This is a genomic window from Rhodoferax sp. SPJ4 (assembly GCF_058216275.1).
Genome location: NZ_JBYZMN010000001.1, coordinates 389096 through 442913, shown reverse-complemented (window position 1 = coordinate 442913; position 53818 = coordinate 389096). Strand labels below are relative to the sequence as shown.

Here is a 53818-nt window from a genome sequence, read left to right as displayed (position 1 = left end):
GAACAGCACCTCTGGAAGCCCTTGGGATGCCCCATAGCGCCCAGAGGTTCCTTCAAGTTCAGAATGGCTCCGGCTCGGGTTGCTCAACACCAGCAGCCTGCACTGCGGCCACGAGGTTCTCCAGCCCCTGCAAGACCACCCAGCGGCTCTGCGGTAGCGCCATCGCCTTCACATGCTGCGCGAGGGACGACAGCGCCTTGCCCACTTCCTCGCTGTGCTCTTGCTCCAAGGAAGGGAGTTCCGGGGGCTGGAGGTCCGCCATATGGTTCCCGCCCTCCGCGCCTCCAAGGGCCCTGGCTAGTGTCGGAAAGTCTCTCATGGTCCAGTTCCTGAGGGTGGTGTGTGCGATGCCCAAGCCAATCGCCTCCGCCATCTCGCGGTAGCTCATGTACTGGCCTCTGGCCTTGTGGTGCTGCTTGGCCTTGATGAAGGCTTGGAAGACGCTACGGTAGTCCCGTGTCTTGAGCGGCACCCCATGGCTCATGTTGGCCTTGGCGGCCTCCCAGCGGGCCTGCTGTGGGCTCATCGGGGCCACAAGGGCCAACACAGCGCCCCGGCACAGAATGTCGGTCTGTACGGCCCCCGCCTCTACCCTGTGCCACCCGTCAATCAGGTACAGGACGTTATCAATGCGGGCCACCTTGATAGGAGGAGGTACTGAGCCACCCTCGGTCCGGACACGGTATCGCTTCACCGCATCCGGGTCCAGCTTGCGCCGCACTTGGTAGGGGCCATGGCGGGTCACGTCATCCAGTTGGACCCATTCCTCCTGCCAGTCAGGTTCGGGGGCTACGGAAGAGGGCTGGTTGTTTGCTTGCTTGTTCACGTAATGCACTTTCTTCATTCAGTTGATGGTCCCGCACGATGGCGGACACGGTTTTGGTAATGGTCAGGTGTTCCCCATAGCGGGCCATGTGGATGCGCTGGTAGTTCTTGATGTAGTCGAACACAGGCACAGGAAGGGCCAGTTGTCGGTACACGGCGGGGAGCTGGGTCATGGGTTCATAGGTTTGAGACGGATCGGTTGCGGGCACCGACCGAACAGGCCGATGTACTTCTTCGAGGGTGGGGGTTTAGAAGCCTGTTTTGCCCCACAGGCATCCGACTCAGGCTGGGTACGGGCTGTTGCCGTGATTTGCTAACAGCGCGTAGCTGGACCGATACCAACGGGGGCGGGCAAAGGTGGCGGTTGCGGCAAAGGTGAGCGTTGAGCCCAAACCAAAGCAAACCCGCTTTGTGAACTCGCTGGTCCCAGAGGGGGTTTTGGTTAAGGCAAAGGTCGGGACTTAGAGCCGTACAAGGCTCGCCAAGCGCGGGCTACAACGTGGCAGCCGCGTCCCTAACACGCATGACGGTCTGACGGCTGGTATCCAGGTCACGGGCAATGACTGCTACGGCCTCCCCGGCTTCCAGTCGCTGCCGCACTGCCTGCAGTTGCGCCTTGCTCAGGCTCTTGGGCCTGCCCAGCGCCTTGCCCTCGGCCTTGGCCCGTGCCAGCCCCGCCTGCGTGCGCTCGATGAGCAGGTCCCGCTCGAACTCGGCCATGGCGTTGATGACCCCCATGGTCATCTTCCCTGCGGGGCTGGTGAGGTCCATACCACCCAGCGCGAGGCAGTGAACCCGGACCCCCATGCCCGCCAGCCACTCCACCGAGGACCGGACATCCATGGCATTGCGTCCCAGCCTGTCCAGCTTGGTCACGACGAGGACATCCCCGGCTTCCAGCTTGTTCACCAGTCGCCCCCACCCTTCCCGCTCTGAGGCCGCTACAGACCCCGACACGGTCTCTTTGATGATGCGCTGGGGGGTCAGCTGGTAGCCCGCTGCGGCTATCTCTTGGACTTGGTTATCGGGGGTCTGGTCGCTAGTGGACACGCGGCAGTAGGCGAAGAGGCGGGACATCGGTAGCACCCAGGGTGTTCGTTAAGGATGTCCGAATCATCCTGCATGTCCGAAAGACTGTCAAGCTAGTTTTCCGACACCCTTCCCGAGGGGGTCCGAAACCGGACGGTTGTGGACGGACAGCGTATCAACGCTGCTGGGGTGGGCCTGCCCTCTTAGCCTCATCAATACTCGGCCCGCGCGGCAATGAGCACACGAGTTGCCCTCAACCTCTTCAGTTCTGGTAGGGCGCTGCTACAGCTTTGGTGGCATGCAAGGCAATCACGGGGGGCAGGGGGGGAATGAGGGATGGCCCCTCAACGCAACCCGTTTCACATTTTTTGTGAAAATAATTGGGGGTTGAGCGTTACCCCAAAACACAACGAAAAAAGGAAGACCTTTGTTTGGACTATTCGCGAAACCCGACCTGAACCTACCCGAGCGAGCGGCACTCATGCTGACACTGGTTCAAGCAAGCCTGATGGCCTACGTGAAGCATGGCCGGTGGCTCAACGAGGACCACCGGGCGACAGTGGTCGGAAACTGGCTGGAACGAAACGGAAGGAAGGCCGGCGTCCCGTTTCGAGGCAAGATTTCCGCTGCTGCTGATGAGATGGCCAGATATCTAGTAGCAACTCTTGACCCAGAGGACATCCGCGACATGTTTGCTTTGCTAGACCGAGGGCAACACATCAAACCTGGGCAGGACCCAGAAGTCGAGCGAGAGATACACAACCTGATGCGCGAATGCGAGCGTGCGCTGATTGCAAAGGGGCTCGCATCATGAGGAGTACGTGGTAGATTCCGTGGTAGTTGCAATCTGTACCGCGCTGACAGGGCCTTTGAAATCAACCACTTAGGTGCGGCCATAGGATGCCTTCAGTCATCTCTCCGGCACCAAATGAAAACCTCCAGTTCCCCAAGGGCTGGAGGTTTTTTCATGCCCACGGCGAATCTGCCCTTACGGCAATGCATGGGCACGCCGCCAAGCCATCGGCGACACCCCCGACCAGACCTTGAAGCTGCGCGAAAACACGCTTTGCTCGGCAAAACCCAGCATCAGCGAGATTTCGGGCAGCGCCAGTTGCGGGTCGCGCAAGTACTGTTTGGCCAGCTCGTGGCGCAGGCCGCTCAGCACCTGTTTGTAGCGCAGACCCCGCTCTTGCAAGGCCCGGTACAAGGAGCGCTCCGACAGGCCCATGCGGGAAGCCACCAGGTTGGCGTCGGCCCGGCCGTCCTGCAGCGCGGCGAGCATCTGGCGCTGCAATTCGCTCAGCAACGGGTCGGCGCTGGGCAGCGCCTGCAGCAGCGACTCGGCCTGCTGCTCCAGCAAGCCGATCAGGTGGGGGTCCTGGCTGCGGATGGGCAAGGCCATGGCCTGCAAGGGCAGGTGCATGGCCCCATCGGCGCAGTCGAAATGCACAGGGCAGCCATAAAACCGGCTGTAGGGCGTGGTGTCGGCCGGCCGGGGCTGGGCCATGTCCACGCGTGTCGGGCCAAGGTCGTCGCGGCCGGTCAGCTGGCGCATGAACCCACAGAGGCCGGCAGTGACCACATCGTCCGACAGCAGGGTCGATTTCTGCTTTGTCTTTCCCCAGCCGATGACCACCGTGTCGGCGTTGTGGCTGACCAGCATGGGAACCAGGTTGTGCAGCAGCGGCTGGAAGCGGCCGACCCGCAGCAGCGCCTGGCCCAGCGTGTCGCTGTACACCGCCAGGTAGCCCAGCACACCCACATGGTGGGGCCGGGCGCAGCCGCCGATCTGCAGGCCCAGCGCCGCCTCGCCGGGACAAGCCTGCTGGATTTCCTCCAGCAAGGCCCACCAGGTGGTGATGGGCATGCGCGGCCCCTGGGCCAAGCGGGCCAGCCGCTCACGCAGCGCAGGCAGGTCCAGGCCGCGCTGGTCCAGAAAGCTCAGCAGCAGGCTGGCCAGCGAGGCGGCCACGTCAATCCTGGGGTCCACGGCTTGGGTGTGCATTGGCAGACTATGTCAAAAATCGTCGGACCGGGTCAAGACCGCGGCCGGGGCTGTGGCCACAATGCAGCGCATGAACACCGCCCCCTCCCCCCTCACCCGCGGCTTTTTGCTGCTCTGTGGCCTCGCTTTCCTGCTGATCGGCGCCCACACCTTTGCCGACCCGCTGGCGGCCATGGCGCCGGTCGAACTCAACGTGGGCAGCGTCAGCGCCTTGAACGAGTTGCGCGCCAACTACGGCGGCCTGCAAATCGGCATCGGGCTGTTTCTGCTGGCCGGGTTGTGGCGGGCGGCCCTGACCGGACCGGCCCTGCTGGCCCAGGCGCTGCTGGTCGGTGGTCTGGCCGTGGGCCGGCTGGTCAGCCTGGCGCTGGACGGCCGGCCGAACGACGTGGTGCTGGGCCTGCTGGTGCTGGAAAGCCTGGTGGCGCTGGTGTCGTTGGCCTTGCTGCGACAGCATGTGCACACCCTGTGAGGAGGCGCCACCATGACTGAATTGCTTCAACCGCTGATGCCACTGCTGCACAGCCTGTTTGGCCAGGATGTGGACTGGAAACAGGTGTTTTTGATCGGCATGACGCCGCTGTTCCTGCTGGCCTTCATGGTCGAGTTCGTGGTGCAGCGCCAGCGTGGGCAAGGCCGCCAGTTCCATGCCAAGGAAATTCTGGCCAACCTGTCGCTGGGGGCCGGCTACCAGGTCTTCGAGGGCCTGATGTGGCTGCTGGTGACCGGCGGCATCTTTGCCTGGGTGTATGCGCACCGGCTGTTCGACATCCCGGTCAACGGCTGGAGCATTCTGCCCATCTTCATCGCCACCGAGTTCTGCTACTACTGGTTTCACCGCGCCTCGCACCGGGTGCGCTGGTTCTGGACCGCCCATGTGCCCCACCACAGCGGCGAAACCATGAACTTCACCACCGCCATGCGCCAGAGCCTGCTGAACGCGTTTGTGGGCACCTTTGTGTTCTACCTGCCGCTGGTCTGGCTGGGCGTGCCACCGGCGGTGGTGATGTTCTGCCTGGCGGTCGACCTGGCCTACCAGTACTTTGTGCACACCGAGGCCATCGGCCGCTTTCCGGCATGGTACGAATACATCTTCGACACCCCGTCCAACCACCGCGTCCACCATGGCCGGAATCCGGAATACATCGACAAGAACTACGGTGGCGTGCTGATCCTGTTCGACCGCTGGCTCGGTACCTACGCCGAGGAAAAGGCCAAGGTCGACTACGGCATCACCCAGCAGATCCGCTCGTACAACTTCCTGGTGCTCAATGGGCACGAAATGGTGGACATGTTGCGCGACGCCTGGGCACCGGGCCCGCTGGCTCAACGCCTCAAACACCTGGTCAAGCCACCGGACTGGCAGCGGCACGGCCACCGCCCCATCCGCACCTGGCCCACCGAAGACCATACCGGGGTTGGCGGGCCGGCCAGCCCAAAAAATGCCCTGACACCGCCGGGGCAAGCATGACTTGACGCCCTGCCGAGGAGATTCCGGCATCCAGACGCCTGCCTGGCGCCAAATCCACACGAAAAGCAGGGCATCGGCGGCCAATGGGTGGCTTCTGCCGGCATAGCGCCTTGCCGCTCGCATGCATTGGGGCTCGTCGGAGACTGTCACACAAGGGACGCTCTGTTACATGCTGGGTATCCGGGTCGTGTCAACGCCGGGAATACCCGGCACGTTGATGTGTCACAGGAGCAATGTGATGACCAACCAAAACCTCAACAGCTGGAAAACCGATGACCGCGACCGCCGCCGTTCGCCGCGGGCCCATGGCTTCCAGGGCTGACACTTTTCACCCGGTGTCTTGCGCCATGCAACACACCCGGCGTCACCCCCATGGGCGCCACCAACGGCTCTGAGCCGTCCGGCTCAAGCCTCGACCGCCGCCCTCCGGGCGAGCACCTTGTCGATGCGTTTGCCGTCCAGATCCACCACCTCGAAGTCCCAGCCGGCACAGGCCACACGGTCACCGGTGTCCGGCAAGCGGCCTGACACCGCCATCAGCAGGCCGGCCACGGTGTTGTAGCGGCCCCGCTCCTCGTCAGGCAATTCGTCGATCGCCAGCCGGCCTTTCAGCTCGGCCACCGGCATCAAACCGTCCAGCAACCAGCTGCCGTCCTCGCGCGGTGTGGCCCAGGCGTCGGCCTGGGTGCCCGGTTGCAACTCGCCGGTGATGGCCTCCAGCAGGTCGCGTGGGGTCATCAGGCCCTGCACCACACCGTACTCGTCCACCACAAACACCATGCGGCCGGAGCGGGCGCGGAACTGCTCCAGCAACTCCATGCCGCTCAGGGTTTCGGGCACAAAGGTGGCGGCCAGCGCATGCGGCTCCACCGGCCCCGGCTGATCGACCCCCAGCTGCAGCAGCCGGGCCACGCTGATCACCCCCACCACATCGTCCAGCCCGCCACGGCACACCGGGTACCAGGAATGGGCGCCCTGGTCACCGCCCTGCCCGGCCTTTTTCAGGCACTCGGCCACCGTGTGCGAGGCGTCCAGCCAAGCCAGGTCGGCCCGCGGCACCATCAGCGAGGTCAAAGGCCGGTCGTCCAGCAGAAACACGTTTTGCACCATCTGGTGCTCGTGGTGTTCGATCACCCCAGCGTCGCGCCCCTCGTCCAGGCTGGCAGAGATTTCCTCTTCGGTGACCGCCCGGCCAGCGTCGTTGTCCACCCGCAGCATCCTCAGCACCCCCTGGGTGCTGAGCGACAGCAGCCGCACAAAAGGCTTGGCCCCGGTGGCCACCCAGGTCATGGGCCGGGCCACCAGGCGCGCCACCGGCTCGGGGTAGAGCTGGCCGATGCGCTTGGGCACCAGCTCGCCGAACACAATGGTCACAAAGGTGATGCAGGTCACCACCAGGCCGGTGGCCACCAGCTCCGACGGGCGCTCCGTCAGCCCCAGTTGCTGCAGCCAGCTGGCCACCCCCTGGCTGAAGGCGGCCTCGCCGATGATGCCGTTGAGCACGCCGATGGAGGTGATGCCCACCTGCACCGACGACAAAAACTGCGTGGGGTTGTCCAGCAAGGTCAGCGCCGCCTGGGCGCCCTTGTCACCGGCCTCGGACATGGCCGCAAGGCGGGCTTTGCGGCTGGAGGCCAGCGCCAGTTCTGACATGGCAAACGCGCCGTTGAGCAGCGTCAACAACGCGATCAGCAAAAAATCCATGGCTCTGGGGTGAGAATCGGCACATGGCACTTTACTGTATTGGCGACCTGCAGGGCTGCGACGCACCGCTGGCCCGGCTGCTGGCCGAAATCGATTTCTCCCCCAGCCGCGACACCCTCTACTTTTTGGGCGACCTGGTCAACCGCGGGCCGGCCTCGGCCACGGTGCTGCGCCGGCTGATGGCTTATGGCGACGCCGCCCGCTGCCTGCTGGGCAACCATGACCTGCACCTGCTGGCGCTGGCCTTCGGCATCCGCCCGCTGCTCAAACACGACACCGTGGGCGACGTGCTCGACGCGCCCGACCGCGAGGCCATGATCGGCTGGCTGCGCCAGCAGCGCATGGCCATGCACGAACACGGTTGCCTGATGGTGCACGCCGGCGTGCTGCCGCAGTGGACCGCCGCACAAACCATGGCCCTGGCCAGCGAGGTCGAGGTGGTGCTGCGCAGCCCCGAGCTGGCCGATTTCCTGCGCCAGATGTATGGCGACGAGCCCCGCCAGTGGGACGATGCCTTGAGCGGCATGGCCCGGCTGCGGGTGGTGGTGAACGCGCTGACGCGGCTGCGTTTTTGCACCCCCGAGGGCGCGATGGAATTCACCGCCAAGGAATCGGTGGGCACGGCCCCGGCAGGCCATGTGCCCTGGTTTGACGCCGCCCACCGGCAGACGGCTGGCGTGACGGTGGCCTTTGGCCACTGGTCCACCCTCAAGCCCATGGACCGGACCGGCCTGCTGGCGCTGGACACCGGCTGCGTCTGGGGCGGCTGCCTCAGCGCCTGGCGGCTGGCCGAGAACGGCCGGCCCGGCGAGCTGGTCCAGGTGAAATGCGCCCAAGAACAAAAGCCCGGCTGAGGGCCGGGCTTTCTTTGTGCGAAGAGGGCTGCAAGCCCCCTGCCCTCAGCTGGCGCTGCTGAACAGCGCCGCGACCTTTTTCTTGGGCTTGATGTTGGCCGACACGCTGCTGCGTGGCCGCAGCTCGGCGCTGGCTTCCCAGGCTGGCGCGGCTTCTTTCTCCACCGGCGCTTCGTAGGGCTTGTCGAAGAAGGGGTCGCGCGAGACGGTGGCCGGGCGGCTGGGCTCGCGGCGCGGGGCACGCGGTGGCGGGTCCATCGCGTCGCGCGGGTCACCGGTTTCACCGGCTTCGCGCCAGGCCCGGCGGCCGTCGTTGATGCGGCCCTGCTCGCGGATGCGCGGCTGGTCTTCCTCAAACTCCACCGGTTCCAGTTCGAGCTTGGTCTTGATCAGCTTCTCGATGTCGGCGGCCAGGCGGGCGTCGCTGCTGGCGACAAAACTCACCGCCAGACCGGACGCGCCGGCCCGGCCGGTGCGGCCGATGCGGTGCACATAGTCTTCGGCATTGAACGGCAGGTCGAAGTTGAACACTGCCGGCACGTCCTTGATGTCCAGGCCGCGGGCGGCCACATCGGTGCACACCAGCAAATCGACCTCGCCCTTTTTGAAGGCCTCCAGCGCTTTCAGGCGCTCGTCCTGGCTCTTGTCGCCGTGCAGCGCGGTGGTCTTCAGGCCTTCGCGCTCCAGCGAGCGGGCCAGCCGGGCACAGCCCAGCTTGCTGTTGACGAACACAAAGGCCTGCTTGATGCCGCGCTGGCGCAGGATCTGGTGCAACGCGCGGCGCTTGTCGTCCGAGCCCACGCTGTAGAAATGCTGCTCCACCGTGGACGCGGTGGCGTTGGACCGGGCCACCTCCACCGTGACCGGGTCTTGCAGATAGCTGCCGGCCAGGCGCTTGATTTCCGGCGAGAAGGTGGCCGAGAACAGCAGCGTGGTGCGCTGCTTGGGCAAATAGCTCAGGATGCGTTGCAGGTCGGGCAGAAAGCCGATGTCCAGCATGCGGTCAGCCTCGTCGAGCACCACGTACTCGACCTGGTTCAGCACCGCGTTCTTGGCCTCGATGTGGTCCAGCAGGCGGCCGGGCGTGGCCACCAGCACCTCGACGCCTTTTTTCAGCTCCAGCGTCTGCGGCTTCATGTCCATGCCGCCAAACACCACCGCGGTGCGCAGGTTGGTGTGCACCGAGTACGACTTGACCGCCTTGGCCACCTGGTCGGCCAGTTCGCGGGTGGGCAGCAGCACCAGGGCGCGCACCGGGTGGCGGGCCGGCGAGGTGGAGCTGTTTTCGTGTTTCAGCAGGCGCTGCAGCAGCGGCAGCGCGAAAGCGGCGGTTTTGCCGGTGCCGGTCTGGGCAGCGCCCATCACGTCACGGCCCTCCAGCACCACCGGGATCGCCTGCGCCTGGATGGGCGTCATGGCGGTGTAGCCCATGTCGGCCACGGCGCGGGCCAGGGGTTCGGCGAGTTGCAGTTGGGAAAAAGAATCCAGGCTGGAGTCGGTCATCAATACATCGAGGCTGTTGCTATCAAACCGATAGCTGGCGGCCCCGGCTTGACCGGGGCAAACCCCGATTATCGCCCATCGTTATGGTTGCCTCACACTAAAAGTGTCACAGGCCTTGACTTGGCCGGTTTTCAGCCCGTTGTTGAACCAGCGCTGGCGCTGGGCGCTGCTGCCGTGGGTGAAGGATTCCGGCACCACCGCGCCACCGGCCGCCCCTTGCAAAGCGTCGTCGCCAATCCGGGCGGCGGCGTTCATCGCCTCCTCCACATCGCCCTGCTCCAGAATCTGTCGGGCGTTCTGCGCATGGTGGGCCCAAACACCGGCCAGGCAGTCGGCCTGCAACTCCAGCTTGACGCTCAGCGCGTTGAATTCCACCTTGCCCATGCGTTGGCGGGCCTGGTCCACCTTGGCGCTGATGCCCAGCAGGTTTTGCACATGGTGGCCCACCTCGTGGGCGATCACATAGGCCTGGGCGAAGTCGCCCGGCGCACCCAGCTTGTCTTTCAGCACCTTGTAAAAGCCCAGGTCGATGTAGACCTTGTGGTCGGCCGGGCAGTAAAACGGCCCCATGGCCGCCTGGCCCTGGCCGCAGGCGGTGCGGGTGGCGCCGCGGAACAGCACCAGCTTGGGTTTCTCATACTGGCCACCGCCGCGGCTGAAGACATCGGTCCAGACGTCTTCGGTGTCGGCCAGCACCGTGGCCACGAACCTGGCCAGCGGGTCGTCGGCCGGCGGCCGCTGGGCCGGCGCCTGCACCGCCACCGGCGCGCCGCCACCGCCGCCGCTGAGCACATTCAGCAGGGTCAGCGGGTTGATGCCCAGCGCCCAGCCACCCAGCAAAGCCACCACCACGGTGCCGATGCCGATGTTGCGGCCGCCCAGCAGGCCGCCGATCAGGCCACCGCCGCCGCCCCCACCACCCTCGTCACGGCGGTCTTCCACGTTGTCGGATTCGCGGTTGCCTTCCCATTTCATGGCGGATCTCCTGGGCTACAGTCTGAGCCATGGTAATCCCCCCGGTGCCGACCCGGCCGCCCACGGTGTTGCTGGCCGGCTTTGACGCCTTCGACGGCCAGGCCCACAACCCCAGCGGCCAAGCCGCGCTGGCGCTGAACGGCCGCCGGATTGCCGGCCACCACGTGGTGGGGACGGAGTTGCCCACCCGCTTTGGCGCCGCGCCGGCCGCGCTGTTTGCGTTGATGGACCAACACCGGCCCGCGCTGGTGGTGTGCACCGGGCTGGCCAGCAGCCGTCAGGCCTTGTCGCTGGAGCGGGTGGCGGTGAACCTGGACGATGCCAGGACACCGGACAACGCCGGCCAACAACCCATCGACCAGCCGGTGGTGGCGGGCGGCCCGGTGGCCTATTTCAGCACCCTGCCGCTGAAACCCCTGCTGGCGGCGCTGCAGCAATCGGGCCTGCCGGCCGAGCTGTCGGGCAGCGCCGGCCAGTACGTTTGCAACCATGTGTTTTACGCGCTGATGCACCGGCTGGCACACACCCACGAGGCGCGTGGCGGCTTCGTCCATGTACCACCGCTGGCGGCACTGGCCTCGGCGCAAGCCCCCACCGAAACGGCTCAACTGGCCCGGTTGGTTGACGCCTTGGCACTGCTGCTGGCCACCGCGCTGGCGGTGGGCTGAGTCGAAAAAACTCAGGCGCGTGGCAAGGTCACGCCGCGCTGGCCCTGGTATTTGCCGCCGCGGTCTTTGTAACTGGTTTCACAGACCTCGTCGCTCTCGAAAAACAGCACCTGGGCGCAGCCTTCGCCAGCGTAGATTTTGGCCGGCAGCGGCGTGGTGTTGCTGAACTCCAGCGTCACATAACCTTCCCACTCGGGTTCGAAAGGCGTGACATTGACGATGATGCCGCAGCGCGCATAGGTGCTCTTGCCCAGGCAAATGGTCAGCACGTTGCGCGGGATGCGGAAGTACTCCACCGTGCGGGCCAGCGCGAAGCTGTTGGGCGGGATGATGCAGCTGTCGCCGTGGAAGTCGACAAAGCTTTTTTCGTCAAAGTTCTTCGGGTCCACCACCGTGCTGTGGATGTTGGTGAAGACCTTGAACTCGGGTGCGCAGCGGATGTCGTAGCCGTAGCTGCTGGTACCGTAGCTGATGATTTTGTGGCCCTCACGCTCGCGGATCTGGCCGGGCTCGAAGGGCTCGATCATGCCGGTGGTTTCGGCCATGCGGCGGATCCACTTGTCGCTTTTGATGCTCATGGGTCAGGTCTTTCAGGGGGTGAGGCGCAGCGTGCAGCCGTCGCCGATGGAGTCGCGCCAGACGCGCACCGCCGACAGCGCCGGCAGCTGCGGCCGCAGGCGCTCGGCAATGAAGCGGCACAGGTTTTCCAGCGTGGGCACACCCAGGCCGGGCAATTCGTCCAGGAAATGGTGGTCCAGCGCGGCGCGCACGGCCTCGACCTCGCGCCGCACCAGGCCCAGGTCCAGCACCATGCCGGTGGCCGGGTCGGGCTGGCCGCGCACAAACACCTCTGCCCAGTAGGTGTGGCCATGCACACGGCGGCTGCCCTCGGCCTCGATCTCGCGGCGCAACGTGTGCGCGGCATCGAAGAAAAAGCGCTGGCTCAGTTCGTAGTCGCCCATGGTGGTCAGCGTATGCCCGTGATCTTGTGGGTTTGCAGGCTCAGCCGCCATTGGGGGCGGGCCAGGCACAAAGCGATGCAGGCCTCGGTGTGGCGCAGCCGGTCGGGCCCGTCCATGGGCTGCAGGAAACGGTGCTCAAAGGCAGCGGCTTCCAGCGCGTCCAGGTCCAGCGCCGGCTGGGGCCAGACCACCTTCAGTTCCTGGCCTGAGCGCTGCACCCAGTCGGCACCGGCCTTGGGGCTGACACACAGCCAGTCTATGCCGGCTGGCGCGGCCAGCGTGCCATTGGTTTCCACCGCGATCTCGAAGCCCTGGGCGTGCAAGGCGGCCACCAGCGGCGCGTCCACCTGCAGCAGCGGCTCGCCACCGGTCAGCACCACCAGCCGCTGGCCGGCCGGGCCTTGGGGCCAGGCCGCAGCGATCTGGCCGGCCAGCGCCTCGGCCTCGTACTTGCCACCCAGCGTGCCATCGGTGCCGACGAAATCGGTGTCACAGAACTGGCAGGTGGCGCGGGCCCGGTCTTCCTCGCGGCCCGACCACAGGTTGCAGCCGGCAAAGCGGCAGAACACGGCCGGCCGCCCCGCGTTGGCGCCTTCGCCTTGCAGGGTGTAGAAGATTTCCTTGATCTGGTAGGCCATGGGAGGCTGAATTATCGGTCACCGCCGGAGCGGGCCGGCTGGGCTACAGTCGGTGCCCATGTCTGCCGCTCCCACCCCTGCCCTGCCCCCGGCACTCACCGCGCCGGTGCGCGACCTGGCCAGCGCCCAGGCCGCCATCGCCGCCGTGCTGGCCTGGGGCGAAACACTGGGCCTGACCGTCAAGCCACCGCCGGCCGAACCGGTGGGCTGCTGCGGCCGCGGCTGCGAGGGCTGTGTCTGGCTGGGCTGGTTTGGCGCGCTGGAGCGCTGGCGGGCCGTAGCCCTGGCCGGCTGAGCGCGCTACAGGATCAGCAGCGCCCGAAAGTCGTTGACGTTGGTGTGGGTGGGCCCGGTGACCACCAGGTCGCCCAGCGCGTCAAAAAAACCATAGGCGTCGTGCCGGTCCAGGTGGTTGTTCAGCGACAGGCCTTGGGCCTGGGCCCGCGCCAGCGTGTCGGGCGCGACCCAGGCGCCGGCGTTGTCTTCCACACCGTCGATGCCGTCGGTGTCGGCCGCCAGCGCAAACACCCCCGCCTGCCCCTGCAGCGCCTGCGCCAGGCCCAGGCAAAACTCGCCGGCCCGACCGCCCCGGCCCGGGGCCGCGCCCGCTGCCTGCGGCCGCAGGGTCACGGTGGTTTCGCCACCGCTCAGCAACACACAGGGCCGGGCGAAAGGCGCGCCGCGCTGGGCCACCGCCCGTGCCAGGGCCGCATGGACCTTGGCCACCTCGCGCGACTCGCCCTCGATGGCGTCGCTGAGGATGTAGGCGTCCAGCCCCGCCGCCCGGGCTGCGGCGGCCGCCGCCTCCAGCGACTGCTGGGGCGTGGCCACGACATGGACCGCGCCGCCCAGCGCCGGGTGACCGGGTTTGGGCGTTTCCAGCGCGCCGCTGCGCAGTGCCGCGTCCACCGCCGGCGGCACGGCAATGCCGTAGCGAAGCAGGATGGCCAGCGCCTCGGCGCAGCTGCTGGGGTCGGCCACCGTGGGGCCGCTGGCAATGGTGGCCGGGTCGTCGCCCGGCACGTCGCTGATGGTCAGCGTCACCAGCCGGGCCGGCGCACAGGCCAGCGCCAGCCGGCCGCCCTTGATGCGGGACAGGTGTTTGCGCACGGTGTTCATCTCGCCAATGCCGGCGCCGCTGGCCAGCAGCTGGCGGTTGATGCGCTGCTTGTCGGCCAAGTCCAGGCCCTCGGCCGGCAGCGTCAGCAACGACGAGCCGCCACCGGAGATCAGGCACAGCACCAGGTCGTCTTCGTTCAGGCCTTGGGCCAGGTCCAGCATGCGCTGGGCAGCAGTCAGGCCGGCGGCGTCCGGCACCGGGTGGGCGGCCTCCACCACCTCGATGCGCTCAGCCAAGCCCGCCGGACGCGGCGGCACATGGCCGTAGCGGGTGACCACCAGGCCGCTCAGCGGTGCATCCGGCGGCCACAGCGCCTCCACCGCCTGGGCCATGGCGCCACCGGCCTTGCCGGCGCCCAGCACCAAGGTGCGGCCGCGCGGCGGCACCGGCAAATGGGCGCCCAGCGTGTGCAGCGGCTGGGCGCGCTGCACCGCCACGGCAAACAGGTGTTGCAGAAAACCGCGGGGGTCGCGCTGGGGTTCGGGAGTGGGGCTGGCCATGCGGCATTGTCTGCGTGCGCTGCCCGCCACCGCAAGCCGGCTGGAACTTGGGCGACGGGGTGGTGTCAGACCCTGCAGGCTTTTACACTGGGTTTGACCATGACCGCCCACCACCCCACCCGCCGCCAGTGGCTGCAACACACCAGCGCCTGGCTGGGTGCGCCGGCGCTGGCCGGACTGGCCGGCTGTGCCACCGCGCCGGTGTTCGAGACCCCACCCGCGTCGGTGACGGTGGCGCCGCTGCGCGACGGCCAGGTATTGCGCTTCCAGCTCACCGACCTGTACAGCGGCCGGAGCCTGGGCGAGGCCAGCATGGCGGTGTTGCCAGGCCCCGGCCCGGCCCGCCACCTGGCGGTGAGCCTGCCGGCCTCCAACGTGGCCCGCGACGACAGCCGCCCTGCCCGCACCGGCCCCACCGTCTGGAACGACGGCCAGGTCAGCGAGGAGCTGTTCTTTGATGTGCCCTGCCGCTTCGGCCAGCCCGACCCGCTGCTGCCGCCCGGCCTGGCGCTGGGCCGTGGCCCGCTGCTCAGCAACACCTGCCAGCGCGCCGACGACGACCGGCCGCGGCGCTGGGTAACGCAGCTCACCGGCGAAGGCTGGGAACGCATCGCCGTGCCGGCCGGCCGCTTTCTGGCGCTGCGGGTGCACCGCAGCATCTGGTTCGACCACCCCGACCCCTGGCGCCGCGACAACACCCGCAGCGAGCGACTGTGGTTTGCGCCAGCGGTCGGCTTCTGGGTGCGCCGCGAATGGACCGGCGAGTACCTGGTGCCCGACGTGCGGCGCGACCTGCGCCGCGAGGATTGGGTGCGTTTCGAGCTGGCCTGAGGCACCGGCAGGCCCACTTACACTGAGGCCATGGCCTGGCACGCGCACCTGCAACTCGACTACCTGGCACAGGCCGACCGCACAGTGGCCCGCTTTGTCCACCAGGGCCCGCTGCGGGTGCTGCAAAGCCTCTACCCCGAGGGCGACCGGGTCTGCCACAACGTGCTGGTGCACCCGCCCGGTGGCCTGGTTGGCGGCGACACCTTGACGGTGGACGTGACCGTGGGCCCCGGCGCCCATGGCCTGATCACCACCCCCGGCGCCAGCCGCTTTTACCGCTCGCTGGGCGAGCCCGCCTCGCAACACCAACGGCTACAACTGGCCGAAGGCGCGCGGCTGGAATGGCTGCCGATGGAAACCATCGCCTACAGCGGCTGCCTGGCCGAAAGCCGCACCGAGCTGCGGCTGGCCCCGGGCGCCGAGCTGATGGGCTGGGACCTGGTGGCGCTGGGCCTGCCACATGCCGACCAGCCCTTTGCCAGCGGCCAGCTGCAATTGCACACCGAACTGCCCGGCCACTGGCTGGAACGCGGCCTGATCAAGGCCCATGACCAGCGGCTGCTGGACAGCCCGCTGGGCCTGGCCGGCCAGCGCTGCTGCGCCATGTTGTACCTGGCCTGCGGCAGCGACCTCGGCCGTGCCCGCCGCGACCAGGCACTGGACCTGGCCCGCGAAGCCATCGAAGGCCACGCGCTGGCACTCAGCGCCGGTGCCACCTCACCCAACGACCGGGTGGTGGTGGTGCGGGTGCTGGCCCCGGTGGTGGAACCGGCACTGCAGCTGCTGCGTGCGGTGCGCGACGCCTGGCGTGTGGGCCTGTGGCAACAGCCCGCCACCCAGCCCCGCCTGTGGGCCATGTAAGGAGCGCCACCATGACAGCCACACCCACCGTCACCGCCCCGCTGGCCGAAGTGCAGGTGCTGGCCTTCGACATCTTCGGCACCGTGGTCGACTGGCATGGCAGCATCCAGCGTGAGATGGCCACACTTCACCCGGAGGTGGACGGCAACGCCTTTGCGCTGGCCTGGCGGGCCGGCTACAAGCCAGCGATGGCGCGGGTGATGCGTGGTGAACTCGGTTGGACCCTGATCGACGACTTGCACCGCATGGTGCTGAACGAGCTGTTGCCGCGCTTTGGCCTGGCCCATCTGGACGAGGCCCAGCGCCAGCACCTGAACCGGGTCTGGCACCGCCTGGACCCCTGGCCCGACAGCGTGGCCGCGCTGACCCGGCTGAAGCAGCGCTTCACCCTTTGCACGCTGTCCAACGGCAATCTGGGCCTGTTGACCGCCATGGCCAAACGCGCCGGCCTGCCCTGGGACTGTGTGCTGTCGGCCGAGGTGTTCCGCGCCTACAAGCCCGACCCCGCCACCTACCTGGGGGTGGCCAGCGTGTTTGACGTGGCACCGGCCCAGGTGATGCTGGTGGCCGCCCACCACGATGACCTGCAGGGCGCCCGCGCCTGTGGCCTGCACACCGCCTACATTGAGCGGCCCTTGGAGTTTGGTGCGCAACAAGGCAAGGACGTGTCACCGCAGCCCGGCAACACCTTGCACTGCCGCGACCTGCTGGACCTGGCCGACCGGCTGGGCTGCTGAACGCCCCGCACGATCAGATCGCCACCAGCTGGCGTATGCCCTTGGCCTCCATCTCACTGCCCGGCCCGCGGGCAATGAACTCGCCGCGCTCCATCACCAAATACTGGTCGGCCAGTTCCTCGGCGAAGTCGTAGTACTGCTCCACCAGCAGGATGGCCATGTCGCCGCGGTCGGCCAGCATGCGGATCACCCGGCCGATGTCCTTGATGATGCTGGGCTGGATGCCCTCGGTGGGCTCGTCCAGGATCAGCAGCTTGGGGCCGGCCGCCAGCGCGCGGGCAATCGCCAGTTGCTGCTGCTGCCCGCCCGACAAATCGCCGCCGCGCCGGTTCAGCATCTGCTTGAGCACCGGGAACAGCTCGTACAACTCGGCCGGAATGGGTGTGCCGGCTTTCTTGTAGGCCAGGCCCATCTTCAGGTTTTCTTCCACCGTGAGCCGGGCAAAAATCTCGCGGCCCTGCGGCACGAAGCCGATGCCGGCGCGGGCGCGTTCGTAGGGCGTGGCGGCCTGGATTTGCTGGCCGTTGAACTCGATGCTGCCGGTTTTGATGGGCACCAGACCCATCAGGCTTTTGAGCAGCGTGGTCTTGCCGACGCCGTTTCTTCCGAGCAGGACGGTGACCTGGCCCCGTTCGGCGGTCAGGCTGACGTCGCGGAGGATGTGGGAGCCGCCGTAGTACTGGTTGATGTTGTTGACGGTCAGCATAGGGGTTGGCCTTTTTTCAGGGCGGGAGCCGGGTCGCGCCCCGGCGGGCGCCTCACTTTTCTTTGCTTCGCCAAAGAAAAGTAAGCAAAAGAAAGGCGACCCTGCTGTCTGCGTCCCCTGCGCTGCGCGCCGGGGCAACCTGCGGTGCTCGCGCTCAGCGGGGTCTCGCTGAAACTCGCTTCGCTCAAACAGCAGCGAGCCCTGGTCCGCTGAGCGCTCCGCGCCTCGGCGCACACAGAAGGGGTGGAGGAAAAAGAAGTCAACAAGGACGCGCCATGGCGCGTCCTTGTTTGTGTTTTATCTTCTTCACCCGTTCTGGCTGGGCCGAGGCGCGCAGAAGCGGGCGGACAAGGGTTCGCGATTGTCTGAGCCGAAGGCGAGTTCGAGCGAACCCCCGCCCGCTTCGAGCACCGCAGGTTGCCCGCAGCGCAGCGGAGGGACCCAGACTGCGGGTCGCCTTTTCTTTGCTTACTTTCTTTTGGCGAAGCAAAAGAAAGTGAGTCGGCCGCCGGGCCGAGACCCGGCTCCAGAACCACAACAAAATCAGCGCCCAAGGTACACCTCAATCACCCGCTCATCCGCCTGCACCTCGTCCAGCGTGCCCTGCGCCAGCACCGAGCCATCACACAACACCGTGACAATCTCCGAGATGGTGCGGATGAAGGACATGTCGTGCTCCACCACCATCAGCGAATGCTTGCCCTTCAAGGTGAGGAACAGCTCCGCCGTGCGGGCGGTTTCCTCGTCGGTCATGCCGGCCACCGGCTCGTCCAGCAGCAAGAGCTTGGGGTCTTGCATCAGCAGCATGCCGATCTCCAGCCACTGCTTCTGGCCATGGCTCAGGTTGCCCGCCATGCGGGTCACGCTGTCGGCCAGGTGGATGGTGTGCAGCACCTCGGCCAGCAGGTCTTTCTGCGCCGAATCGAGCCTGAAGAACATCGAGGCCTTGACGCCCTTGTGGGTTTTCAGCGCCAGCTCCAGGTTCTCGAACACGCTGAGCTGCTCGAACACCGTGGGCTTCTGGAACTTGCGGCCGATGCCCAGCGCGGCGATCTCGGGCTCGTTGTGGCGCAGCAGGTCGATGGTGCTGCCGAAATACACCGTGCCCTCGTTGGGCCGGGTCTTGCCGGTGATGATGTCCATCATCGTGGTCTTGCCAGCGCCATTGGGGCCGATGATGCAGCGCAGCTCACCCGGCGCGATGTCCAGGCTCAGCTTGTTGATGGCCTTGAAGCCGTCGAAGCTCACGCTCACGTCGTCCAGGTAAAGGATGCGGCCATGGGTCAGGTCCACCTCGCCTGGCGTGCCGATGCGGGAAAAGCCGGCGGCGCGGCCGCCGGACTCGGTCAAGCCCTCCGGCTTCTGGCGCTTGGCCGCGATGCGGCGTGCGCCGGCTTCCAGCAGGTCGGGTGTCATGCCTTGGCCCCTTTCAGCTTCTTCAGCAGCCCCACCACGCCCTGTGGCAGGAACAAGGTCACGCCGATGAACATCGCGCCCAGAAAGTACAGCCAGAACTCGGGGTAGGTCTGCGTCAGCCAGCTCTTGGCGCCGTTGACGATGAAGGCGCCGGCAATCGGCCCAACCAACGTGGCGCGGCCACCCACCGCCGCCCAGATGGCCATCTCGATGGCGTTGGCTGGGCTCATTTCACTCGGGTTGATGATGCCCACCTGCGGCACGTACAGGGCGCCGGCCACGCCACACATCATGGCCGAGATGACCCAGATGGTGAGCTTGTAGCCCAGCGGCGAATAGCCGGAAAACATCACCCGGGTTTCGGCGTCGCGGATGGCCTGCAGCACCCGGCCGAACTTGGCTGTGACCAGCCAGCGGGCCAGCAGCAAAAAGCCGAGCAGCGTGCAGCCGGTCAGCACAAACAGCCCCATGCGCATGCTGGGGGTGGCAATGGCCACGCCGAGGATGCGTTTGAAATCGGTGAAGCCGTTGTTGCCACCAAAGCCGGTCTCGTTGCGAAAGAACAGCAGCATGGCGGCAAAGGTCATGGCCTGGGTGATGATGGAGAAATACACCCCCTTGATGCGCGAGCGGAAGGCGAAGTAGCCGAACACAAAGGCCACCAGGCCCGGCACCGCCACCACCAGGAACAGCGTGGCGACAAAGCTGTCGCTCAGCGCCCAGTGCCAGGGCAGTTCCTTCCAGTCGAGAAAAACCATGAAGTCGGGCAGGTCGCTTTTGTAGTTGCCGTCACGGCCGATCTGCCGCATCAAATACATGCCCATCACATAGCCACCCAGCGCAAAAAACAGGCCGTGGCCCAGGCTCAGGATGCCGGTGAAGCCCCAGATCAGGTCCATGGCCAGCGCACAGATGGCGTAGCACATGATCTTGCCCACCAGGGCCACCGCGTAGTCGCTCAGGTGGAACAAATTGCCCTCGGGCACCACCAGGTTGAGCAAGGGTGCGAGCGCACAGATGGCGATCAGCGCGGCCGAGAAACCGGCCCAGCCCTTGCGGGTGAACAGCGGCGCGGGGGCGGGAAGTTGAAGCGTGGGCGTGGTCATGTCAGGCTTCCGCAGAGCGGCCCTTCATCGCGAAGATGCCCTGCGGCCGCTTCTGGATGAAGACGATGATCAGCACCAGCACCGCGATCTTGGCCAGCACGGCGCCGGTGATGCCTTCAAGGAATTTGTTCAGCACACCCAGGCCCAGCGCGGCGTACACCGTACCGGCCAGCTGGCCCACGCCACCCAGCACCACCACCATGAAGGCGTCGACGATGTAGCCCTGGCCCAGGTCCGGCCCCACATTGCCCACCTGGCTCAGGGCGCAGCCGGCCAGGCCGGCAATGCCGGAACCGAGCGCGAAAGCATAGGTGTCGATGCGGGCGGTGTTGACGCCCATGCAGGAGGCGATCGGCCGGTTCTGTGTGACGCCGCGCACAAACAGGCCCAGTCGGGTGCGGCCGATCAGCCAGGCCATGGCCAACAGCACCGCGATGGCAAAGCCAATGATGACGATGCGGTTCCACGGCAGCTGCAGATTGCCCAGCAACTGCACGCCGCCGCTCATCCAGCTTGGGTTTTCCACACCGACGTTTTGCGCGCCGAAGAAGCTGCGCACCAGCTGCTGCAGCATCAGGCTGATGCCCCAGGTGGCGAGCAGGGTTTCCAGCGGCCGGCCGTACAGGAAGCGGATCACGCTGCGCTCCAGCGCCGCACCCATCAGCGCCGAGGCCATGAAAGACACCGGCACCGCCGCCACCAAATACCAGTCGAAGGCGCCGGGAAGGTACTTCTGGAACAGACCTTGCACCACGTAAGTGGCGTAGGCGCCGATCATCATCAGCTCGCCATGGGCCATGTTGATCACACCCATCAGCCCGTAGGTGATGGCCAGGCCCAACGCCACCAGCAGCAGGATGGAGCCCAGGCTGATGCCGCTGAAGATGGCGGCCAGCTTGTCGCCCCAGGCCAGCCGGCCTTCCACCGCCCGCAGGCTGGCTTGCAGCGCGGCCTTGACCTCGGCCTGGTCTTCGGTTTTCAGGCGCTCCAGCAAAGCGGTCTTGGTGTTGGGGTTGTCGCTGCTGGCCAGCAGGATCGCGGCTTCCTGGCGCTGAGCCGGGTTGTCACTGACCAACAGCATGGTGGCGCGCACCAGGCCCAGCTGCAGCTTCAGGCCGGCGTCGGCTTCGGCGGCCAGCGCTTTTTCAACCACCGGCAGCCGCACCGGGTCGGCCTCGGCCTGCAGCGTGGTGATGGCGGCGCGGCGCACTTTTTCGTCGGTGGAAAACAGCTTCAGCGAGGCCAGCGCGGCATCCAGCTCGCCGCGCATGCGGTTGTTGTTGCTGACATCCTCCGCCCCCTCGGGCAACGGCAACTCAGCCCCGGTGACCGGGTCAAAGGCCTTGTCGCCACGCACCACCAGCACCTGCTCGCCAGCGACCTTCACCGCGTCGTCCACCAGGGCCTGCACAAAGGCGGTGGTCTTGTCGTCGCCCGCGGCCACGGCCTGGGTCAGTGCGGCGATGCGGGCATCGGTCTCGCCGCTGGCGATGGCCTTGGCCTCGCTCGCGGTGAGCGCGTGGGCCGCGCCTGTCAAAGTCAGCGCGGCCAGCAAAAGGAATGTTCGAATCAGCATCTGGGAACCTGTAGGGTGAACAGCACGCTGCCCATCCTGCAAACACCGCTCAACCAGCGCCCTGGACCATGCCAGGGCGCGCTGCGCCGGGCCGCCCCAAGCGGCCGCGCCGTCCCCCTGGGGGGAAGGCGGCCGCCAGGCCGACTCAGGGGGGTTACTTCTTCGCCGGCTCGTCCGGCTTCTTGTCGTTGCCCTCGATGTAGGGGCTCCAGGGCTTGGCTTTCACCGGGCCCGGGGTCTTCCAGACCACGTTGAACTGGCCGTCGGCCTTGACCTCGCCGATGAACACGCTCTTGTGCAAATGGTGGTTCTTCTCGTCCATCTTGCTGACGATGCCGCTGGGCGCCTTGAAGGTCTGGCCGGCCATCGCGGCAATGACCTTGTCGACGTCGGTGCTCTTGGCTTTTTCCACCGCCTGCTTCCACATGTTGATGCCGATGTAGGTGGCTTCCATCGGGTCGTTGGTCAGCGGCTTGTCCTTGTGACCGGCGATGTTCTTAGCCTTGGCGTAGGCGCTCCACTTCTTGATGAAATCGTCGTTGGCTGGGTTCTTGATGCTCATGAAGTAGTTCCAGGCCGCCAGGTGGCCCACCAGCGGCTTGGTGTCCACGCCGCGCAGCTCTTCCTCACCCACGCTGAAGGCGACCACCGGTACGTCCTTGGCCTTCAGGCCGGCGTTGCCCAGTTCCTTGTAGAAGGGCACGTTGGAGTCGCCGTTGATGGTGGACACCACCGCGGTCTTGCCACCGGCCGAGAACTTCTTGATGTCGGCCACGATGGTCTGGTAGTCGCTGTGGCCGAAGGGGGTGTATTTCTCGTCGATGTCCTTGTCGGCCACGCCCTTGCTCTTCAGATAGGCGCGCAAAATCTTGTTGGTGGTGCGGGGGTACACATAGTCGGTGCCCAGCAGCACCCAGCGCTTGGCGCCGCCGCCGTCTTTGCTCATCAAATAGTCCACCGCAGGAATGGCCTGCTGGTTGGGCGCGGCACCGGTGTAGAACACGTTCTTGCTGAGTTCCTCGCCCTCGTACTGCACCGGGTAGAACAGCAGGCCGTTGAGTTCCTCCACCACCGGCAGCACCGACTTGCGGCTCACCGAGGTCCAGCAGCCGAAGATCACGGCCACTTTGTCTTGGGTCAGCAGCTGCTTGGTTTTTTCGGCGAACAGCGGCCAGTTGGACGCGGGGTCCACCACCACCGGTTCCAGCTTCTTGCCCAGCACACCGCCCTTGGCGTTGATCTCGTCGATGGCCATCAGCACCGTGTCTTTCAGCACCGTCTCGGAAATCGCCATGGTGCCCGACAGGCTGTGCAGCACACCGACCTTGATGGTGTCGGCCGCCTGGGCCGTGCCCACGGTGAGACCGGCCAGCGAGGTGCTGGCCAGGGCAGCGGCGGCAAGCGCCTTGAGGGTGAAGCGACGAATCATGGGCATCTCCTGGGGAATGGATGGGGGGTGAGGAAAGATGGCTTCATGCTAGGCAGCCCCCGGGTTCCCACCAATACGACACATGGCGTACAGCCCCCCGCCCCGAGGCGGGGCCCTGCGCGTTTGCGCTGGCGCAAGCCCGGGCTTTTCCGCAGCGCTGGCAGGCGGCAAAACCCTTACCCTCGCACCCAGGGGCCTGTCCCTGGCCCGGGATGAGAAAGGCGTGTGATGCAACTCCGCTTCCTCGGTGCGGCCCAGGAGGTCACCGGCTCCTGCTATTTGGTGGAGGCCGACGGCCTGCGTTTTCTGGTGGACTGCGGCATGTTCCAGGGCGGTGCGCTGGCCCGGGAACATAACCAGCAGGCCTGGCCTTTCGACCCGCGCCAGATCGACTTTGTGCTGGTCACCCATGCCCACATCGACCACAGCGGCCTGCTGCCCCGGCTGTCGGCCATGGGCTTCAAGGGCCCGGTCTACACCACCACCGCCACCGCGGACCTGCTCAAGGTGATGCTGCTCGACAGCGCCTTCATCCAGGAAATGGAATGGGCGCGGGCCGAGCGCCGGCACCGGCAAGGCGGGCGGGCGGTGTTTGCGCCGCTGTACACCGTGGCCCAGGCCCAGGCCTGTCTGGACCAGTTGCAGGGGGTGGCATACGACCACGACCTGCAGCCCCACCCCCAGCTGCGCTGCCGCTTCCGCGACGCCGGCCACATCCTGGGCTCGGCCATCGTCGAGCTGTGGCTGACCGAGGGCGATCGCAGCTGCAAACTGGTTTTTTCAGGCGACCTGGGCCAGCCCGGCCGGCCCATCGTGCGCAACCCCACGCCCGTCGAAGAAGCCGACGTGTTGCTGGTGGAATCCACCTACGGCAACCGCCTGCACCGGCCGCTGAGCGACACCGAGGACGAACTGGTGGAGGTGATCACCACCACGCTGCAGCGCCGCCACGGCAACGTGATCATCCCGGCCTTTGCGCTGGGCCGCACCCAGGAGCTGCTCTTCCTGCTGGCCCGGTTGTGCCAGCAGAAGCGGCTGCCGCGGCTCAAGGTCTTCGTCGATTCACCGCTGGCCGCCAAGGCGACCGAGATCACCTGGAAGCACCCGGAATTCCTGGACGACGAGACGCGCCAGCTGATGGCCTTGCACCAGCGCCACCCCGAATGGCTGGACCTGCGCTTCACCGAGAGCGTGGCGGAGTCCGAGGCGCTGAACCACATCCGGTCGGGCGCCATCATCATCGCCGCCAGCGGCATGTGCGACGCCGGCCGCATCAAACACCACCTGCGCCACAACCTGCCGCGGCGCGACTGCGCGGTGGTCATCATCGGCTACCAGGCCGGCGGCACGCTGGGCCGCCGGCTGGTGGACGGCGAGAAGGAGGTGCGCATCTTCGGCGAGTCCTACCCGGTGCGGGCCAGCATCCACACCCTGGGTGGCCTGTCGGCCCATGCCGACCAGGCCGCGCTGATGGGCTGGCTGGGCCATTTCAAGGCGCCGCCGGCCCGCACCTTTGTGGTCCATGGCGAGGCAGAGACCGCACGTGGTTTCGCCGACAAGATCAGCGCCGATTTGGGCTGGCGGGCCGAAGCGCCACAGGCGGGGCAACAAGTGAGGCTGTGAAGCCTGCGCCGGCTCTCAGGGTTGGGGTTCGAGCTGCCGCTGCACCCAGGCCAGCAGCGCGTCGGTGCTCTGGAACTCGTCGCTGGAGCGGGCCGGCACATCGGCATGCAGGCCGGCCCACATGCGCGACAAGGTGTTGCCCGGCCCCAGCTCCAGCACACAGCGAGGCTGGCGCTCGGCCAGCGTGGCCATGCAGCGGTCCCACAGCACGGTGTGGTCGATCTGTCGGGCCAGGGCCTGCTTCAGCCCGGCCGGGTCGCGCCGCCCGGCCCCGTCCAGGTTGCAGACCAGCACCGCCGCCGCGCGTGGCCAGAGCATGGGGGCGATCAGGCGCCCAAAGGCCTCGGCCGCCGGGGCCATGGCCACGGTGTGCGAGGCCACCCGCACCCGCAAGGGCGTCAGCTCGGCGCCTTGCGCCAACAGGGTCGGGGTCAAGGCCTCCAGCGCAGCGAGCGGGCCGCCCAGTACACCCCGGTCGCCCGCCAGGCGGATGGCCAGCCCCACACCGAAGCGCTGGCACAGCGGCGCCAGGCCGTCCAAGCGCAGGCCGCTGAAGGCCAGCAGACCGTCGGGCTGGGCCGTGCCACAGGCGTCCATGGCCAGGGCGCGCCGCTCGGCGAGTTGCAGCGCGGTGTCGGCATCGAACAGGCCGGCGGCACTGAAAGCAGCCAGTTCGCCCACGCTGTAACCCGCCAGCATGGCCGGCCGCGGCAGCCGGGGTGCCAGCGCCGCCCAGGTGGCCAGCGCGCAACCGGTCAACACCAGCTGGGCCACGCGGTTGCTGCTGGCCTGCGCGGGGTCGGCCAGGCAGCGGCGCCAGTCCTGGCCCAGCCGCGCATTCAGAGCAGCCAGCACCGGTGCGGCCAGCGCCTCGCCGTCCAGCCAGGGCAACATGCCGGCATGCTGGACCCCCTGACCCGGAAACAACAGCGCCAGGCTCATGGGCGGCGGCCCAGCCGCTCGACCAGGCAGGCAGCGGCCAGCACATCGGCCGCGCCGCCGGGCGACAGGCGCCGGGCCACAAATTCACGGTGGATCTGTTGCGCATGGGCCAGCGCATCGGGCCGGGCGGCGCCACCAGCGCGCAGAAAGGCCCTGGCCTGGGCCTGCGCAAAACGCAGGCCGGCCAGCCCGCCGCGGTGGGCCAGGTTGGTGTCGTCCAGCACGGCCAGGGTGTGGAAGAACACCTGCAACCTGGCCTGCTGGTCGTTCAGGCCACCGGCCCGCGCCACCGCCAGGGCCGGCACGGCACCGTCGAACAGCACCGGAAAGCCCAGCGCCGCCTCCTCGCCCGCACCGCGCAGGCCCAGGGCCAGCACCGCCCGCTGCCCGTTCGACGCCGGGGCCTGCGGACGGCGGCCGTGCAAGGCCTCGCCCCAGGTGGCCATCAGCAGCGCACGCAGGGCGTCGGCACTCACGGCGCCCCCAGCCAGCCCAGCGCTGGCACACAGCAAGCCCAGCGTGAAGATGGCGCCCCGGTGGGTGTTGACGCCGCCGGTGGCCTGCAGCATGCGGGCCTCGGCCGCCAGCCCCAGGCTTTGCAGCGCGGCAAACGGCGCGCCACGCTGGCCCAGCTGGGCGATCTGCACAAAGTAGTGGCGCAGCGAAAACAGGCTGCGCATGAAGGTGCTGGCGTCCATGTCGCTGTGGCTGCCGGCGTCGACAAAGGACACCAGGCCGGGCTTGGGGGCCAGGGCCAGCTCGTCGTACAGCGAGGCAATGGCCGCCCGCCCGATCTGCTGGGCCCGCCCACGGGGGGCCACCTCGGCCAACGCGGCGACAGACCTCGAGGCGCTCAGCATGGCAACGCCTCCGGCCAGGCTTCCAGTGCGGCCCCCGACAGCCGCTTGACCAGCAGACGGTCCACCCGCCCGGCCCGCCAGGCCGCCCACTCGCGCCAGGCCACGGCCGCGCCGTCGGCAAACACCAGCTCACCGTCCAGCCGGGGACCGGTCCACACCAGGGCCTGCAAGGCCTCGACCGCCCGCTCGGCAATGCGGGCGTCGGCCACCGCCAGGTGCAGGTCGAGGTCGGAGCCGGGCCGCACACAGGGCAGGCCGGTCAGGTGCTGCCAGCCAAAGCTGCCATGCACCTGGGCCACCACGCCGGCGGCGTCCAGAACCTGGCCCAGTGCCGCCCAGGCGGGCCGACAGGCCACCGGCAAAAGATCGCTGACCGATGCAGCCAAAGGGAAGTCGCCCAGCCCCGCCACCGCAGACCGCGCCACCCGCAGCGCCAGCCGGCGCCGCTGCCATTGCAAAGGCGCGGCCAGCCCCAGGGCGATCTGGTCGGTGGGCAGTGCGGCCGGCCGTTGGGTCACCACCAGCGGCAAGGCATGCGTCGCCCAATGGGCCAGGCAGTCCCGCGCTTGGTCGTCCCAGGGCGCGGCGCGCAGCGCGTCCCAGCCCCACGGATGAAGCCAGACCAGCTGGTTGCGGCGCAGCGGGGCCATGGACAAACCCGCTCAGGCCGCCAGCACGCGGGCCACCACCGAGGCCGCGAGGCGACGGCCGCCGCGCGCGGCGCCGTCCTGCGCCCGCTGGTCGTCGGTGGGCGAATGGGCCAGCGCGTCGCGCAGGCCGGCGGCCAGGTCACCCTGCCACAGGGCGCGGATGCCGCCCATGGCCACGTAGTTCTGCACCCCGGGCGCAAACACCGGGTTGGCCTCGGACAAGGTGGCCAGCCGGTCTTCGGAAATCTTGGTGACGCGGGCCATGGCCGGGATGCGCATGACGCGGATTTCGGCCTCAGGCAAGGCATAGCAGGCGTCGGCAATCAGGCCGGAGGTGATGAAGCCGCCCGACAGCGCCTGGTCGTAGACCAGGCCGATCACGCGGTGGCCACGCCGCCGCGCCAGGTCGATGCAGCAGCCCAGGTGGGCCATGGCGCGGTTGATGCCCAGCAGCTCGTCGCGCCGGCGCAGCTGCTGGCCCTGGGTGTCCACCAGCAGCAGGATGGGGCGGCCGGGGTGTTGTTGCATCGTGTCCAGCACCACCTTGGCCTGCTGCAGCGCGATGGCGAAGCCGATCGCCGCATGGTGGGTGCTGCCCACCACGGCCAGGGTCTGGCCGTCAAAAGACGCCGTGCCGCTGAGAAAGTCGCCGTCGGCGTGGATCTGGTGCTGGTGGCCGAACAGCGCGTCGGCGAGGGTTTGCCATTGCATGGTGGGGGCCTCAGTGGGACACCAACGCGCGCAGCTGGGCGGCGTCGAGTTCGGGCACCCGGTGGGCGTCGGCCACACCGAGCTGTTGCCACAGCGCGATGGCGTCGGCGCCGGGCGGTGCGTCGCGCAGCCGCTGGGCCAGCAGCGCGTGTTCGTTTTCCAGGCCGGCCAGCGTCAGGCCGCGGCCACGGGCCAGGCCGTCGATGGCGGCGTCGCGAAAGGCCTGTATGTCGTCGTCCACCAGCACATCGCAGTCGCCGCTCAGAAAGCGGTGTTTGCCGCCGGTGGTGCGCCACACCAGCGCACGGTCACGCGAGTCGAACTCTTCCACGCCGTGCGAGGCCTCGATCACCTCCGGCCCCGACATGGCCAGCCGGGCGTTGTCGCTCATCACCACCCAGTCGGCGCAGCGCGCCACGATGCCCATGCCGCCGAAGCAGCCGTTGGCACCGCCGATCAGCACCACCACCGGGATGTGGGCCGCCCGCACGTCCAGCAGGGCCCGCATGACCTCGCTGACGGCAATCAGGCCGGCATTGGCCTCGTGCAGGCGCACGCCGCCGGATTCGGCCAGCAGCAGCACCGCGGCCGGCCGGTCGCGCAGCGCCCGCCGCAGCAGCCCCACCAGCTTGGCCCCATGCACCTCACCCACCCCGCCGCCCATGAACTCGCCCTCCTGGGCGGCGATGAACACAGGCTGGCCGGCCAGCCGGCCCTGGCCGATGGCCACGCCGTCGTCAAAGGCCGAGGGCACACCCAGCTGCGCCAGGTGCGGGCTCATCACCCGCTCGCTGGGCGGCAGCCATTCTTCGAAGCTGCCGGCGTCGAGCAGGCGGTCGATGCGTTCCCGGGCCGGGCATTCTGCAAAACTGAGGCTCACGGTGTGTTTCCCTTCAGGCCGGCGACCGCCTGGTCCAGCCGCAAACTGACCACGGCCGGTGTGGCCCCCATGTCGTTGATGGACACACGCAGCCCGGTGTAGCCATGGCGCTGCTGGAAATCCTGCAGCACCGCCTGCCAGATGGCGCCAAAGCCGCGGGCCGAGGTCTCCACATGAAAGTGGCTCTGGCCCGCCAGCGCGCCCGGGGCATCCGGCTCCAGCAGCACCTCCAGGTTGCCCGAGCCCACCACCCCCACCAGCACCGGGCGAAAGGCGGCCAGCGCCCGGGTGCCGGCGAAGGCGTAACGCAGCGATTCCATGCCATTCATGTCGATGTCCTCACCAATTGCGGAATTTTTTCGGCGGCTGGTACAGCCCGCCGCTGGCGCGCACCAGGTCACGCATGGAACGGGCGGCCAGCAGGTTGCGGCTGGCGTCACGCACGTCGATGCCCAGGTCGGCGGCGCGGCGGATCACCCCGCGGTCGCGCAGGTTGTCGACCATGCGCCGGTCGCGTGCCATGCCTACCGCGGTGTAGCCGGCCACGCCACGGATGGCCTGTTCGCGTTCCTCGTCGCTGCGGCACAGCAGCAGGTTGGCGATGCCTTCTTCGGTCAGCACATGGGTCACGTCGTCGCCGTAAATCATGATGGGCGGCAGCGGCATGGCCGCCTGTTCGGCCAGTTGCCAAGCGTCCAGCGTTTCCACAAAGGCCGGCTGCATGTGCTCGCGGAAGGTCTCCACCATCTGCACCACCATCTTTTGCCCGCGCGGCGTGCCACGTGCACCCCCCAGCCCGCTACGGGCCTCGCGGCCGGCCTTGAGCCAGGCCGGGCTGCTGTGGCGCCGGCCGCGGGCGTCGGCCCCCATGTTGGGCGCCCCGCCAAAGCCGGTGATGCGGCCCAGCGTGGCGGTGGAGCTGTTGCCGGCCAGGTCCATCTGCAGCGTGGAGCCGATGAACAGGTCACAGGCGTAATGGCCGGCGGCCTGGCAGAAGGCGCGGTTGCTGCGCAGGCTGCCGTCGGGCCCGGTGAAAAACACGTCGGAGCGGGCCCGGATGTAGTCTTCCATGCCCAGCTCGGAGCCGAAGGAATGGATGGACTGGACCCAGCCGGCCTCGATGGCGGGAATCAGCGCCGGGTGCGGGTTCAGCGCCCAGTGCTGGCAAATCTTGCCGCGCAGGCCCAGCGACTCGCCATAGGTGGGCAGCAGCAATTCGATGGCGGCGGTGTCAAAACCGATGCCGTGGTTCAGACGCTGCACGCCGTATTCGGCGTAAATGCCCTTGATGGCCATCATGGCCATCAGCACCTGGACCTCGGAGATCTGCGCCGGGTCGCGGGTGAACAGCGGCTCGATCACGTTGGGTGTGGGCGCGCGCACCACAAAGTCCACCCAGCCGGCGGGGATGTCGATGCGTGGCAGCACGTCGACGATCTCGTTGACCTGCGCAATCACCAGGCCGCCGCTGAAGGCGGTGGCCTCGACGATGGCCGGTGTGTCTTCGGTGTTGGGTCCGGTATAGAGGTTGCCCTGGGCGTCGGCCGAATGCGCGGCGATCAGCGACACCTGGGGTGTCAGGTCGACGAAGTAGCGGGCGAACAACTCCAGGTAGGTGTGGATGGCGCCGATCTGCACCCCGCCCTGGGCCACCAGCTGCGCCAGCCGGCCACCCTGCGGGCCAGAGAACGAGAAGTCGAGCCGCGAGGCGATGCCCAGTTCGAACACATCCAGGTGCTCGGGCAGCGACAGCACCGACTGCACCATGTGCAGGTCGTGCACCCGCTGCAGGTCCACCTGCACCAGGGCCTTGGCCAGAAAGTCGGCCTGCTTCTGGTTGTTGCCCTCCAGGCAGACCCGGTCGTGCGGCCGCAGCGCCACGTTCAGCAAATCCACCACCCGGGCGCTGTCGACCTGCTTGCCACGCAGGTGGGGGCCGAGTGCCTGGGCCACCTGGGCCAGCCGCAGTTGGCGGCCGGCAGCGCGGGTGTTCCAGGCCCGAGGTTCCGCCGCCGCGTTCATGCCTTGGCCGCCACCACACCCATGACCGCGTCGGGCAGGCCGGTGGCGATGCCGGGGAAGACGCAGATCAACACCACCGCGAGCAGCATCAGCACCACGAAGGGCAGCACCCCCCAGATGATGTCCGACAGCGGGATGTCGGGGGCGATGTTCTTGATGACGAAGATGTTCAGTCCCACCGGCGGGTGGATCAGCCCGGTTTCCATGACGATGGTCATCAGGATGCCGAACCAGATCAGGTCAAAGCCGGCGGCTTTGAGCGGCGGCAGGATGATGGGCGCGGTCATCAGGATGATGCTGACCGGCGGCAGGAAAAAGCCCAGCAGGATCACCATCACCAGCACCGCGGCCAGCAGCACCCATTTGGACAGCTGCATGCCCACAATCCATTCAGCGGTCGACTGACTGATGTGCAGAAAGCTCATCACGTAGGAGAACAGCAGCGACATGCCGATGATCAGCATCAGCATGGTGGACTCCTTCAGCGTGGCGGTCAGGATGGGCGCCACGTCCTTGGGTCGCCAGACACCGTAGATGACGGCAATCAGCACCAGCGCCAGCAAGGCACCCAGGCCGGCGGTTTCGCTGGGGGTGGCGAAGCCACCGTACAAGGCCACCATCACACCGATCAGCAGCAGCACAAAGGGCACGACGCGCGGCAGCATTTCGAACTTTTCGCGGTTGGTGAAGCTCTCGTTGGCCAGCAGGGCCGAGGCCGCACCGCTGCGCTTGAACTCGGCCTCGGCCAACCGGTATTCCTTGCGGTAACGGAAGGCGGCGTAGGCCGCAAACAAGGCCACCAGCAGCACACCGGGCATGATGCCGGCCAGGAACAGCCGGCCCAGCGACTGCTCGGCCGCCACCGCGTACAGAATCATCGTGATCGACGGCGGCAGCAGAATGCCCAGCGTGCCGCCCGCCGCGATGATGCCGGCGGCGAAGCCGGGCGAGTAGCCACGCTTGCGCATCTCCGGGATGCCGGCGCTGCCAATGGCCGAGCAGGTGGCCGGGCTGGAGCCGGCCATGGCGGCAAACAGCGCACAGGCGAACACGTTGGCAATGCCCAGGCCACCGGGAATGCGGCCCATCCACACGTGCATGGCGGCGTACAAATCCTGGCCCGCCCGTGACTTGCCAATCGCCGCCCCTTTCAGAATGAACAGCGGGATGGACAGCAGCGTGATGCTGGCCATTTCCTCGTAGACGTTCTGGGTCACGGTGTCGAGCGCCGAAGCGGGCATGAACAAATACATGAACAGCACCGCCACGCTGCCCAGCGCGAACGAGATAGGTGCGCCTGAAAACATCAGCACCAGGGTCACCGCCCCGAACAACAAACCCATGGACAACATGCTCACAATGCGTCTCCCTTGACCGTCCACGCATTGCAGCGCGCCGTGAATTGAACCAGTATCTGCAGCGCCAGCAGACTCATGCCGGCGGCCATCAGGCCGTAGGGAATCCACAGCGGTGGCGCCCAGGACGACGATGTGGTTTGGCCCTCGACCCAGGCCTCATGGAACAGCGTCCAGGACTTCCAGGAAAAGAAAGCGCAAAACAGCGTGCTCATCAGGTCCACCAGCATCACCCTGACCCGGTTCACCGACGGCGACAGCCAGCCGGCCAGGGCCTCAATGCCCACATGGCCGCGCAGCGACTGCACGAAGGCACCACACAAAAAGGTGGCGCCAACCAGGCAGAACACCGCGGCCTCGTCCTGCCAGTCGGTCGAGGCCTTCAGGAAGTAGCGCGACACCACGCTGGAGGTGAGCACCGCCGACGCCACCAGCAGCGCCACCATGCCCAGCATCACCATGGCCTGGTTGACCCACAGCAAACCCCTGGCGATCGGTTTGAGCAGCGCCGGGGTGTGGGGGTCGATCACCACCGTGGCCATGCCACTGTCGAATCCGTGGCTCATAGCAGTTGCTGGGCTGCTTTCAACAGCGCCGCACAGGATTCGTTTTTCTCACCGAAGTCTTTCCACGCGGTGTCCCGCGCGATGACCTGCCATTTCTTCAGCGTGGCCTCGTCCATGTCGTAGACCTTGGCGCCGGCCTTGGCGTAGATGTCGGCCGCGGCCTTGTCGTCGGCCTTGGCCGCGTCGCGGGCAAACACCTCCAGTTCGGCGCCCACCCCCATCACCACGTCCTGCTGGGCCTTGGGCAATTTGGCAAATACCTCTTTGGAAATCATCAGCGGCTCGAACATGAACCAGTAGGTTTTGCCACGGCCAGTGGTCAGGTGCTTGGCGATTTCTTCGAGCTTGAAGGAGATGAAGCTGGTGCTGGACGTCATGGCCGCGTCCATGGCGCCGGTCTGCATGGCGGCGTAGATTTCGTTCGATGGCAGCGAGATCACCGAGGCGCCGGCCTGCTTGAGCATCATGTCCATTTCGCGGCTGCCGCCGCGCACCTTCAGGCCCTTGGCATCGTCGGGTGTCACCAGCGGACGCACCCGGCTGGCCACCCCACCGGCCTGCCAGACCCAGCTGACGATCAGCACGCCCTTGGAATCCAGCACCTTGGCCAGCTGCTTGCCCACCTCGGCGTTTTTCCAGGCCGCACCCTGCTCGTAGCTGGGCACCAGCGCCGGCATCAGGCCGATGTTGGTCTCGGGCACTTCCCCGCCAGCGTAGGACAGCGGCACCAGGCTCATGTCCAGCGCGCCCTTGCGCATCGACGAGAACTGCGCGTTGGTCTTCATCAGCGACGAACCGGGGTAGACCGCCGCCTTCAGTGCGCCCCCGGTGCGTTTTTCCACCTCCACCGCAAAGCGGCGGCAAAGGCGGTCGCGGAAGTCACCCTCGGTCAGGGTGCCGCTGGGGAATTGGTGGGAAATTTTCAGTGCCCCCGGTGACTGGGCAAAAGCCGGCCAGCCGGTGGCGGCGGCGGAAGCCAGCGCCAGGCGCTGGACGAATTGACGGCGGTCGATGGACATGGGTGGGTCTCCTGGCTGTGGGTGGGATCACCGCACTGGCCCAGCCCATTTGGCACGCGGGTTTCGGCGGTTGAATGCAGTTTAGTGTTTTTTGTATTATTTGAATCATGTTTTGCATTAGGGTATTCACTATGGGTGTACGCACCGACTCCGTGGTGATACCTCTGTTGCTACACTCGCGCCATGAGCCGTTTATCAGAAACCCTGCGCGAAGCCATTGAGGAAGAGGTCGCCACCGGCAAGCTGGCGCCGGGCACCCACCTCGACGAGATCGAACTGGCGACCCGGTTCGGGGTGTCGCGCACCCCGATCCGCGAGGCCCTGAGCCTGCTGGCCGGTGAGGGGGTGGTGGAGATTCGGCCGCGACGCGGTGCGGTGGTGGCCCAGGTTTCGCCACAGCGGCTGGTGGAGATGTTCGAGGTGATGGCCGAGCTGGAGGCGATGTGCGCCCGGCTGGCGGCCCGCCGCATCAGCCCGGCCGAGCTGGTGACGCTGGAACAGGCCCATGAGCGCTGCCTGGAAGCCGCCCAGCGGCTGGACTCCGACGGCTATTTCTATGCCAACGAGCACTTTCACCACGCCATTTATGTGGCCAGCCACAACAGCTTCCTGAGCGACCAGGCGCACAGCCTGCAGCGGCGGCTGCGGCCCTACCGCCGGCTGCAACTGCGGGTGCGCAACCGCTTGTCCAAGTCGTTCGAGGAACACCAGGCGGTGCTGGACGCGCTGCGCGAGGGTGACAGCGACCGCGCCATGACCGCCATCCGCGGCCATGTGATGGTGCAGGGCGAGCGCTTCAACGACCTGTTGGCCGGCCTGTCGCAAATGGAAGCGCAGGCCTGACCCGGCTGGGCCCAGTCGGGCGTTTCAGTAGAATCGCCGACCCGGCCGCCCGGTCCGTGCGGCCGCTTTCTGCTGCAACCCCTGGAATCCCATGCGCTACTCCGTCTCCCACCTCAAGCTCACCCAGATCCTGTCGGCCCATGGCCTGAAAGCCGGTGACGCCGGTGGCATCGACCAGCTGTTCGGTGGCAAGGACGGGTACTACTGGTTCGGCACGCTGCGAGACCTCTGCCCCAAGGGCAAAACCATTTCCTGGGAAAACCAGTACGAGATGGTCAACGCCATCCAAGCCCATGAAAACGCCACCGCGGCCGAGGACGAGATGAAGCCCCAGGTGCCCAGCGCCGCCAACATCGCGGCCCTGTCCAAGGCCCTGCTCGACCCGCTCTGAGCGGCGGCCCCCGACCTCAGCCCTCGAACTGGGGGTGCAGCTGGCGGATGCGGCTCATCGCCATGCCGGCGGCGGCGGTGCGGGTTTCCACCCCCAGCTTGGCGAAGATGCGCTCCAGGTGTTTTTTCACCGTGGCCGGGCTGGCGCCCAGGATGTCGGCGATGTCGCGGTTGATCTTGCCCTTGACCACCCAGTACAGCACCTCGGCCTCGCGCGCGGTCAGGCGGAAGCTCAGGCTCATGGCCTCGATCACCGCGGCGTCGCTCACTTCCCTCATCACCAGCATCCAGTCGCCACCGGCCTCGCTGTCGCCGGCCTGGCGGTGCAACCGGAAGCTCAGCCGGCGCGCGCCCTGCTCAATGGCCAGGCGCGGCGGCTCGGCGCCCTGCATCGCGTTGGCCTGCGCCGCCTGCTGGGCGATGGCGCGCGGCAGCCAGTCGCGCACCGCCGCAGGCGCCAGCCCGCTGGGCGGGCCGAAATAGGCCTCCAGCAGCTGGCGGGCCAAGGGCGTCTGCCACATCAGCCGGCCGTCACTGGCACGCACGGTGATGGTGGCGTAGCCAAAGGCATCGAGGGCGTTGCGGGCCTGGCGTTTCTCGCGCGCGCCGGCCAGGTGCACCCCCATGCGGGCCAGCACCTCCTTGGGTTTGATGGGCTTGGTGACATAGTCCACCCCACCCGCTTCCAGCGCCGCCACCAGGTGCTCGGTCTCGGTCAGCCCGGTCATGAAGATGATGGGAATGTGGGCGGTGGCGGCGTTGGCCTTGAGCCGGCGCGCCACCTCGAAACCGTCCATGCCGGGCATCATGGCGTCGAGCAGCACGATGTCGGGCAGGGCTTGCGCGGCGCGCTGCAGCGCGGCCTCGCCATGGGTGGCCACCAGCACCGTGTAGCCGGATTCGTCGAGCGCGTCGTGCAGCACGGCCAGGTTGTCGGGCACGTCGTCGACGATCAGCACCACCTCGCTGTTGGCGCGGTCCAGCGTGTGGTCGATCAAGGGACTGTTCACGTCCATGGCCTCAGCTGTCCGCCGCCTGCAGCCACTGGCCCATGGCCTCGAACTGGAACTGCCGCGCCAGGCCCCGCATGTGGGTCACAAAAGAGGCGCAGTCGGGGTGAGCGGTCTCGATCTCGGCCAGCGCGTTCATGATGCCGCGGTAGTAACCCAGGCCAATCACCTCGCGCAGCGCGGCACAGGCCGCGTCCGGCGGCCGCTTGCCAGGGCTCAGGGTGGTGGGGGCCGGCGGCGCCTCGGCCGGCGTGTGGTCCAGCCATTGCAGGGCCAGCCGGCGCTCCAGCCAGTCCAGCAGTTCGGAATGCCGCACCGGCTTGAGCACAAAGTCTTCGGGCGGAATGCCGGCGTCGTTGTCCAGGCCCTTGTCGAAGGCATTGGCCGACACGATGGCGACGGCAATGGCCCGCACGCTGTCCACTGCGTGTGATGCGCTGCCCCCCGAGGGGGCTTGCCCGCCTTGGGGCGGCCCGGCGGCGGGCAGCAGCGCCGGCAGCAGGCCCCGCAGGCGGCGCAGGGTTTCCCAGCCGTCGATGCCGGGCATGGCCAGGTCCATCAGGATGGCGTCGGGCCGGTAGCCGGCGGCGATCAGGTCCAGCGCGTCATGGCCGCTGGCGGCGCTGCGCAGCTCAAAGCCCAGCGGCTCCAGCAGGCTTTGCAGCAGCTCGCGGTCGGCCTCTTCGTTGTCCACCACCAGCAGCCGGCGGCGCGGGCCCTCGTAGGCATGGCGCGGCCGGGTGGCCGGCCGGGGCGGCAGCGTGGCCAGGCCACCCCGGGCAGGCACATGGACCTCGGGCAAAAACAGCTTGACGCGGAACACCGAGCCCGCGCCCGGTGTGCTGCTGGCGGTGAGCTCGCCACCCATCAGGTCGGTCAGCATCTTGGCGATGGTCAGACCCAGACCGGCACCGGGCGCGGCGGGGCCGCTGGCCCCCAGGGTGGCGCTGCGGGTGAAAGGCTCGAAGATGCGGGCCAGCTCCTCGGGCGACAGGCCGGGGCCGGTGTCCTCGATCTCGATGCTGGCCAGCTCGCGGGCATGGCGCACCCGGAAGCGCACGCCGCCACGGGCGGTGAACTTGATGGCGTTGCCCAGCAGGTTGATCAGGATTTGCCGCAGCCGCTTTTCGTCGGCCCGCACCAGCTCGGGCAGCACACCGTCGGCCTCGAAACCAAAGGCCAGCTGCTTGGCTGCCGCCTGCGGCTCGAACATGCTGGCCAGCTCGTGCATGCAGTCGGCAAAACGCATGGGTTTCTGGTCCAGCGTGAGCTTGCCGGCCTCGATGCGGGCCACGTCCAGCGTGCCCTCGATCAGGCTCAGCAAATGCTCGCCGCTGCGCTTGATGACACGCACGGCCTGCTTGCGGTGCGGCGGGATGGTGGCGTCCTCGCCCATCAGCTGGGCATAACCCAGGATGCTGTTGAGCGGCGTGCGCAGTTCGTGGCTGATGGCGCTGATGTAGCGGCTCTTGGCCTGGTTGGCCTGGTCGGCCGCGGCGCGGGCATCCTCGGCCTGGCGACGCGCCTGCTCGGCCTGCAGCGTGGCCTGTTGCAAGGCCTCGTCGGTCTGCCGGTGCGACTCGATTTCCTGCATCAGCAAACGCGTCTGCCGGTTGGATTCTTCCTGCGCCACCTGCCGGCTCTTGTGGGCCAGCACCAGCCACCAGGCCACGATGCCGGCCACCACCAGCAAGGCCATGTAGGTCTTCAGAAAGCCCGACTGCAACACCCCGGCCGCCATGTCCAGCACCCGGTCGGTGCTGTCCAGGCCGAGGCTGCCGCTGCGCTGGGTGAAGGTGCGCAGCTCCTGGTAGAAAAACAGCACGAACACGCTCGCCAGCAAGGGAACGATGAGCAGCATCAGCATCAAGAAATGCCCCAGCCCGGTCTCCACATAAGGCCAGGCCTGGCGCGGCAGCAGCCAGCGCAGCGTGCCCGACCATTGCGCCGACAGGCTGGCCTGCGGCTTGCACAAATCGCCGCAGCGCGCGTCCAGCGTGCAGCACAGCGAACAGATCGCTCCCTGGTAGGCCGGGCAATGGGCCATGTCGGGGCCCTCGTAGGCGCGTTCGCAGATCACGCAGCGCTGCAGGCGAAAGTAGCTGCCGCTGGCTTCGGAACCAACGCCGCCGGGCCGCCCCAAGGCGTTGACGGCCCCCGCGGGGGGCAGCGACCCGCGCCGCGGTGGGGCGTGGGGGCCAGTCCTTGCGATGTAGTAACGCCCCCCGGTGGCCCAGGCGATCAGGGGCGAGGCCACAAAGGCCGTGCCCAGGGCGATCAGCGCCGAGAAAGCCTGGGCCAGCGGGCCGAACAGCCCCAGGTGGGCGCTGACCGACAGCACCGAGGCCAGCCCCATCGCGCCCACGCCGACCGGGTTGATGTCGTACAAATAGGCGCGCTTGAACTCGATGCCCTTGGGCGACAGGTCCAGCGGCTTGTTGACCACCAGGTCGGCCACCACCGCCATCATCCAGGCGATGGCCACGTTGGAATACAGGCCCAGCACGTCGCCCAGGGCCTGGAACACGTTCATCTCCATCAGCATGAAGGCGATCAGCGTGTTGAACACCACCCAGACCACCCGGCCCGGGTGGCTGTGGGTCAGGCGCGAGAAAAAGTTGCTCCAGGCCAGCGAGCCGGCGTAGGCGTTGGTGACGTTGATCTTCAGCTGCGACACCACCACAAACAGCGCCGTGGCCGCCACCGCCCAGCCGTAGTGCGGGAACACGTACTCGTAGGCCGCCAGATACATCTGGTTGGGGTCGACCGCACGCTCGGGCGGCACGCTGTGGCCGATGGCCAGAAACGCCAGCGCCGCCCCGCCCAGCATCTTGAGCACCCCCACCACCACCCAGCCCGGCCCGCCCACCAGCACCCCCAGCCACCAGCGCCGGTGGTTGGCGGTGGTTTTGGCCGGCATGAAGCGCAGGTAGTCGGCCTGCTCACCCATCTGCGTGATCAGCGCAATGCCCACCGTCAGCGCCGCGCCAAACAGCGCCAGGTCAAAACCCGCGACCGTGCCGTGCTGGCCCTTGAAACCGACGATGCCCGAGAACGCGCCCGGGTCCTTGGCGAACACATACACAAAAGGCACGACCAGCATCACCAGCCACAGCGGCTGGGTCCAGACCTGCAGCCGGCTGATGGCCGACACGCCGTGCGTCACCAGCGGAATCACCACCAGCGCGCAGACCAAATAGCCCCAGCGCGGCGGGATGTCCAGCGCCAGTTCCAGCGCATAGGCCATCACCGCGGCCTCGAGCGCAAAAAAAATGAAGGTGAAGCAGGCGTAGATCAGCGAGGTGATGGTCGAGCCGATGTAGCCAAAGCCGGCGCCGCGCGTCAGCAAATCCATGTCGACGCCGTAGCGCGCGGCACAGATGCTGATGGGCAGGCCGGCCAGAAAGATGATCAGCCCGGTGGCCAGGATGGCCAGCGCGGCATTGGTGAAGCCGTACTGCACCAGCAGCGTGGCGCCGATGGCCTCCAGAATCAGGAACGACGCCGCACCACCCAGCGCGGTGATGGCCACCCGGAAGATGGACCACTTGCGGAAGCGGTGTGGCGTGTAGCGCAGCGCATAGTCTTCCAGGGTTTCGCGGCCCACCCAGGCGTTGTAGTCGCGCCTGACCTTGACGATGCGCTGCGGCGCCTCGACGCCGGCCGGTGGCGCGGCCGGATGGTCGGGCGCGGCGGGCGGGCTGGGCTCGCTCAGGCGGGGGTCGGTGACGGTGTTCACAGCGGGGGTGTCCGTCTGCATTTTGCCTGCGTGCCGCCGCGCCAGCGCAGCGGCGCCATGGGCCATCTGGCGTATGGCCAGGCGCAGGGCTTCCCCCATAATGTTTTGAACCCTGAACCGTCGCCATGGAACTGACACCCCGCGAAAAAGACAAGCTGCTGCTCTTCACCGCCGCCCTGCTGGCCGAGCGCCGCCGGGCCCGTGGTTTGAAGCTCAATTACCCCGAGGCGGTGGCGCTGATCAGCGCCGCGGTGATGGAGGGTGCGCGCGACGGCAAGACCGTGGCCCAGCTGATGAGCGAGGGCCGCGCGGTGCTGACCCGCGCCGACGTGATGGACGGCGTGGCCGAGATGATTCCCGACATCCAGGTCGAAGCGACCTTCCCCGACGGCACCAAGCTGGTGACCGTGCACCAGCCCATTCTCTGAAACCGGAGACACGATGAAAAAAACCACCACCGCCCTGCTGGGCACGCTGGCCAGCGCCGCTTTCTGCCACGACGGTCACGGCCTGGTTGGCGCCCATGGCCATGCCAGCGACGCCTGGGGTTTTGTGGTGCTGGGCTTGGCCGTCGCGCTGTTGCTGGCCGGCCGCAAGTGAGCGCCCATGACGCCCGGTGAATTGATCGTTGACGACGGTGACCATGCGCTGAACACCGGCCGGCGCACGCTGACGGTGCTGGTGAAAAACACCGCCGACCGGCCCATCCAGGTCGGTTCGCACTACCACTTTTCCGAGACCAATGGCGCCCTGAACTTTGACCGCACGGCGGCGCGCGGCATGCGGCTGAACATCGCGTCGGGCACCGCGGTGCGCTTCGAGCCCGGCCAGCAGCGCACGGTGGAACTGGTGGACCTTGCCGGCAGCCGGCTGGTCTATGGCTTCCGTGGCCTCGTTCAAGGAAAGCTCTGAGCATGGCGACCATCGGGAGGCGTGCCTACGCCGAAATCTTCGGCCCCACGGTGGGCGACCGGGTGCGGCTGGCTGACACCGACCTGCTGATCGAGGTGGAGAAGGATTTCACCTTGGCCGCCGGGGGCTACGGTGAAGAGGTCAAGTTCGGCGGCGGCAAAACCATCCGCGACGGCATGGCACAAAGCCAGCAGACCCGGGAACAAGGCGCGGTGGACACGGTGCTGACCAACGCGCTGATCGTCGACCACTGGGGCATCGTCAAGGCCGACATCGGGCTGAAAGACGGCCGCATCGCCCGCATCGGCAAGGCCGGCAACCCCGACGTGCAGCCGGGCGTGGACATCGTCATTGGCCCCGGCACCGAAATCATCAGCTGCGAAGGCATGATCGTCACCGCCGGCGGCATGGACTCGCACATCCACTTCATCTGCCCGCAGCAGATCGAAGAAGCCCTGGCCGCTGGCATCACCACCATGCTGGGCGGTGGCACGGGTCCGGCCACCGGCACCTTTGCCACGACCTGCACGCCCGGGCCCTGGCACATCGCCCGCATGCTGCAGGCCGCCGACGCTTTTCCGATGAATTTGGCCTTTCTGGGCAAGGGCAATGCCAGCCTGCCGGCCGCGCTGCACGAGCAGATCAACGCCGGTGTGGTGGGTTTGAAACTGCACGAAGACTGGGGCACCACGCCGGCCGCCATCAGCAACTGTTTGGACGTGGCCGACGCCACCGACACCCAGGTGGCCATCCATTCCGACACACTCAACGAATCGGGCTTTGTGGAAGACACCATCGCCGCCACCAAGGGCCGTGGCATCTGCGCCTTCCACACCGAAGGCGCCGGTGGTGGCCACGCGCCCGACATCCTGCGGGTGGTGGGCGAGGCCAACTTTTTGCCGTCCAGCACCAACCCCACCATGCCTTACACGGTGAACACGCTGGACGAGCATGTGGACATGCTGATGGTCTGCCACCACCTCGACCCGGCCATTGCCGAAGACCTGGCCTTTGCCGAGAGCCGCATCCGCAAGGAAACCATCGCCGCCGAAGACATCCTGCACGACCTGGGCGCCATCAGCATGATGAGCAGCGACAGCCAGGCCATGGGCCGGGTCGGCGAGGTGATTCTGCGCACCTGGCAGACGGCGCACAAGATGAAGGCGCAGCGCGGCAAGCTCCCCGAGGACAGCGCGCGCCACGACAACTTCCGCGTCAAGCGCTACATCGCCAAATACACCATCAACCCGGCCATCGCCCACGGCATGAGCCACGAGATCGGCAGCATCGAGGAAGGCAAATGGGCCGACCTGGTGGTCTGGAAACCGGCCTTCTTTGGTGTCAAGCCTGCGCTCATCCTCAAAGGAGGCAGCATTGCGATGGCGGCCATGGGCGACCCCAACGCCTCCATCCCCACGCCGCAGCCGGTGCACTACCGGCCGATGTTCGGCGCCTTTGGTGGCTCGCTGGCGCGGGGGTCGTTGACCTTTGTGTCGCAGGCCGGCCTGGCGGCCGGCATCGGCGAACGCTTTGACTTGAAGAAAACCCTCAGTGCGGTGAAAAACATCCGCGGGGTGCGCAAACAGCAGATGGTCCACAATGCCGCCTTGCCCCGGATGGAGGTCGACGCCCAAACCTACGCGGTGCGCGCCGACGGCCAGCTGCTCAGCTGCGAGCCGGCCACCGTCCTGCCCCTGGCCCAACGCTATTTTTTGTTCTGATGCTGTCCATTTCCAAATGCCTGCCCGGTGGCCATGGCCTCGCCCCCGTCCTTCTCAAACGCGCCGCCACGGTGGCGCTGGACTGGGATGTGCGCCAGAAAAGCCGCTTTGACGCCACCGACAGCCAGGGCCGCCGGCTGGGCGTGTTTCTACCGCGCGGCACGGTGGTGCGCGGCGGCGATGTGCTGGTGGCCGAAGACGGCTCGCTGGTGCGGGTGCTGGCCGCGCCCCAGGCGGTGCTGCGCATCACCCCCTGCAGCGCGCACGGCTCGCCGTTTGACCTGGTGCGCGCCGCCTACCACCTGGGCAACCGCCATGTGCCCATTGAACTGACGCCCGACTTCCTGCAGATTGAGCCCGACCATGTGCTGGCTGAGATGCTGCAGGCCATGCACCTGATCGTCAACGCTGTCGACGCGCCCTTCGAGCCGGAAAACGGCGCCTATGCCGGTGGCGGCCATGGCCATGCCACCACCCCCGCAGCCCATGTGCATGGCCCCGACTGCAACCATGGGCATGACCACGCCCCAATGCCCGCAGCGGCCCCGGCACCGCATGTGCATGGTCCGAACTGCAACCACGGCGACCATGGCCACGACCACGCCGCCCCCGCGGTGCAGCCAGTGGCGGTGCAGTTCCACAAGCACCGCCCGCCGGGCTGAGCATGGCGCCCTCGCCGCTGTCGGCCACCGGCCTGCTGCAGCTGATCTGGCTGGCCTCGCCGGCCCTGCCGGTGGGCGGCTTCTCCTACTCCGAAGGCCTGGAATCGGCGGTCGAACACGGGCGGGTGACGTCAGAGCATGACGCGGCCAACTGGCTGTCGGACCAGCTGGCGCTGGGCCTGGGCCGGGCCGACTTGCCGGTGCTGGCCCAGGCGATTGCCGCCTGGCGGGCCGATGACAGGCCACGCCTGACCGACCTGACCCATTGGCTGCTGGCCACCCGCGAAAGCGCCGAGTTCCGTCTGCAAACCGAGCAGATGGGCCGCTCGCTGGTGGAATGGCTCAAGCTGCAGCACAGCGACGTGGCCGATGCCTTTTCCGGCCTGGCCCCCACCTGGCCCGTCGCCTTTGCCTTTGCCGCCGCCCGGGTGCCGGCCAGCGTGCACGACGCCTGCCTGGCCTTCGCCTTTGGCTGGGCCGAGAACATGGTGGCCGCCGCCATCAAGGCCGTGCCGCTGGGCCAGAGCGCCGGCCAACGCATGCTGGCCCGGCTCACCCACGAAATCCCGGCGGTCGTGGAACAGGCCCTCCAGCAGAACGACGCCGACCGCATGGCCTTCACGCCCATGCTGGCCATTCTGTCGGCCCGCCACGAAACCCAGTACTCCCGCATCTTCCGCTCCTGAACACCATGGCCCTGCACCACATCCCCCACCGCACCAAAAAACTCCCGCCGCTGCGTGTCGGCATTGGCGGGCCTGTGGGTTCCGGCAAAACCACGCTGCTGGAAATGCTCTGCAAGGCCATGCGTGCGCGCTGGGACCTGGTGGCCATCACCAACGACATCTACACCAAGGAAGACCAGCGCCTGCTCACAGTCAGTGGTGCGCTGCCGGCCGAACGCATCCTGGGCGTGGAAACCGGCGGTTGCCCGCACACCGCCATCCGCGAAGACGCGTCCATCAACCTCGAAGCCATCGACCGCATGCTGGCCCAGTTTCCCGACGCCGACATCGTCTTCATCGAGAGCGGCGGCGACAACCTGGCCGCCACCTTCAGCCCCGAGCTGAGCGACCTGACGATTTACGTGATCGACGTCGCCGCCGGCGAAAAGATCCCGCGCAAGGGCGGCCCCGGCATCACCAAAAGCGATTTGTTCGTCATCAACAAGACCGACCTCGCCCCCCATGTGGGCGCCAACCTGGATGTGATGGACGCCGACACCCGGCGCATGCGCACCGGGCCCCAGGGCCTGAAGCCCTTTGTGATGACCAACCTCAAGACCCTGAGCGGCCTGGACGAGGTGGTGCGCTTCATCGAGACCAAGGGCCTGATCACGGCCTGAGCCGCCCTGTGGCCCCCTGGCACCAGGGGGCTGCGGGCTAGAATACAGGCCAAGGAAGCGTGGCAGAGTGGTCGATTGCACCGGTCTTGAAAACCGGCGACGGGCAACCGTCCGTGAGTTCGAATCTCACCGCTTCCGCCAGACCCGGCCTGCCGCAGGCCGCTGCCAAGGACCCGTGCCATGACTACCCCCCGACTGATGCTGGCCGCCGCCCTGTGCCTGAGCACGGCCTGGGCCGCCGCCCAAAGCCCCGAACAATTCACCAAGAACGCGCTGAGCTTCGCCACCCGGGCGGCCTACCCCATGGTGCAGGTGCAGGCCACCGAGAACAAGGGCCAGTGGGTGCAGACCCAGGCCCGGGTGACCAACAGCAAATGGGCGGTGAAACCGATCGACCCCCACACCCCGGTGTTCACCGCCACCGCCAACTTCGACCTGCTGTCCGGCGTGGGCGAGCCCAAGGACAACCAGGCCGAGGCCGAGGACACGCAGGACCTGACGCTGAACAAGGTCGAGCGCATGGCACTGGAATACCAGCCCACCGCCACCGGCTGGGCCTTCAGCAAGGGCAGCAGCACCTCGCGGGGCGTGGTCACGCCGCTGACGCCGGCCGATGTGAAGCCCAACACCCCGCTGCACTGGGTGGTGCAGGGTTTCTCGGTCAAGCCCTGAACCGGCGCACCCCACCGGGCTGCGCCCTCACTCGGCGAGAAACAAGGCCTGCAGGTCGCTGAGGAAATCAAAGCCCCGGGTGGTGGGGCGCACGCTGGCAAAGTCGCGCTCGATCAGGCCCTTGCGCTCGGCCTCGGCCAGGCCCTTCTGGATCGCGGTGATGGGCAGGCCGGTGCGTTCACTGAACTGCAGCAGCGCAAAACCGTCTTTCAGGCGCAGCGCGTTCAGCATGTACTCGAAGGGCAGCTCGGCCCGGCCCACCTCGTCGCTCTGTGCCACCGCCTCGCCGCTGAGCGCCTGGGTCATGTAGCGCTGCGGGTCACGGAAGCGCACCTGGCGCACCACCCGGTGGGCAAAGCTGAGCTTGCTGTGGGCGCCGGCGCCAATGCCCAGGTAGTCACCAAACTGCCAGTAGTTGAGGTTGTGCACGCAGCGGTGGCCGGGCTGGGCATAGGCCGACACCTCGTAGCGGGCCAGGCCACTGGGGGCGGTCATCTCGGTGATCTGGTCCAGCATGGCGTAGGCCAGGTCGTCCTCGGGCACCACCGGCGGGAACTTGGCGAAATAGGTGTTGGGCTCGATGGTCAGGTGGTAGATCGACAAATGCGGCGGCGCCAGCGCCAGCGCGGTCAGCACGTCCTGCGCCTGTTCGGCCAGGGTCTGGCCGGGCAAGGCGTACATCAGGTCGAGGTTGAAGGTGTCAAAGGCCTGGGCGGCCTCTTCCACCGCGGCCAGGGCCTGGGCCCTGTCATGCACCCGGCCCAAGGCCTTGAGGTGCTGGTCGTTGAAGCTTTGCACGCCCACGCTGAGCCGGGTCACACCGGCGCCACGGAAGGCACGGAAGCGGTCTTTCTCAAAGGTGCCGGGGTTGGCTTCCAGCGTGACCTCGCAATCGGGCGCCAGCTTCAGCCGGGCCCGGATGTCACCCAGCAGACGGTCGATGGCCTCGGGTGAAAACAGGCTGGGCGTACCGCCGCCGATGAAGATGCTCAACACCTGCCGCCCCCAGACCAGCGGCAGTGCGGCCTCCAAGTCGGCCACCAGCGCGTCGAGGTAGCGCTGCTCCGGCAGGCCGCCACTGGCCTCGTGCGAGTTGAAATCGCAGTACGGGCATTTCTTCAGACACCAGGGCAGGTGCACATAGAGCGACAGCGGTGGTGGCGCCGGCAGCTGCAGCGTGCCCGGGCGCATGTAGTGCTGAATGTCGGGCAGGCTCATGGCAGGCCGAACCAGCGCTCGCGCATCAGCGCCACCATCTGCGCCGCGGCGCGGCCACGGTGGCTGTGGGCGTTCTTCACCTCGGGTGGCAGCTGGGCAAAGGTCTGGCCGAACTCGGGCAGGCGCATCACCGGGTCAAAACCAAAGCCGTTCTCGCCGATGGGTTCGCGGGTGATCTCGCCCACCACCCGGCCCACCGCCACCAGCGGCTCGGGGTCGTCGGCGCGGCGCAGCGCGACCAGCGTGCTGACCATGGCGGCGCGCCGATTGTCGATGCCTTGCATCTGCTGCAGCAGGGCCTGCACGTTGTTGTCGTCGCCTTTCTCCAGGCCGAACTGGGTGGCATAAAAGGCGGTGTCCACCCCGGGCAGGCCACCGAAGGCATCGACACACAGACCGGCGTCGTCGGCCAGGGCCGGCAGACCGCTCAGGCGGGCGGCGTGGCGGGCCTTGGCCAGCGCGTTCTCGACAAAGGTGCGGAAGGGTTCCTCGGCTTCGGGAATGGCCAGCTCGGCCTGGCGCACCAGCGTCAGCCCCAGCGGGGCCAGCAGCACCTGCAACTCGGCCAGCTTGCCGCGGTTGTTGGAGGCCAGCACGATCTGTTTCATGCCGCCACCCCGCTGTGCTGGGAGAAGCTCATTTCGCCAGCGCTTCGGCCTGCAGGGCCACCAGCTCGCCAATGCCTTTTTCGGCCAGCGCCAGCAGCGCGTCCATCTCGGCGCGCGAGAAGGCCACGCCTTCGGCCGTGCCCTGCACCTCGACGAAATGGCCGGCGCCGGTCATGACCACGTTCATGTCGGTGTCGCAGGCCGAGTCTTCGGTGTACTCCAGGTCCAGCAGCGGCGTGCCGTGCAACAGGCCCACCGAGATGGCGGCCACCGGCCCGAGGATGGGCGAGGCGCTGAGCTTGCCGGCGGCGATCAGCGAACGCACCGCGTCACTGGCGGCCACGAAAGCGCCGGTGATGCTGGCGGTGCGGGTGCCGCCGTCGGCCTGCAACACGTCGCAGTCCAGCGTGATGGTGCGCTCACCCAGGGCCTTGAGATCGAACACCGCGCGCATCGAGCGGCCGATCAGGCGCTGGATTTCCTGCGTGCGGCCACTCTGCTTGCCGCGTGCGGCCTCGCGGTCGCTGCGGGTGTGGGTGGCGCGCGGCAGCATGCCGTACTCGGCCGTGACCCAGCCCTCGCCGCTGCCCCGTTTGTGGCCCGGCACTTTTTCTTCCACCGAGGCGGTGCACAGCACCCGGGTGTTGCCGAACTCGATCAGCACCGAGCCCTCGGCGTGCACCGTGTAGTGGCGGGTGATGCGCACCGGGCGCAACTGGTCGGGGGCGCGCTGGCCGCTGCGGATGAAATCGGTCATGGAAGGGTCCGTGTGAAAAATGGGAAGGGCACGGTGGTGCCCGTGGTCAGCCTCGGCCAGCCGAGCTGCGGCGGATGGCCTCGTTGATCTCGGCAATCGAGCGTTCGATGGCGGCGTCGTCGAACTCGTCGAGCTGCAGGTCATGCGGGCCGGCGGCGATGGTGGAGGCAAAGCCGCCATCGCTGTCGCCGTCGCCGGCGTCGGGAGCGGTGTCGATGGCGTGGGGGGTTTCCCATTCCAGCGCCAGCGCGGTGACGTTGTCGCAGCGCTTGCCGCCGGCCAGCAGCGCCTGGGCCACCATCTCGGGCACGGCGTCGGCCACCGGTCGGTCGATGGACAGTGCTTCGGTGATGGCCTCGTCGGACAGGTTGCCCCACAGGCCGTCGGAGCACAGCAGCAGGCGGTCACCCTGGTGCAGCACAAAGGGCTGGGACAAATCAAACACCGGCTCGGTGGGCGAGCCCAGGCAGCTGAACAACACGTTGCGGTTCACTCCCTCGGGGCCGCCGGCGGCCTGGTGCTCGACAAAGGAATGGTCGCGGGTGCGCAGCAGCAATTTGCCCTTGCGCACCACATACAGCCGCGAATCGCCGCAATGGATCCAGGTGGCCTGGCCGTCCTGCAACAACAGCGTGACCAACGTGGTGCGCGGCGTGTCCAGCATGCCGCGCTCGCTGGCGTAGCGCAGCAGTCGCTCCTGCGCGGCCATCACCGCGCGCGACAGAAATTCCACCGGCCCGGCGATGCGCGGCCTGGCCTCGGCCTCGTACAGCGAAGAGATGACCTGCAGGGCCAGCTGCGCCGCCACCTCGCCTTCGGGGTGGCCACCCATGCCGTCGGCCAGCATGAACAGGCCCGAGCCCCGGGTGTAGCAATAGCCCATGCGGTCTTCGTTGACGGCCCGGCCACCGCGGCGGGACTGCTGAAAAACCGAGAATTTCATTTGGCGCGCGGGCCCGGACCGAGGCCACCGAACACTGTCTTGCGGGCTTCCGCCACCACGTTGTCAAACTGCAGACGCATCTTTTCTTTCATCGAGAGCTGGGTGTAGAGCCGTTCGCCTTCGCGCGACAACTCCTTTTGCAAGGCAAACACCGACTGCGGCCGGGCCAGTGGGTCCAGCGCCATGCACCACTCGACCACCTCGATCAGGTTGTCGGAGTAGATGCCGCGCAGCCGGGACAAGGCCAGTGACAGCCGGTCTTTTTCCTGGCGCTGCGGTGCGTCGTTGGGCGGGTAGCCCTGCATGCAGGCGTAGATGCAGGCGCCGATGGCGTAGATGTCGGTCCAGGGCCCCATGGAAGAGTCGCGCCGGTACATTTCGGGCGCGGCAAAACCGGGGGTGTACATCGGGCGAATGAAGTTGCCCTCTTTGCTCAGCACCTCGCGGGCCGCACCGAAGTCGATCATCACCGCCTTGTTGTCGTCGGTGACGAAGATGTTGGCCGGCTTGATGTCCAGGTGCAGCATCTTGTGCTGGTGCACGATGCGCAGGCCGCGCAGGATCTCGTCGAACAGCGAACGTATGGTGGACTCGCGGAACACCTTGGGCTGCTTGAGCTCGCGCGCGGCGATGATGAAGTCCTGCAGGGTCGCCCCCTCCAGGTAGTTCATCACCATGTAGACGGTTTCGTTTTCGCGGAAAAAATTGAGCACACTCACCACCGAGGGGTGGGAGATCTGCGCCAGGGCCCGGCCTTCCTCAAAGAAACTTTTCAGGCCCAGCCGGTACAGCGAGAGCTTTTCGGGAACGATTTGTGGCAGCAGCTCGCCGGGGGCCCGGGAGGCCAGCGACGAAGGCAGGTATTCCTTGATGGCCACCTTCTGGTGGTCACTGCCAATGGCCAGGTAGACCACGCCGAATCCGCCGGCGGAGAGCTTGCGCACAACCTTGTAGCCACCGATCAAGGTGTCGGGTGGCAAGGAGGCGGGTTTGACCTTTGACATAATTTGATACTTCGCTCAGCAAACCTGCAGGGCGCGGCGCCGATTGACCCCACCAGAAAGACAGCGAACGCCCATGTCAGTTTACAGTATGACCGGCTATGCCAGCGTTCAACGGACCCCCGCGGCCGAAGGCGCATCACCCCAGGCCGGACCCCGCCTGGGCCTGGAAATCCGCTCGGTCAACAGCCGCTTTCTCGACCTGGTTTTTCGCCTGCCCGAAGAGTTGCGCCACGTGGAGCCGGCGCTGCGCGAACGCCTCACCGCCCGGCTCAAACGCGGCAAGGTGGAGGTGCGGGTGGCCCTGGAGTCAGCCAGCGGCTCCCCGCTGCGCGACCCACCCACCGCCACCTTGCAACGCCTGGGCTCGCTGCAGGACACCATCAAGGCCTGGCTGCCCCAGGCCGCCCCGTTGAGCGTGGCCGATGTGCTGCGCCTGGCCACCGCCGACGAGGCGCCGCTGCGCGACCTCAGCCCCGAGCTGGTGGCCCTGATGCAGCAGGCACTGGACGCTTTGCTGGACGCCCGGGCCCGCGAAGGCCAGCGCCTGGTGGAGATGCTGCTGGACCGCACCGCCTCGCTGCGCGCACTGGCCAAGCTGGCCACGCCGCTGGTGCCCCAGCTGGTGGCCCAGCAGCGCCAGCGTTTCCTGGAACGCTGGCAGGAAACCCTGGCCCTGGCCGGCGGCGGCGTCAGCCCCGAGGCAGCGCAGGACCGCGCGCTGGCCGAGGCCACGGCGTTCGCCATCCGCATCGACGTGGCCGAGGAGATCACCCGGCTGGACGCCCATTTGGACGAGATCGACCGCCTGCTGAAAAAAGGCGGCGAGGTCGGCAAACGACTGGACTTCTTGATTCAGGAACTGCACCGCGAGGCCAACACCCTGGGCTCCAAATCGGCCGCCATGGAGCTGACCCGCATCTCGGTCGACATGAAGGTGCTGGTCGAGCAGATGCGCGAGCAGGTTCAGAACATCGAATAAACCCCATGGACTTCCCCGGCAACCTCTTCGTCGTCGCGGCCCCCAGCGGCACCGGCAAATCCAGCCTGGTCAAGGCCTTGCGCGAGGCCGATGCGGCGGTGCTGCCGTCCATCTCGCACACCACCCGCCAGCCGCGTGGTCAGGAGCAGAACGGCCGCGAGTATTTTTTCGTCGGAAAAGACGAGTTCGACACCATGGTGTTGTCGGGCGCGTTTCTGGAATGGGCCGAGGTGCATGGCAACCGCTATGGCACCTCCAAACAGGCCATCCAGGACCGCATGGCCGCCGGCGGCGATGTGGTGCTGGAAATCGACTTCCAGGGCGCTTTGCAGATCAAGCGGCTGTTCACCAACGCGGTGCTGATCTTCATCCTGCCGCCGAGCTGGGAGGAGTTGCGGGCCCGGCTGGAGCGCCGCGGCGAGGACAGTGCCGAGGTGATTGCGCTGCGCCTGCAGAACGCCGACCTGGAGATGCGACAGGCCAAGGAATTCGACTTCGTTATAATCAATGAGCATTTTGACCTGGCCGTGGCCGATCTCGTGACCATCGTGCACGCGCAAAGGCTCAGATTTGCGGCACAGCGCCGAGCACGGGCGCAAACCTTCGCCGCCTTGAACATCACCTGACCTTCTGGAGCAACCCCATGGCCCGCATCACCGTCGAAGACTGCCTCGAGAAAATCCCCAACCGCTTCCAGCTGGTGCTGGCCGCGACCTACCGCGCCCGCATGCTGAGCCAAGGCCACGCCCCCAAGGTGGAGAGCAAGAACAAGCCCTGCGTGACCGCGCTGCGCGAAATTGCCGACGGCAAAGTGGGCCTGGAAATGCTGAAAAAAGTGCCCGGCTGAGCCCCCTCACAAACCCTTCAAAAAGCACCGCAACGCGGTGCTTTTTTGTTGGTGGCGGCGATGCCCGGCGCCAGCCGTTACAGTTGGGGTCTGTTCACACGGTTTGACCCCTGAGAACAAGCCTTCCACCATGAAAACTGCAACGCCGTCCGCACCGGGCGAAGCCAAGCCCGTCCACCCGGCCGCTGCCAATGCGGCTGCGGCCAGTTTCGCGGCGCTGACGGCCAAGCTCGATTACCTGGAGCCGGCCGACATCGAGCAGGTGCGCCAGGCCTATCGCTTCGCCGACGAGGCCCATCTGGGCCAGCTGCGCAACAGCGGAGAGCCCTACATCACCCACCCGATTTCGGTGGCCCAGCAGTGTGCCGAATGGAAGCTGGACGCCCAGGCGCTGATGGCAGCGCTGCTGCACGACATCATCGAAGACTGTGGCGTCAGCAAGGTCGAGGTCATCGAGCGTTTTGGTGCGCCGGTGGCCGAGCTGGTCGACGGCCTGACCAAGCTCGACAAGCTGCAGTTCAACACCCGCGAGGAAAGCCAGGCGGAGTCCTTCCGCAAGATGCTGCTGGCGATGGCGCGCGACGTGCGGGTCATTCTGGTCAAGCTGGCCGACCGCAGCCACAACATGCGCACGCTGGGCGATGTGCCGGTGGCCAAGCGTGGCCGCGTGGCCCGCGAAACCCTGGAAATCTACGCCCCCATTGCCCACCGCCTGGGCCTGAACCAGACCTACCGCGAGCTGCAGGACCTGGCGCTGCGCCACCTGCGCCCCTGGCGCTACACGGTCTTGTCCAAGGCCATTGCCAAGGCGCGGGGCCGCCGGCGCGACCTGATCCAGAAGGTGCAGAACGAGCTGGAATCGGTGTTCCAGAACCAGGGCATCCCGGTGCGCATTTCGGGCCGCGAGAAAACGCTGTACTCCATTTACCGCAAGATGCGGGAAAAGCACCTGAGCTTTGCCGAGGTGACCGACATCTACGGCTTCCGCGTCATCGTGCCCAGCGTGATTGACTGCTACACCGCCCTGGGCGTGCTGCACCAGCTCTACAAGCCCGTGCCCGGCAAGTTCAAGGACCACATCGCGATTGCCAAGGTCAACGGCTACCAGTCGCTGCACACCACGCTGGTCGGCCCGTCGGGGGTGAACGTCGAGTTCCAGATGCGCACCGAGGCCATGCACATGGTGGCCGAATCGGGCGTGGCCGCCCACTGGCTGTACAAGGCCAGCGACTCCGGCAGCACCAGCGCCGACCGGCTGGGCAACAAGTGGCTGCAGTCGCTGCTGGACATCCAGAACGAGACCCACGACGCCACCGAATTCTGGGACCATGTGAAGGTGGACCTGTTCCCCGACGCGGTCTACGTGTTCACGCCCAAGAGCCAGATCATGGCCCTGCCCCGCGGTGCCACCGTGGTCGACTTTGCCTATGCCATCCACAGCGACGTGGGCGACCGCGCCGTGGGCGCCAAGGTCAACGGCGAACAGGTGACGTTGCGCACCGAGGTGAAAAACGGCGACGTGGTCGAGGTGGTGACCGAACCCAACTCGGCGCCCAACCCGGCCTGGCTGGGCTTTGTGCGCACCGGCCGGGCCCGCTCCAAGATCCGCCACCACCTGAAAACCATGGCGCAGGGCGAGTCGCAGTCGCTGGGTGAAAAGCTGCTGGCCCAGGCGGTGCGTGCCGAGGGCATGGACAAGATTCCCGACGACAGCCCGGCCTACCAGCCGCTGTGGGACAAGCTGCTGCATTTCAGCGGCAACCGCACCCGCGACGAATTGCTGACCGACATCGGCCTGGGCAAACGCATCGCCACCATGATTGCCAAACGCCTGGTGGCCCTGCTGTCCGAGCGCGGTGAGAAAACCGACGCCCTGCTGATGTCCCGCGAACGCTACAGCGCCCACGACACCGTGTCGCAAGGCTCGGTGGTGCTGGACGGCAGCGAAAACGCCTCGGTGCAGTACGCCAGCTGTTGCCGACCGATTCCTGGCGAGCCCATCGTCGGCTACCTGGGCCGGGGCGAAGGCCTGGTGGTCCACACCGCCGAATGCGCGGTGGCCAAGCGTTTGCAGTACAAGGACAGCGAACGCTTCATCACCGTGGAATGGACCGACGAGCCGGTGCGCGCTTTTGAAACCGGCATTGTGGTCACGGTGACCAACGGCAAGGGCGTGCTGGCCCGGGTGGCCGCGGCCCTGGCCGTGGCCGAGGCCGACATCACCCATGTGGACATGGGCGAAGAGCCGGTGCAGGAAGCCACCGACCTGCGTTTTGTGGTGTCGGTGCGCGATGTGGCCCACCTGGACGCCGCGCTGCGCCAGCTCAAACGCACGCCCATGGTGTTGCGGGCGGTGCGGGCCCAGCCCTCGCGCTGAAGCCTCAACGCCGGCTCTCAGCCCGGCGGCGCCGGGTAGGAAACCGCCAACACCTCGATGGCCTGTGGTCCGGCCGGGGTGACCAGCGTCACCGTGTCGCCCTCGCGCGCCTTGAGCAGCGCCCGGGCCACCGGTGCAATCCAGCTCACCTGTCCCTGGGCGCTGTCGGCCTCGTCGATGCCCAGAATGGTGATGGTTTTTTCATCGCCCGCGTCATTGCAGTAGGTGACGGTGGCGCCGAAGAACA

At 67.3% G+C, this 53818-nt stretch carries 58 protein-coding genes and 1 tRNA gene (1 of these 59 only partly in view); 25 read left to right on the top strand and 34 right to left on the bottom strand.

Annotated elements, in window-relative coordinates; genetic code table 11:
* Nucleotides 1–58 precede the first annotated feature (58 nt).
* The 3 genes from AC4BAR_RS02175 to AC4BAR_RS02165 form a co-directional block, all read right to left on the bottom strand.
* Nucleotides 59–844, bottom strand: a complete 786-nt coding sequence (locus AC4BAR_RS02175; protein ID WP_490626174.1) for a hypothetical protein — start codon at nt 842–844, stop codon at nt 59–61.
* Nucleotides 777–998, bottom strand: coding sequence for a hypothetical protein (locus AC4BAR_RS02170; protein WP_490626173.1), 222 nt, complete (start codon nt 996–998; stop codon nt 777–779). Before AC4BAR_RS02170 ends, AC4BAR_RS02175 begins: the two co-directional genes overlap by 68 nt.
* A gap of 319 nt (nt 999–1317) precedes the next feature.
* Complete coding sequence (locus AC4BAR_RS02165) at nt 1318–1902, bottom strand: recombinase family protein (protein ID WP_490626172.1); 585 nt, start codon at nt 1900–1902, stop codon at nt 1318–1320.
* A gap of 433 nt (nt 1903–2335) precedes the next feature.
* Here AC4BAR_RS02165 and AC4BAR_RS02160 point away from each other — a divergent pair, with 433 nt between their 5' ends.
* Nucleotides 2336–2668, top strand: a complete 333-nt coding sequence (locus AC4BAR_RS02160; RefSeq protein ID WP_490626171.1) for a hypothetical protein — start codon at nt 2336–2338, stop codon at nt 2666–2668.
* A 174-nt stretch (nt 2669–2842) separates the two neighbouring features.
* Here AC4BAR_RS02160 and AC4BAR_RS02155 read toward each other — a convergent pair whose 3' ends face one another.
* On the bottom strand, nt 2843–3859 hold the full coding sequence (locus AC4BAR_RS02155) for an AraC family transcriptional regulator (RefSeq protein WP_490626170.1): 1017 nt from the start codon (nt 3857–3859) through the stop codon (nt 2843–2845).
* Nucleotides 3860–3929: 70 nt separating this feature from the next.
* On the opposite strand from AC4BAR_RS02155, the gene AC4BAR_RS02150 reads away from it, so the two are divergent.
* Entirely contained in the window at nt 3930–4331 is a 402-nt protein-coding gene (locus AC4BAR_RS02150; protein WP_490626169.1) for a DUF4345 domain-containing protein, read from the top strand.
* A gap of 12 nt (nt 4332–4343) precedes the next feature.
* A complete protein-coding gene (locus AC4BAR_RS02145; protein WP_490626168.1) occupies nt 4344–5330 on the top strand; it encodes a sterol desaturase family protein in 987 nt (328 codons plus the stop codon).
* Between the two features lie 405 nt (nt 5331–5735).
* Here AC4BAR_RS02145 and AC4BAR_RS02140 read toward each other — a convergent pair whose 3' ends face one another.
* Complete coding sequence (locus AC4BAR_RS02140; RefSeq protein ID WP_490626167.1) at nt 5736–7034, bottom strand: hemolysin family protein; 1299 nt, start codon at nt 7032–7034, stop codon at nt 5736–5738.
* A gap of 23 nt (nt 7035–7057) precedes the next feature.
* Between AC4BAR_RS02140 and AC4BAR_RS02135 the strand changes: the two genes are divergently transcribed.
* Nucleotides 7058–7888 carry a symmetrical bis(5'-nucleosyl)-tetraphosphatase gene (locus tag AC4BAR_RS02135; protein WP_490626166.1) on the top strand — a complete coding sequence of 277 codons (831 nt, stop codon included), beginning with the start codon at nt 7058–7060 and terminating at the stop codon, nt 7886–7888.
* 45 nt (nt 7889–7933) lie between these two features.
* On the opposite strand, the gene AC4BAR_RS02130 is transcribed toward AC4BAR_RS02135, so the two are convergent.
* Both AC4BAR_RS02130 and ypfJ read right to left on the bottom strand, forming a co-directional pair.
* Nucleotides 7934–9391, bottom strand: coding sequence for a DEAD/DEAH box helicase (locus AC4BAR_RS02130; RefSeq protein ID WP_490626165.1), 1458 nt, complete (start codon nt 9389–9391; stop codon nt 7934–7936).
* Between the two features lie 81 nt (nt 9392–9472).
* Nucleotides 9473–10366, bottom strand: coding sequence for a KPN_02809 family neutral zinc metallopeptidase (ypfJ, locus tag AC4BAR_RS02125; RefSeq protein ID WP_490626164.1), 894 nt, complete (start codon nt 10364–10366; stop codon nt 9473–9475).
* 29 nt (nt 10367–10395) lie between these two features.
* Here ypfJ and AC4BAR_RS02120 point away from each other — a divergent pair, with 29 nt between their 5' ends.
* Nucleotides 10396–11034: a pyroglutamyl-peptidase I gene (locus AC4BAR_RS02120; RefSeq protein ID WP_490626163.1), complete on the top strand. Its 639-nt coding sequence runs from the start codon at nt 10396–10398 to the stop codon at nt 11032–11034.
* 11 nt (nt 11035–11045) lie between these two features.
* Here the strand turns inward: AC4BAR_RS02120 and dcd are convergent, their stop codons facing one another.
* Genes dcd through queE form a run of 3 tightly spaced genes read right to left on the bottom strand, consistent with a single transcriptional unit; the run spans nt 11046 to nt 12634 of the window.
* Complete coding sequence (gene dcd / locus AC4BAR_RS02115; protein ID WP_490626162.1) at nt 11046–11612, bottom strand: dCTP deaminase; 567 nt, start codon at nt 11610–11612, stop codon at nt 11046–11048.
* 12 nt (nt 11613–11624) lie between these two features.
* On the bottom strand, nt 11625–11996 hold the full coding sequence (locus AC4BAR_RS02110; RefSeq protein ID WP_490626161.1) for a 6-pyruvoyl trahydropterin synthase family protein: 372 nt from the start codon (nt 11994–11996) through the stop codon (nt 11625–11627).
* Between the two features lie 5 nt (nt 11997–12001).
* On the bottom strand, nt 12002–12634 hold the full coding sequence (queE, locus tag AC4BAR_RS02105; RefSeq protein ID WP_490626160.1) for a 7-carboxy-7-deazaguanine synthase: 633 nt from the start codon (nt 12632–12634) through the stop codon (nt 12002–12004).
* A 58-nt stretch (nt 12635–12692) separates the two neighbouring features.
* On the opposite strand from queE, the gene AC4BAR_RS02100 reads away from it, so the two are divergent.
* Nucleotides 12693–12929, top strand: a complete 237-nt coding sequence (locus AC4BAR_RS02100) for an oxidoreductase-like domain-containing protein (protein WP_490626159.1) — start codon at nt 12693–12695, stop codon at nt 12927–12929.
* Between the two features lie 5 nt (nt 12930–12934).
* On the opposite strand, the gene AC4BAR_RS02095 is transcribed toward AC4BAR_RS02100, so the two are convergent.
* A complete protein-coding gene (locus tag AC4BAR_RS02095; protein WP_490626158.1) occupies nt 12935–14254 on the bottom strand; it encodes a glycerate kinase type-2 family protein in 1320 nt (439 codons plus the stop codon).
* A 99-nt stretch (nt 14255–14353) separates the two neighbouring features.
* On the opposite strand from AC4BAR_RS02095, the gene AC4BAR_RS02090 reads away from it, so the two are divergent.
* From AC4BAR_RS02090 to AC4BAR_RS02080, 3 genes are read left to right on the top strand one after another with little or no spacing between them, the layout of a single operon-like run.
* Entirely contained in the window at nt 14354–15085 is a 732-nt protein-coding gene (locus AC4BAR_RS02090) for a hypothetical protein (protein WP_490626157.1), read from the top strand.
* A gap of 30 nt (nt 15086–15115) precedes the next feature.
* Entirely contained in the window at nt 15116–15946 is an 831-nt protein-coding gene (locus tag AC4BAR_RS02085) for an urease accessory protein UreD (RefSeq protein WP_490626156.1), read from the top strand.
* Nucleotides 15947–15957: 11 nt separating this feature from the next.
* A complete protein-coding gene (locus AC4BAR_RS02080) occupies nt 15958–16683 on the top strand; it encodes a haloacid dehalogenase type II (protein WP_490626155.1) in 726 nt (241 codons plus the stop codon).
* Nucleotides 16684–16696: 13 nt separating this feature from the next.
* On the opposite strand, the gene urtE is transcribed toward AC4BAR_RS02080, so the two are convergent.
* The 5 genes from urtE to urtA form a co-directional block, all read right to left on the bottom strand.
* A complete protein-coding gene (gene urtE, locus AC4BAR_RS02075; RefSeq protein ID WP_490626154.1) occupies nt 16697–17389 on the bottom strand; it encodes an urea ABC transporter ATP-binding subunit UrtE in 693 nt (230 codons plus the stop codon).
* 543 nt (nt 17390–17932) lie between these two features.
* On the bottom strand, nt 17933–18805 hold the full coding sequence (gene urtD, locus AC4BAR_RS02070; protein WP_490626153.1) for an urea ABC transporter ATP-binding protein UrtD: 873 nt from the start codon (nt 18803–18805) through the stop codon (nt 17933–17935).
* Nucleotides 18802–19911, bottom strand: a complete 1110-nt coding sequence (gene urtC / locus AC4BAR_RS02065) for an urea ABC transporter permease subunit UrtC (protein WP_490626152.1) — start codon at nt 19909–19911, stop codon at nt 18802–18804. The genes urtD and urtC overlap by 4 nt, the downstream gene beginning before the upstream one ends.
* A gap of 1 nt (nt 19912) precedes the next feature.
* Entirely contained in the window at nt 19913–21487 is a 1575-nt protein-coding gene (urtB, locus tag AC4BAR_RS02060; RefSeq protein ID WP_490626151.1) for an urea ABC transporter permease subunit UrtB, read from the bottom strand.
* A 154-nt stretch (nt 21488–21641) separates the two neighbouring features.
* Nucleotides 21642–22916, bottom strand: coding sequence for an urea ABC transporter substrate-binding protein (gene urtA / locus AC4BAR_RS02055; RefSeq protein WP_490626150.1), 1275 nt, complete (start codon nt 22914–22916; stop codon nt 21642–21644).
* A gap of 228 nt (nt 22917–23144) precedes the next feature.
* On the opposite strand from urtA, the gene AC4BAR_RS02050 reads away from it, so the two are divergent.
* On the top strand, nt 23145–24539 hold the full coding sequence (locus AC4BAR_RS02050) for an MBL fold metallo-hydrolase RNA specificity domain-containing protein (RefSeq protein ID WP_490626149.1): 1395 nt from the start codon (nt 23145–23147) through the stop codon (nt 24537–24539).
* A gap of 15 nt (nt 24540–24554) precedes the next feature.
* On the opposite strand, the gene AC4BAR_RS02045 is transcribed toward AC4BAR_RS02050, so the two are convergent.
* Genes AC4BAR_RS02045 through dctP form a run of 10 tightly spaced genes read right to left on the bottom strand, consistent with a single transcriptional unit; the run spans nt 24555 to nt 33544 of the window.
* Complete coding sequence (locus tag AC4BAR_RS02045; RefSeq protein ID WP_490626148.1) at nt 24555–25481, bottom strand: ACP S-malonyltransferase; 927 nt, start codon at nt 25479–25481, stop codon at nt 24555–24557.
* On the bottom strand, nt 25478–26341 hold the full coding sequence (gene mdcB, locus AC4BAR_RS02040; RefSeq protein ID WP_490626147.1) for a triphosphoribosyl-dephospho-CoA synthase MdcB: 864 nt from the start codon (nt 26339–26341) through the stop codon (nt 25478–25480). The genes AC4BAR_RS02045 and mdcB overlap by 4 nt, the downstream gene beginning before the upstream one ends.
* Nucleotides 26335–26991 (bottom strand): malonate decarboxylase holo-[acyl-carrier-protein] synthase, encoded by a 657-nt coding sequence (gene mdcG / locus AC4BAR_RS02035; RefSeq protein WP_490626146.1) that lies wholly within the window; start codon nt 26989–26991, stop codon nt 26335–26337. Before mdcG ends, mdcB begins: the two co-directional genes overlap by 7 nt.
* A 12-nt stretch (nt 26992–27003) precedes the next feature.
* Entirely contained in the window at nt 27004–27702 is a 699-nt protein-coding gene (gene mdcE / locus AC4BAR_RS02030) for a biotin-independent malonate decarboxylase subunit gamma (protein ID WP_490626145.1), read from the bottom strand.
* A gap of 10 nt (nt 27703–27712) precedes the next feature.
* Entirely contained in the window at nt 27713–28582 is an 870-nt protein-coding gene (locus tag AC4BAR_RS02025; protein ID WP_490626144.1) for a biotin-independent malonate decarboxylase subunit beta, read from the bottom strand.
* Nucleotides 28579–28911 carry a malonate decarboxylase acyl carrier protein gene (gene mdcC, locus AC4BAR_RS02020; RefSeq protein WP_490626143.1) on the bottom strand — a complete coding sequence of 111 codons (333 nt, stop codon included), beginning with the start codon at nt 28909–28911 and terminating at the stop codon, nt 28579–28581. The genes AC4BAR_RS02025 and mdcC overlap by 4 nt, the downstream gene beginning before the upstream one ends.
* Before the next feature lie 10 nt (nt 28912–28921).
* Nucleotides 28922–30604 (bottom strand): malonate decarboxylase subunit alpha, encoded by a 1683-nt coding sequence (gene mdcA, locus AC4BAR_RS02015; RefSeq protein WP_490626142.1) that lies wholly within the window; start codon nt 30602–30604, stop codon nt 28922–28924.
* On the bottom strand, nt 30601–31962 hold the full coding sequence (locus AC4BAR_RS02010) for a TRAP transporter large permease (RefSeq protein ID WP_490626141.1): 1362 nt from the start codon (nt 31960–31962) through the stop codon (nt 30601–30603). Before AC4BAR_RS02010 ends, mdcA begins: the two co-directional genes overlap by 4 nt.
* Complete coding sequence (locus tag AC4BAR_RS02005; RefSeq protein ID WP_490626140.1) at nt 31959–32525, bottom strand: TRAP transporter small permease; 567 nt, start codon at nt 32523–32525, stop codon at nt 31959–31961. The genes AC4BAR_RS02010 and AC4BAR_RS02005 overlap by 4 nt, the downstream gene beginning before the upstream one ends.
* Nucleotides 32522–33544, bottom strand: coding sequence for a TRAP transporter substrate-binding protein DctP (dctP, locus tag AC4BAR_RS02000; RefSeq protein WP_490626139.1), 1023 nt, complete (start codon nt 33542–33544; stop codon nt 32522–32524). Before dctP ends, AC4BAR_RS02005 begins: the two co-directional genes overlap by 4 nt.
* 183 nt (nt 33545–33727) lie before the next feature.
* Between dctP and AC4BAR_RS01995 the strand changes: the two genes are divergently transcribed.
* Together AC4BAR_RS01995 and AC4BAR_RS01990 are read left to right on the top strand one after the other, a co-directional pair.
* Entirely contained in the window at nt 33728–34387 is a 660-nt protein-coding gene (locus AC4BAR_RS01995; RefSeq protein ID WP_490626138.1) for a GntR family transcriptional regulator, read from the top strand.
* A gap of 91 nt (nt 34388–34478) precedes the next feature.
* Complete coding sequence (locus tag AC4BAR_RS01990) at nt 34479–34778, top strand: hypothetical protein (protein WP_490626137.1); 300 nt, start codon at nt 34479–34481, stop codon at nt 34776–34778.
* Between the two features lie 16 nt (nt 34779–34794).
* Here AC4BAR_RS01990 and AC4BAR_RS01985 read toward each other — a convergent pair whose 3' ends face one another.
* Together AC4BAR_RS01985 and AC4BAR_RS01980 are read right to left on the bottom strand one after the other, a co-directional pair.
* Nucleotides 34795–35793, bottom strand: coding sequence for a response regulator (locus AC4BAR_RS01985; protein ID WP_490626136.1), 999 nt, complete (start codon nt 35791–35793; stop codon nt 34795–34797).
* 4 nt (nt 35794–35797) lie between these two features.
* On the bottom strand, nt 35798–39502 hold the full coding sequence (locus AC4BAR_RS01980) for an ATP-binding protein (protein WP_490627172.1): 3705 nt from the start codon (nt 39500–39502) through the stop codon (nt 35798–35800).
* Nucleotides 39503–39651: 149 nt separating this feature from the next.
* On the opposite strand from AC4BAR_RS01980, the gene AC4BAR_RS01975 reads away from it, so the two are divergent.
* The 9 genes from AC4BAR_RS01975 to AC4BAR_RS01935 all read left to right on the top strand — a co-directional run bounded on the left by AC4BAR_RS01975 (nt 39652) and on the right by AC4BAR_RS01935 (nt 44838).
* Entirely contained in the window at nt 39652–39954 is a 303-nt protein-coding gene (locus AC4BAR_RS01975; protein WP_490626135.1) for an urease subunit gamma, read from the top strand.
* 13 nt (nt 39955–39967) lie between these two features.
* Entirely contained in the window at nt 39968–40126 is a 159-nt protein-coding gene (locus tag AC4BAR_RS01970; RefSeq protein WP_490626134.1) for a hypothetical protein, read from the top strand.
* Nucleotides 40127–40132: 6 nt separating this feature from the next.
* A complete protein-coding gene (locus AC4BAR_RS01965; protein WP_490626133.1) occupies nt 40133–40438 on the top strand; it encodes an urease subunit beta in 306 nt (101 codons plus the stop codon).
* A 2-nt stretch (nt 40439–40440) separates the two neighbouring features.
* Nucleotides 40441–42159, top strand: a complete 1719-nt coding sequence (gene ureC / locus AC4BAR_RS01960) for an urease subunit alpha (protein ID WP_490626132.1) — start codon at nt 40441–40443, stop codon at nt 42157–42159.
* On the top strand, nt 42159–42821 hold the full coding sequence (gene ureE, locus AC4BAR_RS01955; RefSeq protein WP_490626131.1) for an urease accessory protein UreE: 663 nt from the start codon (nt 42159–42161) through the stop codon (nt 42819–42821). The genes ureC and ureE overlap by 1 nt, the downstream gene beginning before the upstream one ends.
* Before the next feature lie 2 nt (nt 42822–42823).
* Nucleotides 42824–43507, top strand: a complete 684-nt coding sequence (locus tag AC4BAR_RS01950) for an urease accessory protein UreF (RefSeq protein WP_490626130.1) — start codon at nt 42824–42826, stop codon at nt 43505–43507.
* Between the two features lie 5 nt (nt 43508–43512).
* Nucleotides 43513–44166: an urease accessory protein UreG gene (ureG, locus tag AC4BAR_RS01945; protein WP_490626129.1), complete on the top strand. Its 654-nt coding sequence runs from the start codon at nt 43513–43515 to the stop codon at nt 44164–44166.
* A 53-nt stretch (nt 44167–44219) separates the two neighbouring features.
* Nucleotides 44220–44307, top strand: a tRNA-Ser gene (locus AC4BAR_RS01940).
* Nucleotides 44308–44346: 39 nt separating this feature from the next.
* Nucleotides 44347–44838, top strand: a complete 492-nt coding sequence (locus AC4BAR_RS01935; RefSeq protein WP_490626128.1) for a hypothetical protein — start codon at nt 44347–44349, stop codon at nt 44836–44838.
* Between the two features lie 27 nt (nt 44839–44865).
* Here the strand turns inward: AC4BAR_RS01935 and hemW are convergent, their stop codons facing one another.
* The 5 genes from hemW to AC4BAR_RS01910 are packed head-to-tail and all read right to left on the bottom strand — an operon-like array spanning nt 44866 to nt 49368.
* Nucleotides 44866–46056, bottom strand: a complete 1191-nt coding sequence (gene hemW, locus AC4BAR_RS01930) for a radical SAM family heme chaperone HemW (protein WP_490626127.1) — start codon at nt 46054–46056, stop codon at nt 44866–44868.
* The gene (rdgB, locus tag AC4BAR_RS01925; protein WP_490626126.1) at nt 46053–46664 is read right to left on the bottom strand and encodes an RdgB/HAM1 family non-canonical purine NTP pyrophosphatase; all 612 of its coding nucleotides are present in this window, start codon (nt 46662–46664) and stop codon (nt 46053–46055) included. Before rdgB ends, hemW begins: the two co-directional genes overlap by 4 nt.
* Nucleotides 46665–46692: 28 nt before the next feature.
* Nucleotides 46693–47421: a ribonuclease PH gene (gene rph, locus AC4BAR_RS01920; RefSeq protein WP_490626125.1), complete on the bottom strand. Its 729-nt coding sequence runs from the start codon at nt 47419–47421 to the stop codon at nt 46693–46695.
* 46 nt (nt 47422–47467) lie between these two features.
* Nucleotides 47468–48364 (bottom strand): PP2C family protein-serine/threonine phosphatase, encoded by an 897-nt coding sequence (locus AC4BAR_RS01915; RefSeq protein ID WP_490626124.1) that lies wholly within the window; start codon nt 48362–48364, stop codon nt 47468–47470.
* Nucleotides 48361–49368 (bottom strand): serine/threonine protein kinase, encoded by a 1008-nt coding sequence (locus AC4BAR_RS01910; protein ID WP_490626123.1) that lies wholly within the window; start codon nt 49366–49368, stop codon nt 48361–48363. The genes AC4BAR_RS01915 and AC4BAR_RS01910 overlap by 4 nt, the downstream gene beginning before the upstream one ends.
* A 73-nt stretch (nt 49369–49441) precedes the next feature.
* Here AC4BAR_RS01910 and AC4BAR_RS01905 point away from each other — a divergent pair, with 73 nt between their 5' ends.
* From AC4BAR_RS01905 to AC4BAR_RS01890, 4 genes are all read left to right on the top strand, one after another.
* Nucleotides 49442–50347, top strand: coding sequence for a YicC/YloC family endoribonuclease (locus tag AC4BAR_RS01905; protein WP_490626122.1), 906 nt, complete (start codon nt 49442–49444; stop codon nt 50345–50347).
* A 5-nt stretch (nt 50348–50352) separates the two neighbouring features.
* Nucleotides 50353–50973 (top strand): guanylate kinase, encoded by a 621-nt coding sequence (gene gmk / locus AC4BAR_RS01900; RefSeq protein WP_490626121.1) that lies wholly within the window; start codon nt 50353–50355, stop codon nt 50971–50973.
* A 17-nt stretch (nt 50974–50990) separates the two neighbouring features.
* Nucleotides 50991–51194 carry a DNA-directed RNA polymerase subunit omega gene (rpoZ, locus tag AC4BAR_RS01895; RefSeq protein ID WP_490626120.1) on the top strand — a complete coding sequence of 68 codons (204 nt, stop codon included), beginning with the start codon at nt 50991–50993 and terminating at the stop codon, nt 51192–51194.
* Nucleotides 51195–51324: 130 nt separating this feature from the next.
* The gene (locus tag AC4BAR_RS01890) at nt 51325–53571 is read left to right on the top strand and encodes a RelA/SpoT family protein (protein WP_490626119.1); all 2247 of its coding nucleotides are present in this window, start codon (nt 51325–51327) and stop codon (nt 53569–53571) included.
* A gap of 17 nt (nt 53572–53588) precedes the next feature.
* Here AC4BAR_RS01890 and greB read toward each other — a convergent pair whose 3' ends face one another.
* Nucleotides 53589–53818: the 3' portion of a transcription elongation factor GreB gene (gene greB / locus AC4BAR_RS01885; protein ID WP_490626118.1), read on the bottom strand. The gene runs 328 nt beyond the window's last position; 230 of the gene's 558 nt are visible here — the last part of the coding sequence; its start codon lies off the right edge, out of view; it ends in the stop codon at nt 53589–53591.

Excerpts from the sequence above, each read along its gene's own strand:
- AC4BAR_RS02175 (WP_490626174.1), bottom strand. The coding sequence starts at position 844 with ATGAAGAAAGTGCATTACGTGAACAAGCAAGCAAACAACCAGCCCTCT.
- AC4BAR_RS02170 (WP_490626173.1), bottom strand. The coding sequence starts at position 998 with ATGACCCAGCTCCCCGCCGTGTACCGACAACTGGCCCTTCCTGTGCCT.
- AC4BAR_RS02165 (WP_490626172.1), bottom strand. The coding sequence starts at position 1,902 with ATGTCCCGCCTCTTCGCCTACTGCCGCGTGTCCACTAGCGACCAGACC.
- AC4BAR_RS02160 (WP_490626171.1), top strand. The coding sequence starts at position 2,336 with ATGCTGACACTGGTTCAAGCAAGCCTGATGGCCTACGTGAAGCATGGC.
- AC4BAR_RS02155 (WP_490626170.1), bottom strand. The coding sequence starts at position 3,859 with ATGCACACCCAAGCCGTGGACCCCAGGATTGACGTGGCCGCCTCGCTG.
- AC4BAR_RS02150 (WP_490626169.1), top strand. The coding sequence starts at position 3,930 with ATGAACACCGCCCCCTCCCCCCTCACCCGCGGCTTTTTGCTGCTCTGT.
- AC4BAR_RS02145 (WP_490626168.1), top strand. The coding sequence starts at position 4,344 with ATGACTGAATTGCTTCAACCGCTGATGCCACTGCTGCACAGCCTGTTT.
- AC4BAR_RS02140 (WP_490626167.1), bottom strand. The coding sequence starts at position 7,034 with ATGGATTTTTTGCTGATCGCGTTGTTGACGCTGCTCAACGGCGCGTTT.
- AC4BAR_RS02135 (WP_490626166.1), top strand. The coding sequence starts at position 7,058 with ATGGCACTTTACTGTATTGGCGACCTGCAGGGCTGCGACGCACCGCTG.
- AC4BAR_RS02130 (WP_490626165.1), bottom strand. The coding sequence starts at position 9,391 with ATGACCGACTCCAGCCTGGATTCTTTTTCCCAACTGCAACTCGCCGAA.
- ypfJ (WP_490626164.1), bottom strand. The coding sequence starts at position 10,366 with ATGAAATGGGAAGGCAACCGCGAATCCGACAACGTGGAAGACCGCCGT.
- AC4BAR_RS02120 (WP_490626163.1), top strand. The coding sequence starts at position 10,396 with ATGGTAATCCCCCCGGTGCCGACCCGGCCGCCCACGGTGTTGCTGGCC.
- dcd (WP_490626162.1), bottom strand. The coding sequence starts at position 11,612 with ATGAGCATCAAAAGCGACAAGTGGATCCGCCGCATGGCCGAAACCACC.
- AC4BAR_RS02110 (WP_490626161.1), bottom strand. The coding sequence starts at position 11,996 with ATGGGCGACTACGAACTGAGCCAGCGCTTTTTCTTCGATGCCGCGCAC.
- queE (WP_490626160.1), bottom strand. The coding sequence starts at position 12,634 with ATGGCCTACCAGATCAAGGAAATCTTCTACACCCTGCAAGGCGAAGGC.
- AC4BAR_RS02100 (WP_490626159.1), top strand. The coding sequence starts at position 12,693 with ATGTCTGCCGCTCCCACCCCTGCCCTGCCCCCGGCACTCACCGCGCCG.
- AC4BAR_RS02095 (WP_490626158.1), bottom strand. The coding sequence starts at position 14,254 with ATGGCCAGCCCCACTCCCGAACCCCAGCGCGACCCCCGCGGTTTTCTG.
- AC4BAR_RS02090 (WP_490626157.1), top strand. The coding sequence starts at position 14,354 with ATGACCGCCCACCACCCCACCCGCCGCCAGTGGCTGCAACACACCAGC.
- AC4BAR_RS02085 (WP_490626156.1), top strand. The coding sequence starts at position 15,116 with ATGGCCTGGCACGCGCACCTGCAACTCGACTACCTGGCACAGGCCGAC.
- AC4BAR_RS02080 (WP_490626155.1), top strand. The coding sequence starts at position 15,958 with ATGACAGCCACACCCACCGTCACCGCCCCGCTGGCCGAAGTGCAGGTG.
- urtE (WP_490626154.1), bottom strand. The coding sequence starts at position 17,389 with ATGCTGACCGTCAACAACATCAACCAGTACTACGGCGGCTCCCACATC.
- urtD (WP_490626153.1), bottom strand. The coding sequence starts at position 18,805 with ATGACACCCGACCTGCTGGAAGCCGGCGCACGCCGCATCGCGGCCAAG.
- urtC (WP_490626152.1), bottom strand. The coding sequence starts at position 19,911 with ATGACCACGCCCACGCTTCAACTTCCCGCCCCCGCGCCGCTGTTCACC.
- urtB (WP_490626151.1), bottom strand. The coding sequence starts at position 21,487 with ATGCTGATTCGAACATTCCTTTTGCTGGCCGCGCTGACTTTGACAGGC.
- urtA (WP_490626150.1), bottom strand. The coding sequence starts at position 22,916 with ATGATTCGTCGCTTCACCCTCAAGGCGCTTGCCGCCGCTGCCCTGGCC.
- AC4BAR_RS02050 (WP_490626149.1), top strand. The coding sequence starts at position 23,145 with ATGCAACTCCGCTTCCTCGGTGCGGCCCAGGAGGTCACCGGCTCCTGC.
- AC4BAR_RS02045 (WP_490626148.1), bottom strand. The coding sequence starts at position 25,481 with ATGAGCCTGGCGCTGTTGTTTCCGGGTCAGGGGGTCCAGCATGCCGGC.
- mdcB (WP_490626147.1), bottom strand. The coding sequence starts at position 26,341 with ATGCTGAGCGCCTCGAGGTCTGTCGCCGCGTTGGCCGAGGTGGCCCCC.
- mdcG (WP_490626146.1), bottom strand. The coding sequence starts at position 26,991 with ATGGCCCCGCTGCGCCGCAACCAGCTGGTCTGGCTTCATCCGTGGGGC.
- mdcE (WP_490626145.1), bottom strand. The coding sequence starts at position 27,702 with ATGCAATGGCAAACCCTCGCCGACGCGCTGTTCGGCCACCAGCACCAG.
- mdcC (WP_490626143.1), bottom strand. The coding sequence starts at position 28,911 with ATGAATGGCATGGAATCGCTGCGTTACGCCTTCGCCGGCACCCGGGCG.
- mdcA (WP_490626142.1), bottom strand. The coding sequence starts at position 30,604 with ATGAACGCGGCGGCGGAACCTCGGGCCTGGAACACCCGCGCTGCCGGC.
- AC4BAR_RS02005 (WP_490626140.1), bottom strand. The coding sequence starts at position 32,525 with ATGAGCCACGGATTCGACAGTGGCATGGCCACGGTGGTGATCGACCCC.
- dctP (WP_490626139.1), bottom strand. The coding sequence starts at position 33,544 with ATGTCCATCGACCGCCGTCAATTCGTCCAGCGCCTGGCGCTGGCTTCC.
- AC4BAR_RS01995 (WP_490626138.1), top strand. The coding sequence starts at position 33,728 with ATGAGCCGTTTATCAGAAACCCTGCGCGAAGCCATTGAGGAAGAGGTC.
- AC4BAR_RS01990 (WP_490626137.1), top strand. The coding sequence starts at position 34,479 with ATGCGCTACTCCGTCTCCCACCTCAAGCTCACCCAGATCCTGTCGGCC.
- AC4BAR_RS01985 (WP_490626136.1), bottom strand. The coding sequence starts at position 35,793 with ATGGACGTGAACAGTCCCTTGATCGACCACACGCTGGACCGCGCCAAC.
- AC4BAR_RS01975 (WP_490626135.1), top strand. The coding sequence starts at position 39,652 with ATGGAACTGACACCCCGCGAAAAAGACAAGCTGCTGCTCTTCACCGCC.
- AC4BAR_RS01970 (WP_490626134.1), top strand. The coding sequence starts at position 39,968 with ATGAAAAAAACCACCACCGCCCTGCTGGGCACGCTGGCCAGCGCCGCT.
- AC4BAR_RS01965 (WP_490626133.1), top strand. The coding sequence starts at position 40,133 with ATGACGCCCGGTGAATTGATCGTTGACGACGGTGACCATGCGCTGAAC.
- ureC (WP_490626132.1), top strand. The coding sequence starts at position 40,441 with ATGGCGACCATCGGGAGGCGTGCCTACGCCGAAATCTTCGGCCCCACG.
- ureE (WP_490626131.1), top strand. The coding sequence starts at position 42,159 with ATGCTGTCCATTTCCAAATGCCTGCCCGGTGGCCATGGCCTCGCCCCC.
- AC4BAR_RS01950 (WP_490626130.1), top strand. The coding sequence starts at position 42,824 with ATGGCGCCCTCGCCGCTGTCGGCCACCGGCCTGCTGCAGCTGATCTGG.
- ureG (WP_490626129.1), top strand. The coding sequence starts at position 43,513 with ATGGCCCTGCACCACATCCCCCACCGCACCAAAAAACTCCCGCCGCTG.
- AC4BAR_RS01935 (WP_490626128.1), top strand. The coding sequence starts at position 44,347 with ATGACTACCCCCCGACTGATGCTGGCCGCCGCCCTGTGCCTGAGCACG.
- hemW (WP_490626127.1), bottom strand. The coding sequence starts at position 46,056 with ATGAGCCTGCCCGACATTCAGCACTACATGCGCCCGGGCACGCTGCAG.
- rdgB (WP_490626126.1), bottom strand. The coding sequence starts at position 46,664 with ATGAAACAGATCGTGCTGGCCTCCAACAACCGCGGCAAGCTGGCCGAG.
- rph (WP_490626125.1), bottom strand. The coding sequence starts at position 47,421 with ATGACCGATTTCATCCGCAGCGGCCAGCGCGCCCCCGACCAGTTGCGC.
- AC4BAR_RS01915 (WP_490626124.1), bottom strand. The coding sequence starts at position 48,364 with ATGAAATTCTCGGTTTTTCAGCAGTCCCGCCGCGGTGGCCGGGCCGTC.
- AC4BAR_RS01910 (WP_490626123.1), bottom strand. The coding sequence starts at position 49,368 with ATGTCAAAGGTCAAACCCGCCTCCTTGCCACCCGACACCTTGATCGGT.
- AC4BAR_RS01905 (WP_490626122.1), top strand. The coding sequence starts at position 49,442 with ATGTCAGTTTACAGTATGACCGGCTATGCCAGCGTTCAACGGACCCCC.
- gmk (WP_490626121.1), top strand. The coding sequence starts at position 50,353 with ATGGACTTCCCCGGCAACCTCTTCGTCGTCGCGGCCCCCAGCGGCACC.
- rpoZ (WP_490626120.1), top strand. The coding sequence starts at position 50,991 with ATGGCCCGCATCACCGTCGAAGACTGCCTCGAGAAAATCCCCAACCGC.
- AC4BAR_RS01890 (WP_490626119.1), top strand. The coding sequence starts at position 51,325 with ATGAAAACTGCAACGCCGTCCGCACCGGGCGAAGCCAAGCCCGTCCAC.